Below are 57,019 nucleotides of genomic sequence, written 5' to 3' on the forward strand. Positions count from 1 at the left end.
TCGGCTGAACGACCCGGTGCTGCGGGAAAACTTCCTGACCCGGGTATTCGTCTACGCCAGCTGGCAGAAACTGTTGGCCGAAGGCCTGACCCGTCACCGTCTGCTGGCCTTTCATTCGCGCTACAAGTACCTGCTGATGGCCCACAGCCCGGCGCACTACAAGCGCCTTGGCCACCTGCTGGGCAGCATGAGCAAGGATGCCAACCTCGACGAGTTGGCGGCGGGCTACTTCAGCGACCTGATGTCCGGCCTCACCAAGTGCGCCACCCGTGGCACCCACACCAATGTGCTGCAACACATCAGCGGTTACCTCAAACAGGTCATCAGCGCTGATGACAAGCAAGAAATGCAGACCGTCATCGGCCAGTACCGCCACGGCATCGTGCCGCTGGTGGTGCCGCTGACCCTGCTCAAACACCACTTTCGCCAACACCCGGACCGCTACATCGCGCAGCAGGCCTACCTGCAACCGCACCCGGAAAACCTAAGCCTGCGAAATGCGATCTAGACCATGAAAGCTGCCCTGCTAGACGAACCCGGCGACGACATCGCCCAAGCGCTCGAAGACGGCTGGCTGCCGATCCGCGAAGTGGCGCGTCAGACCGGCGTCAACGCCGTGACCCTGCGCGCCTGGGAACGCCGTTACGGCCTGATCGTGCCCCAGCGCACGCCCAAGGGCCATCGGCTGTTCAGCGCCGAGCATGTGCAGCGCATCCATACCATCCTCACCTGGCTCAATCGCGGCGTGCCGGTGAGCCAGGTCAAAGGCCTGATCGACTCGGCCCAATCCCTTCCCGAGGCGGTGGAAAACGAGTGGCACAGCCTGCGCCAGAACCTGGTGCACGCCATCAGCGAATTGACCGAACGCCGGGTCGATGACGCCTTCAACCAGGCCATGGCGCTGTACCCGCCACGCACGTTGTGCGAGCAACTGATGCTGCCGCTGCTGCGAGCGTTGGAACAGCGTTGGCAAGGCCAGTTCGGCGCGCAGATGGAGCGGGTGTTTTTCCTCTCATGGCTGCGCAGCAAATTCGGCGCACGCATTTACCACAACAATCGCCAGTTGCACGGCGCACCGTTGTTGCTGGTCAATCAGTCCGACCTGCCCCTGGAGCCACACCTGTGGCTCAGTGCCTGGCTCGCCAGCAGTGCCGATTGCCCGGTGGAAGTGTTCGACTGGCCGTTGCCCGCCGGCGAACTGGCCCTGGCGGTGGAGCACCTGCAACCGCGGGCCGTGCTGCTGTATTCGAGCAAGGCGCTGCATTTGTCGGGTCTGGAAAAACTTTTGGGCGGCGTCCGTTGCCCAAAGTTGGTCGTCGGACCAACGGTATGCATCCACCAGGCCGAGTTGGCCGTATTAGCCCAGGACATCCCTGAATTGTTCGTCGCCGAAGAGTTGTTGTCGGCCCACCAGCTACTGATCCAGCGTGGACTCGTTTAAATGCATTTGATCTGGCTGCGCACCGACCTGCGCCTACACGACAACACCGCCCTGACCGCCGCGAGCCAGCGGGGCCCGATCGCCGCCGTGTACCTGATCACGCCCGAACAATGGCTGGCCCATGACGATGCACCGTGCAAGGTGGATTTCTGGCTGCGCAACCTGGATGACCTGAGCAAGACACTCGGCGAACTGAACATTCCCCTGCTGATCCGTACGGCAGCCACCTGGGACCAGGCACCCGACGTGCTGGGCACGCTGTGCCGTGAACTGGCCGTGGAGTCGGTGCACGTCAACGAGGAATACGGCATCCATGAAAGCCGTCGTGATGCGGCCGTGTCCAAGGCATTGGAGTCGGCGGGCATCAGCTTCCACAGCTACCTGGACCAACTGTTCTTCCAGCCCGGCAGCGTGCTGACCAAGACCGGCACTTACTTCCAGGTGTTCAGCCAGTTCCGCAAGGTCTGCTACAGCCGTCTGCACAGCGCCCTGCCCCGGATAGTCCCGGCACCCAAGGCCCAGGCTGCGCTCAAGCTGAAAAGCGACCCGATCCCAAAGACAGTCGACGGTTTCGAGCCACCCAGCGAGACCCTGCGTGCCCTCTGGCCCGCCGGTGAAGACGAAGCCCGGCGCCGCCTCGACGCTTTCGCCGACCAACAGATCAGCTACTACAAGGACGAACGCGACTTCCCCGCCAAGCCCGGCACCAGCCAGTTGTCGGCTTACCTCGCCGCCGGCGTGGTGTCGCCGCGCCAGTGCCTGCACGCTGCACTGCAGACCAACGGCGGCGAGTTTGAAAGCGGCGACATGGGCGCCATTACCTGGATCAACGAACTGCTGTGGCGTGAGTTCTACAAGCACATCCTGGTGGGTTACCCACGGGTGTCGCGCCACCGGGCGTTCCGCCCCGAGACCGAAGCCGTCGCCTGGCGCAACGCGCCCAAGGACCTGGCCGCCTGGCAGCAAGCGCGCACCGGCCTGCCGATCATCGACGCCGCCATGCGCCAACTGCTTGAAACCGGCTGGATGCACAACCGCCTGCGCATGGTCGTGGCGATGTTCCTGACCAAGAACCTGCTGATCGACTGGCGCGAAGGCGAGCGCTTTTTCATGCGCCATCTGATCGACGGCGACCTGGCGGCCAATAACGGCGGCTGGCAGTGGAGCTCGTCCACCGGCACCGACTCGGCGCCGTACTTCCGGATTTTCAGCCCCTTGAGCCAATCGGAAAAATTCGACAGCGAAGGGGTATTCATCAAGCGCTGGCTGCCGGAACTGGCCGCGCTGAATAAAAAGGAAGTGCACAACCCCGAAGCCGCCGGTGGTTTGTTCGGCGTGGCCGATTACCCGCGTTCGATTGTCGACCTGAAAAAGTCCCGTGAACGCGCCCTGGCCGCCTTCCGCAGCCTGCCCTCGCGACAAGCCGCTGGGGGCGAGTATGAGTGACTTCCTGCGTCGCTTCGCCCAGGCCTTTTCCACGCTGGACAAGCACAACCTGCACCTGCTCGACAGCCTGTACAGCCAGGACATCCGCTTCGCGGATCCACTGCATGAAGTGCAGGGCCTGCCCGCCCTGCACCGCTACTTCGCCGAGCTGTACAGCAACGTCAGCCAGTTACGCTTCGACTTCCACGGTTTCGATCAGGTGACCGAAGGTGAAGGTTACCTGCGCTGGAAAATGAGTTTCTGCCACCCACGCCTGGCCAGCGGCAAGGTGATCCGGGTGGAAGGTTGTTCGCACTTGATGTGGCGTGACAAGGTGTACCGCCACCGCGATTATTTCGATGCCGGCGCCATGCTGTACGAACACGTGCCCGTGCTGGGCAGCGTCGTTGGCTGGCTGAAAAGGAGAATGGGATGAGCGATACATTGCCTCGACGTTATTGGCTGACCGGCGCCAGCAGTGGCATCGGTGCCGCGCTGGCCGTGGAGTTGCTCAACAGCGGCGCCCACGTCGCCTTGAGCTCACGCTCGAAAGGCCCGCTGGAAGCGCTCGCCCACCGTTACCCTGGCCAGGTGCTGGTGGTGGCCGGCGACCTGACCAACAGCCAGACCGTGCGCGAGATTGGTGAGCGCATTGGCGAGGCCTGGGGCGCCCTGGACACGGTCATTCTCAATGCTGGCACCTGTGAATACGTGGATGCCCGACAGTTTGACTCATCGATCATCGAGCACGTGGTGCGTACCAACCTGCTGGCCAGCAGTTATTGCATCGAAGCCGCCCTGCCACTGTTGCGCGCCGGGCGCACCCCGCACCTGGTAGGCGTCGCCAGCGCCGTGACCTACCTGCCGATGCCACGCGCCGAAGCCTATGGCGCGTCCAAGGCGGGTCTGCGCTACCTGTTCGAATCCCTGCGTATCAGCCTGTCGCCGGAAAACATCGACGTCACCGTGATCAGCCCGGGCTTTGTCGACACTCCGCTGACCGAGCGCAATGACTTCCCCATGCCGCTTAGTTGGTCAGCGGATAAAGCCGCACGGCACATTTTCGCCAAGTTGGAAAAGCGCCCGCTGGAAATCGCCTTTCCTGCACTGTTCATCGCCACGTTGTGGCCCCTGTCGAAACTGCCGAACCGTGCGCAACTGATCATCGGCAAGCGCATGTTGCGCAGCCCGCCGCCGAAAAAGGACGACCTGTGAAGATCGCCATTATCGGCAGCGGCATCGCCGGCCTGACCAGCGCCTATCTGCTCAGCCGCCGTCACGACATCACCCTGTTCGAAGCGGGCGACCGCATCGGCGGGCATACCCACACCGTCAATGTCACTGTCGAGGGTGAAAACTACGCGGTCGACACCGGCTTCATCGTGTTCAACGACTGGACCTACCCCAACTTCATCCGCTTGCTGGGGCAGATCGGGGTGGCGTTCAAACCGACCGAGATGAGCTTTTCGGTGTGCGACGAGCACACCCGGTTCGAGTACAACGGCAACAACCTCAACAGTTTGTTTGCCCAGCGTCGCAATATTTTGTCGCCGGGGTTCTGGGGCATGTTGCGCGATATTCTGCGCTTCAATCGCCAGGCGCCGCTGGACCTGCAGCAGCAGCGCATCAGCGCTGACATGACCCTGGGCAGCTACCTCACCGCCGGCGGCTACGGCGAGCGGTTTGTCCGGCACTATATCGTGCCGATGGGCGCGGCGATCTGGTCGATGTCCCTGGCCGATATGCTGAAGTTTCCGTTGCAGTTCTTTGTGCGCTTCTTCAAGAACCACGGGTTGCTCTCTGTGAACAACCGCCCGCAATGGTGCGTGATCGAAGGGGGATCAAGCCGCTACATCGAGCCGTTGACCCGCAGCTTTCGCGAACGGATCCGCCTCAATTGCCCTGTGCATAAAGTGGCACGCACCGACGACGGCGTGGTTATCCACAGCCCGGCCGGCAGTGAGGCATTTGATCGCGTGGTGTTCGCCTGCCACAGCGACCAGGCCCTGGCGTTGCTGGCCGACCCGAGCCAGGCCGAACAGGAGATCCTGGGCGCCATGCCCTACGCCGATAACGACGTGGTATTGCACACCGACACGCGCCTGCTGCCCGACCGCAAACTCGCCTGGGCCAGTTGGAACTACCGGCTGACCGGCAATCGCCAGGCACAGGCGGCGGTGACCTATGACATGAACATCCTGCAAGGCATCCACAGCACCACCACGTTTTGCGTCAGCCTCAACCAGACAACCATGATCAACCCGCTGAAGGTACTGGCCCGCTACACCTACGCCCACCCGCAGTACAGCCTGGCGGCGGTGGCAGCGCAGGCGCGTCGCGAAGAAATATCCGGCGTGAGCAATACCTTCTACTGCGGCGCCTACTGGGCCAACGGCTTTCACGAAGACGGCGTGGTCAGCGCACTGCGCGTGGCCGAAGCCTTTGGGGAAACCCTGTGAACAGCGCCCTGTACAGCGGGTGGATCGCCCATCGGCGGTTTGCGCCCAAGGCCCATGCCTTTCGCTACCGCATCGGCCTGCTGTACCTGGATTTGAGCGAAGAACACCAAGTGCTGGGGCTTTCACCCCTGGCCGGGCGCAGCCGCCTGGCCCCCTTCGGTTTTCGTCAGCAGGACTACCTGCGTGAATGGACGCGCAGCGGCATGAACTTGAGCGATGCCGTGCGCCAGGAAGTCGGCAAGGCACTGGGGCGTACACCCCAGGGCGTTATCTGCCTACTGACCCAGGCCCGCAGTTGGGGCCTGGCTTTTAACCCCGTGAGTTTCTTCTACTGCTTCGAGGCCGACGGACGTCTGGCCGCGATCCTGTGTGAAGTGACCAACACCCCATGGCGCGAACGCTATCACTACGTGTTGCCGGCCCAGGCCCTGGACGCCGATGAACACCAGCATTTCGCCGTGGCCAAGGCCTTCCATGTGTCGCCGTTTCTACCCCGCGACCTGGAATACCGCATGAGCTTCAGCCCTCCCTCCGCCAGGCTGGGCGTGCACATGGCCGATTGGCAGGGCACGCAGAAAATCTTCGACGCCACGTTGAGCCTGGAGAAAGAAACGCTGGATCGCGCCAGCCTGCATCGCTACCTGTGGCGTTTCCCCTGGATGACCGCCAAGACCTGCCTCGCTATTTACTGGCAGGCCCTGCGCCTGTTGCTCAAACGCACGCCGATTTTTTCCCACCGGGCCGCCGATGGCGCCTCTCGCACCGCAGTCGGTTACACCAAGGATCGCCGCCATGAAATCCCCTAGCTTATCGGTCAAGACTCACCGCCTGAACGTCAACGGCATGACCGCCGCGCTGCTGCGCAAGGCGGTGTTGCGCCAACTCAGCCAACTGCGCCATGGCCAACTGGTGGTGATCGAGGACGGCGAGCGCCAAGTGTTCGGCGCACAGGAAGCGCACTTGATGGGGGAAATCCAGATCCTGGACTCTGCCGTGTGGGGCCTGGTGGCGGCCAACGGCTCCATCGGCGCCGGCGAAGCGTTTATCCACGGTTACTGGACCAGCCCGGACCTGACCGCCGTGGTGCGCGTGATGGTCAGCAACCTGGACGTGCTCGATGCAATGGAAGGCGGCCTGGCACGCCTGGCGCGGCCGTTCACCCAGGGCCTGCACTGGCTCAACCGCAACACGCGCAAGGGTTCACAGAAAAACATCGCCGCCCACTACGACCTGGGCAACGACCTGTTCGAAGAATTCCTCGACCCGACCATGATGTACTCCGCGGCACAGTTTCTGACGCCCGACGACACCCTCGAACAGGCGCAGTTGAACAAGCTGGAGCGCATCTGCCAGAAGCTCGCCCTCAAACGCACCGACCACCTGCTGGAAATCGGCACCGGTTGGGGCAGCATGGCGCTCTATGCGGCGCAGCATTACGGCTGCCAGGTCACCACCACGACCTTGTCCAGGGAACAGTTCGCCTACACCCAACAACGCATCGACGCCCTGGGGTTGCAAGGCCAGGTCACGCTACTGCTGCAGGATTACCGCGACCTCACCGGCCAATACGACAAGCTGGTGTCCATCGAAATGATCGAGGCGGTGGGCCATCGCTTCCTGCCGACCTACTTCAAACAATGCGCGCGCCTGCTCAAGAACGATGGCCTGATGCTGCTGCAAGCCATCACCATCCGTGAGCAACGCTTTGAACAGGCCAAGCGCAGCGTGGATTTTATCCAGCGCTATATCTTTCCTGGCGGCGCCCTGCCCTGTGTGCAGAACATGTTGCATATCGTCAGCCGCGACACCGATATGAACCTGCTGCACATGGAGGATTTCGGCCTGCACTACGCACGAACCCTGCGCCTATGGCATGAGAACTTTCGCCGCGCCCACGGTCGCCTCGCCGAGCTGGGCTACGACCAGTATTTCCTGCGCCTGTGGGAGTTCTACCTGTGCTACTGCGAAGGTGGCTTCATGGAACGCACCATTGGCACTGCGCAGTTGCTGCTGGCCAAGCCGTCGGCGATCAACCCGCCGCTGCTCGGGCGCTTCAGTGCTTAAGACGCTGGCCAATGCCGTGCTGTTTCAGTGCGGCTGGTTTGCCTGCGTGCTTGGCGGGGACAGCGCGTGGTTAATGGTGGGGCTTGCCGTGTTGGCGGTTCACCTGCTGTGGATAAGTTCATGGGCTGAGGATGGTAGGTTGATCCTGCGCGTGATGGTTCTGGGCACCCTGTTGGACACCACGTTGCGCATGCTGGGGGTGTTTGAGTTCACGGAACCGGGCACGTTGATTCCCTTCTGGTTGATCCTGCTATGGGCATTGCTGGCGACGACGTTGCGCCATTGCCTGGCCTGGAGTGCCCGTCCCTGGTGGCGTGCCGCTGCGCTGGGCGCGCTGGGCGGCCCGCTGTCTTATTACGCCGGTAGCCAACTGGCCGGGGTGCAGTTTGGTTTCGGCTTCGCGCCAACAATGGTTGCGCTGGCGTTGCTGTGGGCGATGGTGTTCGTGGGTTTGCATCGGCTGGCGCGCTGACGTCCGTCAGCCGTATCACACGTGCGTCACCCGCTTGCCTTACACTGCACGCCTATGACCAACATCCCCCACATCCAAATCGCCGAACCCGCCATCACTTGCTCGACGTGTGCGGCCTGCTGCTGCCAGCTGGAAGTGATGCTGATCACCGACACCGGCGTGCCGGAACGCTATATCGATACCGATGACTGGGGCGGTGAAGTGATGCTGCGCCTGGATGACGGCTGGTGCGCGGCACTGGACCGGGACACGATGATGTGCACGATCTACGAGCGACGACCACTGATTTGCCGGGAATTCGAGATGGGCGCGCCGGAGTGCCTGGAAGAGCGACAGGGTATCGCTACCGTCTACCGCTGATGCTGAATGTGGGAGGGGCTTGCCCACTCCCACATGGGTTTTGCAGTGTTCTGAAGGGTTACAACGGCAAGGTGTAGTGCAACGAGTAGCTCTCTACCCCGTCGTTATTGCTGCTGATACCCGCGTTGGAGTAATGCGTGGCACGAATGCCCACCTCATGCCCACCCGCGAAGCGCAGGCCGAAACCCAGGCGGTCTTCGAACTGAAAGGCCTGGCCGATGTTGTTGTCTTCCAGCTTGGTGCGGGAAAACACCGCCACCCCGATCCCGGCCTCGATATAAGGCTTCACCGATTCCCCGGCAAATTCATACACAAACACCGGCGAGAACGACAGGCTGCTGGCGCTGGCTCGCTTGTCCCCATCCCAATAGGTGTAGGCGCCGCTCCAGTAGCCGGTCAATCGACCTGTATCGCTCTGCCACCAGCTTTTATCCCAGTCCGATGTCAGCCCCAGGCGATAGGTCATGGTCGAATCACTGGTGCTCCCCACCCCGAACTCCAGGCCAGCAGCTTGTGCCGAAACAGAGTGCCCCACTACAGCGGCCGCAATCGCAGCCAAACAGAACAAGCGCTTCATAAGAAACATCCTTTCCGAACGAAGTTATATGGTTGTGTACAGGCTATCTCGCTATAGAAGCTGGCGTGTAGCCAGAAGTTCCAGCTAATAACGCAGGCATTTCACGAAATTTTCACGAGTCGAAGCTTCTCACAACGCCCGGATATTTCCATAGTGTCGGTAGGATATTTCTTAGGTGATACACATCACCGCTGGTCCAGAACTGTGCCGGTGCTGGATTGCCGACGGCCAACAGGTCGCGCTCACCCAGCAAACGCTTGAGTTGACGGGCCACGGCGGCGCCGGTGTCGATGAGGATAATGCTGGGGGGCAGCATCTGCGCCAAGAGCGGCCTGAGGAAGGGATAGTGGGTGCAGCCGAGGATGATGGTGTCGCAACCGGCGCTGAGCAGCGGGTCGATATACCCCTGCAACAACTGGCGCAAGGCCGGGCTGGTCAGGTCACCGCTTTCAATCAGCTCCACCAGGCCCGGGCATGGCTGGGTGATGACCTTCACATCGGTAGCGAAGCGGTCGAGCAACGCGGCGAACTTGGCGCTTTGCAGCGTGCCGGTGGTGGCAAGCACCCCAACCACGCCGCTGCGGGTGGCTGCCGCCGCCGGTTTGACAGCAGGTTCCATGCCCACCAGCGGCCAATCGGGAAAATCCCGACGCAGATCAGCCACGGCGGCAACCGTAGCGGTATTGCAGGCAATAACGAAGGCTTTGGCGCCCTGCGCCTGGAAAAATGCCGCCACCTGCCGGGAGCGCTCAAGGATAAACGCCGGGCTTTTCTCGCCGTAGGGGATGTGCCCGCAATCGGCCACGTACAGCAGTGATTCCTGGGGCAATAGCTGCTGGATTTCATCCAGCACGGTCAACCCGCCGATACCGGAATCGAACACACCGATCGGCGCGCCCTTAACCATGTGGCGCCCCGCACACAGTGCAACCGGGGTCACGCTTGACGCGCAGCTCGCGAAAACGTGTGGCCAAGGCGTCGATCAGCAACAAGCGTCCCACCAACGGCTCACCGAAACCGGCCAGCAGTTTCAAGGCTTCCAGGGCTTGCAGGCTGCCGACCACACCGACCAGTGGGCCGACCACGCCAGCCTCACTGCAGGTCAGTTCGGTATCGCTGCCGTGCCCATACAGGCAGTGATAGCACGGGCTCTCGGCGCGACGCGGGTCGAACACCGACAGTTGCCCTTCAAGACGGATCGCAGCGCCGCTGACCAAAGGCTTGCCGGCACCGACACAGGCCGCGTTGACGGCTTCGCGGGTGGAGAAGTTATCACTGCAATCAAGCACCACGTCTACCGCTTCGACCGCCGCAGCGAGGGAATCGGCATCCAGCGCACTGCGATGGGCCACCAGTTTGATTTCAGGGTTGAGGGCGGTCAGGCGACGCAGGGCCGAGTCGACCTTGGTCTGCCCGACGCTGTCGGTGTCATGGATGATCTGGCGCTGCAGGTTGGTCAGGTCGACCGTGTCGAAGTCCGCCAGATGCAACTCGCCGACGCCGGCGGCAGCGAGGTACAACGCAACGGGCGCACCCAGGCCACCAAGACCTACGATCAGGGCACGGCCGTTTTTCAGGCGAAATTGGCCGTCTATGTCGACATGCTGCAACAGAATCTGTCGGCTATAGCGCAACAGCTCCTGATCGGTCAGCACGGCCGGCGCCCCAGGGTGATGCGTTCGTGGCCACCGAGGTCGATGCGGCTGTGCACTTCTTCGAAACCTTCACTCAACAGCAGGTCACGCACCGCCGGGGCCTGGTCGTAACCATGTTCCAGCAGCAACCGCCCACCGGCATTCAGGTGGGCCGGGGCCTCCTTGATGATCAGGCGCAGGTCGTCCAAGCCATCATGACCGGCCACCAGTGCGCTGGCTGGTTCGAAACGCACGTCGCCGGCCACCAGGTGCGGATCGTTGGCGGCAATGTACGGCGGGTTGCTGATGATCAGGTCATAGCGATGACCTTGCAGCGCGCTGAACCAATGGCTGTTCAGCACCGTAGCGTTAGCGAGGTGCAACCGCTGGCGATTGCGCTCGGCCAGGGCCACGGCTTCCAGCACACGGTCGACGGCGGTGACCTGCCAGGCCGGGCGTTCGCTGGCCAGGGCCAGGGCGATGGCGCCGCTGCCGGTGCCCAGGTCGAGGACCTTGGCGAGGGTGGCGGGCAACAATTCCAGCGCGGTTTCCACCAGCAACTCGGTATCTGGCCGCGGGATCAGCGTGTGAGGCGCGACCTCCAGGTCCAGCTTCCAGAAGCCTTGTTGACCGAGGATATAGGCCACCGGCTCACCGCCACGACGGCGCTGCAGGTAGCCGGCAAAGATCAGCGCATGCTCGCTGCTGACGATTTTCTCGGGCCAGGTGTGCAGGTAGCTGCGGGACTTGCCCAAGGCAGCCGCCAGCAACAATTCGGCATCCAGGCGTGCCGTGGGCGAATCGGGCAGGTCGGCGGCGCGCAGCAGGCTGGCGATGATGGTCATTTATTCACCTATCGCGGCCAGTTGATCGGCCTGGTATTCGGCGAGCAACGGTTCGATCACCGCGTCCACACCACCGGCAAGGATTTCGTCCAGGGAGTAAAGGGTGAGGTTGACCCGGTGGTCGGTGACCCGGCCCTGGGCAAAGTTGTAGGTACGAATGCGCTCGGAGCGGTCGCCCGAACCCACCAGCAACTTGCGCTCGCTGGCAATCGCGTTGGCGGCGGCGCTGGTCTGCTGGTCATTGAGCTTGGCCGACAGCCAGGACATGGCCCGCGCACGGTTCTTGTGCTGGGAGCGCTCTTCCTGGCACTCCACCACGATGCCCGACGGCAAGTGGGTGATGCGGATCGCCGAGTCGGTCTTGTTGACGTGCTGGCCACCGGCGCCCGAGGAGCGGTAAGTGTCGATGCGCAGGTCGGCCGGGTTGATCTCGATGGCCTCCTGTTCGTCCGGCTCGGGCAATACGGCCACCGTGCAGGCGGACGTGTGAATACGACCTTGGGATTCAGTCGCTGGAACCCGCTGCACGCGGTGCGCGCCGGACTCGAATTTGAGCTTGCCGTAGACGTTGTCGCCCTCGACCCGTGCAATCACTTCTTTATAGCCGCCGTGTTCGCCTTCGTTCTCCGACAGGATCTCGACGCGCCACCCGCGACGTTCGGCATACCGCGAGTACATACGGAACAGGTCGCCGGAGAAGATCGCCGCCTCGTCGCCGCCGGTGCCGGCACGGATTTCGAGGAACACGTTGCGCCCGTCGTTCGGGTCCTTGGGCAGCAGCATGCGTTGCAGGTCGCCTTCCAGCTCGGCGAGTTTTTCCTTGGCTTCGCGGACTTCTTCCACGGCCATTTCACGCATGTCCGGGTCGCTGTCCTTGAGCAGTGCCTGGGCACCTTCAAGGTCCGCCTGCACTTTCAGCAGGTTTTTATAGGTGGCGACCACGGGCTCAACTTCGGCGTATTCCTTGGAATAGGCACGGAACCTGGCCTGATCGGCGATGATCTCGCCATCGCCGAGCAGGGCGGTCAGTTCTTCGAAACGATCCTGGAGCACGTCCAGTTTATTGAGCAGTGACGCTTTCATTGCGGTTTTTTATCCGAAGAGCTATCTGACGCGCCCTCACCGAGGGCAAAGAGTTCCTGGGCCATGGCCAGCGCATCGAGGCGGCCTTCGGCGGTAAGCTTTTTCAGCTGCACGCTGGGCGCATGCAGCAATTTGTTGGTGAGGCCACGGGCCAGTTGCATCAGCACTTCTTCGGCGCTGCTGCCATTGGCCAGCAAGCGCTGGGCCTTGATCAATTCCTCGTCGCGCAGGCGTTCGCCTTGCTGACGATAGGCCTTGAGCACGTCCACCGCCGCCAGTTCACGCAGGCGCACCATGAAGTCTTCGGCGCCGGTGCTGACCATTTCCTCGGCGGCCTGGGCAGCACCCTGGCGGCTCTTGAGGTTTTCGGCGACCACTTCGTGCAGATCGTCGACGCTATAGAGGTAAACGTCGTCCAACTCGCCGACTTCGGGCTCGATATCCCGGGGAACAGCAATATCCACCATGAAGATCGGCTTGTGCTTGCGCAGCTTCAGCGCGCTCTCGACCGCGCCTTTGCCCAGGATCGGCAGTTGGCTGGCGGTGGAGCTGATGACGATATCGCTGCGTACCAGCTCCGCCGGAATGTCCGCCAGTAACACCGCATGGGCGCCGAACTGCTCGGCGAGGATGCTCGCGCGTTCCAACGTACGGTTGGCGACCACGATACGCTTCACGCCCAGGTCATGCAGGTGGCGAGCGACCAGGGTGATGGTCTCGCCGGCGCCGATCAGCAGGGCCTGGCTGCGTTGCAAGTCACTGAAAATCTGTTTGGCCAGGCTGACGGCGGCAAACGCCACGGACACCGGGTTTTCACCGATGGCAGTGTCGGTGCGCACCTGCTTGGCGGAATTGAAGGTGGCCTGGAACAGCCGCCCCAGCAGCGGGCCTACTGTGCCGGCCTCGCGCGCCACGGCGTAGGCGGATTTCATCTGCCCTAGAATCTGCGGCTCGCCCAACACCAGCGAATCGAGACCGGCCGCCACACGCATCATGTGACGAACTGCCGCATCCTCTTCGTGCACATAAGCGCTGGCGCGAAGGTCATCGAGGTCCAAATGATGGTAATCGGCCAGCCAGCGCAGTACGACATCCGCTGAAAGATGCTCCTGCTCTATATAAAGCTCGCTGCGATTGCAGGTCGAAAGGATCGCAGCTTCGCGACTGTCGGTGAGCCGGCAGAGCTGCTGCAGGGCCTCAACCAACTGCTCCGGCGTAAACGCCACGCGCTCGCGCACGTCTACGGAGGCAGTCTTGTGGTTAATACCGAGTGCGAGGAAGGCCATTCAATATCGCTGATGATGTCGGGAAGCCGACAATTGTCCTACTTCGAAAGATTCAGAACAACCACCGTCGTCTATTGTCCTAATGCCTTGTGTCTATAAAGGCATCAACTGAGACTCGGTTATGTTTGGCCGAAGGCTTGTGTCATGATGATCCGACCGCAGGTTAGTCGTCCTCTTCCTATATGAATAGATCTTCCGCGTTGCTCCTCGCCTTTGTCTTTCTCAGCGGCTGCCAGGCCATGGCTCCCGTGTCGCCGGACGGTACGCCACCGGTGGAAGACAGCGCCCCCGCCCCTGAAAAGCCCAAGGTTTATTCTTCGTTCACCGAAGAAACGGTGTACAGCCTGCTGACTGCGGAACTGGCCGGCCAACGCAATCGCTTCGACATTGCGTTGGACAACTACGTGACCCAGGCCATCAACACCCAGGATCCGGGGATTTCCGAGCGGGCCTTCCGCATCGCCGAGTACCTGGGGGCCGACCAGGCTGCGCTGGACTCCTCGCTGATCTGGGCGAAAAACGCCCCGGACGACCTGGAAGCACAGCGCGCGGCAGCCATTCAACTGGCACGCGCCGGGCGCTATGACGACTCCATGGTCTATATGGAGAAAGTCCTGCAGGGCAAAGGCGACACCCATTTCGACTTCCTCGCGCTGTCGGCTGCCGACACCGACCAGGACACGCGCAATGGCCTGATGAAGAGTTTCGACCGCCTGCTGCAAAAGCACCCGAAGAACAGCCAGCTGATTTTCGGCAAGGCGTTGCTGCTGCAACAGGATGATGAAGCCGACGCCGCACTGAAGCTGCTGGAGCAGAATCCGCCGGAAGAAGGCGAAATCGCCCCGATCCTGCTGCGTGCACGCCTGCTTCAGAACCTCAACCGTGGCAAGGAAGCGATTCCGCTGCTGGAAAAAAGCCTCAAGAAGTATCCGGACGACAAGCGCCTGCGCCTGACTTACGCCCGCATGCTGGTCGAACAGGACCGCATGGAGGACGCCAAAGTGCAGTTCGCCAACCTGGTCCAGCAATACCCGGACGATGACGAATTGCGTTATTCCCTGGCACTGGTCTGCCTGGAAGCCAAGGCCTGGGACGAGGCCAAGGGTTACCTGGAAGAGCTGATCCAGCGTGAAAGCCATGTAGATTCGGCACACCTGAACCTCGGGCGCATCGCCGAAGAGCGCAACGATCCGCAAGCCGCCCTGCTCGAGTACGCCCAGGTCGGCCCCGGCAACGACTACCTGCCCGCCCAATTGCGCCAGGCCGATATCCTGATGAGCAACGGCCGCACCGACGAGGCGGAGAAACGCCTGGCCGCCGCACGGGATGCCGAACCGGATTACGCGATCCAGCTCTACCTGATCCAGGCCGAAACCTTGTCGGCCAACAATCAGGGCGAGCGCGCCTGGAAGCTGCTGCAACAAGCGTTGCTGCAATTCCCGGACGATTTGAACTTGCTATACACCCGCGCCATGCAGGCGGAAAAACGCAATGACCTGGCGCAGATGGAAAAAGACCTGCGCCTGATCATCAAGCGCGATCCGGACAACGCCATGGCCCTCAACGCCCTGGGCTACACCTTGTCCGACCGCACCACGCGCTACGACGAAGCCAAGGTGCTGATCGAGCAAGCCCACAAGCTGAACCCGGAAGACCCGGCCGTGCTCGACAGCCTGGGCTGGGTGAATTACCGCCTGGGCAACCTGGACGAGGCCGAACGCTTGTTGCGCCAGGCACTGGAACGCTTCCCCGACCAGGAAGTCGCCGCGCACCTGGGCGAAGTGCTGTGGGCCAATGGCAAACAGCGTGAAGCACGGCAAATCTGGGAGAAATTCCTCAAGGAACAACCCGAAAGCCCCATCCTGCGCGGCACCATCAAGCGCCTGACCGGATCCGAGACCCTTTAAACCTATGTTTTTGCGCCATGTTGTTATTTTCAGCTTCATCGCCCTGCTCGCCGGTTGTGCGGGCATCGGCAGCCGCGAATCCGTTGAAGGCCAGGGCAACCCGGCGCAATGGAAGCAGCACAAGGACCAGCTCAGCAGCATCGATGGCTGGCAGATCGAAGGCAAAGTGGGGGTTCGCGCGCCGAAAGACTCCGGCAGCGGCACCTTGTTCTGGCTGCAGCGCCAGGACTACTACGATATTCGCCTGTCGGGTCCGCTGGGCCGTGGCGCCGCACGCCTGACCGGCCGGCCGGGGCAAGTCAGCCTTGAAGTGGCCAACCAGGGCCGTTATGAGGCGACCTCGCCGGAAGCGTTGCTGGAAGAACAGATCGGCTGGAAACTGCCGGTGTCTCATCTGGTGTGGTGGGTCCGTGGCCTGCCAGCGCCTGATAGCAAGAGTCGCCTGAGCCTGAACGGCGACAGCCGCCTGGCCAGCCTGGAGCAGGATGGCTGGCAGGTCGAATATTTGAGCTACGTGGAGCAAAGCGGCTATTGGTTGCCCGAGCGCGTCAAGCTGCATGGTCCCGACCTTGATGTCACGCTGGTGATCAAGGACTGGCAACCACGCAAACTGGGGCAATAACGTGTCCGTACAAAAATTGACCCTGCCCTCCCCGGCCAAGCTCAACCTGATGCTGCACATTCTCGGTCGCCGTGAAGATGGCTATCACGAGCTGCAGACGTTGTTTCAATTCCTCGACTATGGCGACGAGCTGACCTTCGCCGTGCGCGACGATGGCGTGATCAGGCTGCATACCGAATTCGAAGGCGTGCCTCACGACAGCAACCTGATCGTGAAGGCCGCAAAAAAACTTCAGGAGCAATCCGGCTGTCCGCTCGGCATCGATATCTGGATCGATAAAATCCTGCCCATGGGTGGCGGCATCGGTGGTGGCAGCTCGAATGCCGCGACAACTCTGCTGGGTCTGAATTACTTGTGGCAACTGGGTTGGGACCATGATCGCCTCGCCGCGCTGGGCCTGACGCTGGGTGCCGACGTCCCGGTTTTCGTGCGTGGGCACGCGGCTTTCGCCGAGGGCGTGGGGGAGAAACTCAGCCCGGAATACCCCGAGGAGCCGTGGTATGTCGTGCTTGTTCCGCAAGTATCTGTAAGTACAGCAGAAATTTTTTCAGATCCGTTGTTGACACGTAACTCTTCTCCCATTAAAGTGCGCCCCGTTCCCAAGGGAAACAGTCGAAATGACTGCTTACCGGTTGTAGCAAGGCGTTATCCAGAGGTACGTAACGCTTTGAATTTGTTAGGTAAATTTACCGAAGCAAAATTAACCGGAACTGGAAGTTGTGTGTTTGGGGGCTTCCCAAGCAAAGCTGAAGCTGATAAAGTCTCGGCCCTTCTTACAGAGACCCTTACAGGGTTTGTAGCAAAGGGAAGCAACGTTTCGATGTTGCATCGCAAGCTGCAAAGTCTGCTCTAAAGGAATCGAGTGTCAGGCACTCGTTGCAACAGATACAGGGGCGTCGCCAAGCGGTAAGGCAGCAGGTTTTGATCCTGCCATGCGTTGGTTCGAATCCAGCCGCCCCTGCCATTTTCCTATACTCATCCAGGTTACCCTCAGCCTCTAGGTACTGCGCGTGTCCAAGATGATGGTCTTTACGGGGAACGCCAACCCCGATCTGGCTCGACGTGTCGTACGTCAGCTGCATATCCCTCTCGGTGACATCTCTGTCGGTAAATTCTCCGACGGCGAAATTACAGCCGAGATCAATGAAAACGTTCGCGGTAAAGACGTCTTCATTATTCAGCCGACTTGCGCTCCGACCAACGATAACCTGATGGAACTCGTCGTGATGGCTGATGCCTTCCGCCGCTCCTCAGCGACTCGAATCACAGCTGTAATCCCTTACTTTGGTTATGCCCGTCAGGATCGCCGTCCGCGTTCCGCACGTGTGGCCATCAGCGCGAAAGTCGTTGCTGACATGCTGACCGTGGTAGGCATCGACCGTGTTCTCACGGTTGACCTGCACGCTGACCAAATCCAGGGGTTCTTCGATATTCCGGTAGATAACATCTACGGCTCCCCCGTATTGGTGGATGACATCGAAGACCAGCGCTTTGAAAACCTGATGATCGTGTCCCCGGACATTGGTGGCGTCGTGCGTGCACGGGCCGTTGCCAAATCCCTGGGCGTGGACCTCGGGATCATCGACAAACGCCGCGAGAAAGCCAATCACTCTGAAGTGATGCATATCATCGGTGATGTCGAAGGGCGTACCTGTATTCTGGTTGATGACATGGTCGACACCGCCGGCACCCTGTGCCACGCGGCGAAAGCCTTGAAAGAGCACGGTGCGGCCAAAGTCTTCGCCTACTGCACACACCCTGTGCTGTCGGGCCGAGCGATCGAGAACATCGAGAATTCCATGCTGGACGAACTGGTGGTGACCAACACCATCCCGCTGTCCGCTGCTGCTCAAGCCTGTTCGCGTATCCGTCAACTGGATATCGCACCGGTTGTTGCCGAAGCGGTTCGCCGCATCAGCAATGAAGAATCGATCAGCGCGATGTTCCGCTAAGGGTAAAACCTTCGGCACATCCTACTGACGAAAAGCGCCCCGCCCCGACATTCTGTTGGGGCGGGGCTTTTTTGCCCATGTCGAGGCCGGCGCTGGTCGCAAACGCCGCTCGATGATGGCTATTTTGGAGATACAAAATGACTGACTTTACTCTGAACGCCCAAGCGCGTACTGACCTGGGGAAAGGTGCGAGCCGCCGCCTGCGTCACGCCGCCAACATCCCAGCCGTTGTATACGGTGGTAACAAGCCTGCTGAATCCGTGACCATCCTGGCCAAGGAAATCGCCAAGCTGTTCGAAAACGAAGCGGCCTACAGCCACGTTATCGAGCTGAACGTCGACGGTGCCAAGCAGAACGTCATCGTTAAAGCAATGCAGCGTCACCCATCCAAGCAATTCATCATGCACGCTGACTTCGTTCGCGTTGTCGCTGGTCAGAAACTGACCGCTATCGTGCCAGTGCACTTTGTTGGTGAAGAAGCTCCGGTCAAGAAAGGCGGCGAAATCTCGCACGTTGTGAACGAAGTTGAAGTAACTTGCCTGCCGAAAGACCTGCCTGAGTTCATCGAAGTCGACCTGTCGGCCGCTGAAATCGGCACCATCGTTCACCTGTCCGACCTCAAAGCCCCTAAAGGCGTTGAGTTTGTCGCACTGGCTCACGGTGATGACAAAGCAGTTGCCAACGTTCACGCTCCACGCGTTGCTCCAGAAGCTGAAGAAGGCGCTGCAGAGTAATCCACTCTGTATTGCCGGAGCTTGAGGAAACATCGCGGACCGAAACGTAGCGAGAAAGCGGGCGATAACGCGGCGTTTACTCTTGAGTAAATGATGTAGTGTCGTCCACTTTCGCCGCACTCAGGTCTGGCGATGTTATCCACAACTCCAAAGGAAGGGCCCCTGTCGTGACTGCCATTAAACTGATCGTTGGCCTGGGAAATCCAGGCGCCGAATACGAACAGACGCGGCATAACGCGGGGGCCCTTTTTGTTGAGCGCATCGCCCACGCACAAGGTGTAAGCCTTGCGGCCGATCGCAAATATTTCGGCCTGACCGGGCGCTTCTCGCATCAGGGCCAGGATGTTCGTCTGCTGATTCCCACCACCTACATGAACCGCAGCGGCCAGGCTGTCGCGGCGCTTGCGGGCTTCTTCCGGATCAAACCCGAAGAAATCCTGGTGGCCCATGACGAACTGGACCTGCCACCCGGCGTTGCCAAGCTCAAGCTCGGCGGCGGGCATGGCGGGCACAACGGCCTGCGCGACATCATCGCGCAGCTGGGTAATCAGAATAATTTCTACCGCCTGCGGCTCGGCATTGGCCACCCAGGCGTCGCCAGTATGGTTTCAAATTTCGTCCTGGGTCGTGCGCCACGCGCCGAACAGGAAAAACTCGATGCCAGCATCGACTTTGCCCTCGGCGTGCTGCCGGATATCTTCGCCGGTGAATGGAACCGCGCGATGAAAAACCTGCACAGCCAGAAGGCCTGACTCTTACCGAGGGGAAACACCATGGGATTCAATTGCGGCATCGTCGGCCTGCCCAACGTCGGCAAATCCACCCTGTTCAACGCCCTGACCAAGTCCGGTATCGCAGCGGAGAACTTCCCCTTCTGCACCATCGAGCCCAACAGCGGTATCGTGCCGATGCCGGATCCACGCCTGGACGCCCTGGCGGCCATCGTCAATCCCAAGCGCATCCTGCCGACCACCATGGAATTCGTCGACATCGCCGGCCTGGTTGCTGGTGCGTCGAAAGGTGAAGGCCTGGGCAATAAGTTCCTCGCCAACATCCGCGAGACTGATGCCATCGCCCACGTGGTCCGCTGTTTTGAAGACGAGAACGTGATCCACGTCTCCAACAGCGTCGACCCGAAACGCGACATCGAGATCATCGACCTGGAACTGATCTTCGCCGACCTCGACAGCTGCGAGAAGCAACTGCAGAAAGTCGCGCGCAACGCCAAGGGCGGCGACAAGGACGCAGTGGTCCAGAAAGGTCTGCTGGAGCAACTGATCGCGCACTTCACCGAAGGCAAGCCGGCACGCAGCCTGATGAAGAACATGGGCGCTGACGAGAAGGCCGTGATCAAGGGCTTCCACCTGTTGACCACCAAGCCTGTGATGTACATCGCCAACGTCGCTGAAGACGGTTTCGAGAACAACCCGTTGCTCGACGTAGTCAAGGCCATCGCCGACGAAGAAGGCGCCATCGTGGTGCCGGTGTGCAACAAGATCGAAGCGGAAATCGCCGAGCTTGATGACGGCGAAGAAAAGGACATGTTCCTCGAGGCCCTGGGCCTGGAAGAACCTGGCCTGAACCGCGTGATCCGCGCCGGTTACGAAATGCTCAACCTGCAGACCTACTTCACCGCCGGTGTCGAAGAAGTCCGCGCGTGGACCGTCAAGGTCGGTGCTACCGCACCACAGGCTGCTGGGGTGATCCACACGGACTTCGAAAAAGGGTTTATCCGCGCCGAAGTGATTGCCTACAACGACTTCATCCAGTTCAAGGGTGAGGCCGGTGCCAAGGAAGCGGGCAAGTGGCGCCTGGAAGGTAAGGAATATATTGTTAAAGATGGCGACGTGATGCACTTCCGTTTCAACGTGTAAGTATTACCTGCCCTCTAAACAGTAAAAAAGCCGATGCTTAGCATCGGCTTTTTTGTGGGCGACTATTTATATATCGCACCGATTAAAAGTTTAAGCCAAACATTCAGAAAGCTTCAGACTTCTCCTATCGCCTCTTTGGCCGTTAGCTAAAACACAAAGCATCAATATTAGAATACAACTTATCTTACGCAGCCTGAGGTACATAAAGACCCAAGGAGCACGTGACAACCGTCTTAAAATTCTATCTACTGAAGCGAGCCTTCGACAGCATTACCTGCAATGACGTAATAGCAATTATGGAGTTATCATTCGATGTCGGCGCTCGACCACATGGAAAATGAGACGGAGTTATACCTGATTGACGACCCCGATATTAGAAGCATGTTGGGTAGCACGGCTACGTTTAACATCGATATCTTATTACTAGGGGAAACCGGCACTGGCAAGGATACATTGGCTCAGCGAATTCATCATCTATCCGGCCGGCGGGGTAACTTCATCGCCGTAAACTGCGCAGCTATCCCTGAAAGTCTCGCCGAAAGCCAATTGTTCGGCGTCAACAGCGGCGCTTATACCGGCGCGATACAATCACGCGCCGGTTATGTCGAGGCCGCCCACCTGGGCACGCTGTACCTGGATGAAATCGACAGCATGCCACTGAGCCTGCAAGCCAAATTGCTGCGCGTACTGGAATCACGCGGCGTGGAGCGCCTGGGTTCGACCCGCTTTATCCCGGTGGACATGCGCGTCATAGCGTCAGCCCAGCATTCGTTGCACGAAATGGTAGAGCAAGCCACCTTTAGGCGCGACCTGTACTTCCGCCTGAACGTAGTCAACATTCAGCTACCTACCTTGCGGGATCGACGCGACTGTATCGTTTCACTGTTTCTGGAGATGATCCAGAAAGAAGCAGAATATTTCAAACTTCCTGCCCCTCCTCCACCCGAGAGCCTGCTGCAGCAGCTGTTCGCTCACTCCTGGCCGGGCAACGTTCGCGAGCTGCGTTCAACGGCGAAGCGATTTGTATTAGGACTGCCAGTGCTCTCAAATTCGCCCACGCCCCACCAGGACAAAAAAACAAGCCTGAAGTCAAGTCTGCAGCAAATAGAGAAAATGCTGATTGAGGCGTCTTTGCGCCGCCATGGATACTGTGTAAATACAGTGGCCACTGAATTAAGTGTTTCCAAGCGTACGCTGTACCACAGGATCAAACATCTGGAAATTTCACTGGCGTGAGGCCAATGTCGTTCGTTTTCTGACTGAAAGGCCACAGTGTTTTAATCATAAACATCCCTGGAATGCCTTGCCTATCAAGGCATTGGCTGCATACATAAATACACTCATTGAAATATACAATTAGAAACATTTAATCCCGGCGCACAGGGAACCCAACCTTCTCGACAGCCACACAGATAACACCCAAGCAATTATATGCTGGGATAACTAAACTCAAATATAGCTAGGAGATCATATGACTAATCCAGTCGGTCAAGGCTACGCTCCCTCTTTCCTATACCCTGGTCTAAGTGACGTAGAGGCGGAGAGTAAAATAATAAAGGAGAAGATCCAAAGAGACACCTTAGATAATAACTGGCTAGGCGCCGAGATGAAAAACGTTAACGACATGCTACAAAAAGCCAAAGGTCAGTAAATAATCAGTTGATCTACCGGTTGCCTCTTGTCCCTATGGACAAGAGGTAACCCTGTTGCCAGCCTAAAGGTCACTACATCTGCTCTCATACAAAGTTACTTTACGTAATCAATGAGCCCACATGCCATGCGAATAAAAGAAACTTACTTTTCAGATCAGTCCGATAGCGATGGCGTTACCTACTCAGCATCTGAGCAACCAGTTTCCGGTAGTGATGCTAGTTTTTTTTCATCAATGCTTGAAGGCTCAAGCGATGCGAAGGCAGTGCCCTCAAGGTCGGCTGCCCCGCAGCTTTTTATTGAGGCATCCAATCAGCTCAGCGCCTCAATGAACCGTTTTACCAAACTGGTCCGCGCACCTAAAAAAGAGCTGGATTTTGAAGTCTACAAAACGTTCCCTCGCGACTTCTTCAACGCACAACTTACTCCACATCTATTGACGAAATGCCTCGCCAAGACGACCCAAGGCCTCGACAAAATATGTAACCTGCAGTAATGACAATGAGCCCTTCTCTCCTTGCCGTCATGTTCATTGGTATTGTATCCCTATTAGGCGGATGCAGTGATCGCGTGGAACTTCATCGCCAGCTCTCCGAACAGGAGGCCAATGAAGTCGTTGCCGAATTGGCTGATAAACATATTCGTGCCACCAAATTTCCGGCCAAGGACGGTGTTGTCATCACGGTTAACACCGCTGATATCGGGCGTGCCGTAAGAACGCTGGAAGCCGTAGGACTACCCAGAGTCGCGCGCACCACGCTGGGGGATACATTCCGCAAGGAAGGGGTAATTTCAACGCCGCTGGAGGAACGGGCACGCTACATCTATGCCTTGTCCCAGGAACTTGAGGCCACCTTGTCCAACATTGACGGCGTCATCGTCGCACGCGTGCATGTGGTACTGCCTGAACGCATCGCTCCGGGGGAGCCAGTACAACCGGCATCTGCTTCTGTATTCATCAAGCACGATCCACGGCTGGACCCCGATAATATCAGAGCACGGATCCGCAGATTGGTGGCGAGCAGTATCCCTGGCATGTCTACGGCAGTGGACAACTTGCAGAAACTCTCGGTGATATTCGTGCCTGCGGCGATTTACCAGGAACCTCAACGGCTAGTGTACTTCGGCCCTTTCCTGGTGCCCGGGGATGATCTCGGTTTCTGGCAAACCAGCATGATCGTTTTACTACTCGGCATGGTCTCGCTACCGCTCGCCATATTGTTCCTATACAAACGGCGTCAAAACGGTCTTCATCAGGCGGGCTCAACCGACAAATCAACGGTTTCGACTCATGACGCCTAGTCTCGACCATCAGTTTCATGAACACCTGTCGTGGGCGCGATGGTGGGTGTATCCCTGGCAATCTGCCCACGAAGACTGGAAGGGCGAAGAGTACACTGTGATTGAAACGCTTTTTCGTAGTGGACAGTCAGCACCCGACAACCTCTCAGGTTATGCAGCCTGTTTGCCCGTTGACCCACACCCCACAGTAATCCGCCTGGTTCTGGCCTCGAGGGAACAACTCAACCTAATGTTGGCGTTGGTTCACGACACCTTTAACCCCCAGGACTCAGCCCTCCTGACTAACATTCATCACCAATGGTGCAGGCGTCTTTCCAAGGCGCTGCCCCCCGTGATGCTGCCGCCCGGTTCTGACCCGCTACAACTGCTCTATAGCTGGGTAGAACCCGCGATCTGGCAGCGTCTTAGATTGCGATTCCCCCGTAAATGTGTAATCGAGATTGAGGCAAAACACCCTCTGCACGGAATCACAGGTAACCGACTCGACACACTCTGGCAGGCCGTCGTATGGCGCGCTACTACATCGGAGATGTGATGACATGCCCACCGCAGACACACGTGAGGAGTTCAACAATGTTATGCCGCTCCAACATTGAGTTATCCGGGCGCTCGTCTAGCGTGCCACGCAACATAATCCCTCGGGAAGAGCTAGCAGACTGGAAGCATGCTAATCAGTTGTTGCGTGACACAAGCATTCAAGCTGAGGAGTTGATCAGGTGTGCAGAAAAACAATGTGAGGAGTTGCTGGAAAAGGCCTCGCTTGAAATCTGGCAACGCGCCGACGCTCAGCTCAAGCGGTGGGAACGTAGTAGGCAAACGATGTGCGACAACTTAGAGCATTACGCCACCCAGATCACCAAGCAGGCTATTGGTAGCCTGCTTGACGAGACTGTAGCCTCCCAACGAGTGGCAGCCCTCGTTAAGCAATTGCTGAAAAGCCAAGTCGATGAAATCAGCGCGACACTAATGTGCCACCCACATGACCTTACAGAAGTAACGCACTGTTTAGCCCATCATGGGAGCACGCTCTGGAAGCTTACCGCCGACAATTCAATCCACTCCCAAACACTTGTATTGAAGACAGACGAAGGAGATTTCCGAATCAGCTGGCACGACATGCGCAACGCTCTTTACGAACAAGGCAAAGATCGTTGGATCGATGTCTGACCTCGCGACGCTCCAGTCGTTTATTAATATTCCCTATTTAGCAATGAATTTTCCACTCACTCGACAATCATCAGTCATACAGGTAGATCATGGACTTCTATAGCACCTTCACTTCAGAAGTTACAAGAATCCGGAAGAACGCTGACAAGGAATTCAAGTCTTTTTTCAGTGAAGCGTCACCCGACAATTGGGATGGCGAACTTTTTTTCAGGTTGGCACTTAACAAAGAGATGGCCAATTCGTTTGATCAGGATCACGCAAAACTTGTCAATCAGTCACTCAAAACTACCATTGATTTTTTCACGTAAATGAACCATTCAATTGGCAACTGGCTGTGCAACAAAGAAGAACAAATGACATTATTTGAAGAGGACGGTGACGTCACCTTGACCAATCAGACAAACGTTCTGTTGCTTGGCGCCGAACTGACTTCAACTCGAACTGACGGCGTCGCTCTACAGTATTGGGCGCGCCTGGGTACCGCCAATCTCGCGCATTTCCAGCGGGCACTGGCTCAGAATCGAAACACGGGTGCGCTATGGCTTACTCAGCGTCTGAAAGGCGAACTGATGAGGCGCATGTGCTCAACCGTGTGGTCGCCTTGCTCAATCAGCGCGATACATGGCGAGCCATCTTCGCACGTCTTGGGCGCCCCTCCCTGAGCGTCAAGCCCTTCCCACTACGTTCACAGTTGTACTAACCAGAGCACTTTCCATGAATAACAAGACCCGCGAGCGCAGGAGTCTGCGTTTTTATTCGTCCGGCGTTTTATCAAAATGCGCCCTTTGGTGCAGCCTTTGCCTGCTTTGCTCGCTATTGATCCCGCTAAGCAGCACGTTGGCTGCCGTTCCCGCAGAATGGAAAAATACCGCCTACGCCTACGAGGCGGAGCACAAACCCCTACGAGACGTACTCGAGGACTTCGCCCAAACCTTCGGTACTCAATTGCAAATCGAAGGCCTGCTGGAAGGCAACGTCAACGGCAAGATCCGCGCGAATACTCCTCAGTCACTGCTGGACAGACTAGGGATTGAGCATCGCTTTCAGTGGTATCTCTACAACAACACCCTCTACATCAGCACGCTGGACCAACAGGACTCCGCGCGCCTGGAAGTCTCGTCGGAAACGATCAGCGACCTCAAGCAGGCGCTGACTGATATCGGACTGCTCGATAGCCGTTTCGGCTGGGGAGAATTACCGGAAGATGGCGTGGTACTTGTCTCCGGCCCCAAGCGCTACATCGAACAGATCAAGCAGTTCAGCAGTCAACGCCGCTCAGCGGATGAAAAACAGAGCGTACTGAGTTACCCGCTGAAGTTCGCCAACGCAGCTGATCGCCAAGTGGACTATCGCGGCGAAAAACTCAACATCCTCGGCGTCGCCAGCATTTTACGAGGGTTGCTGGAACCACGTTCTGGCTCAGCACTCTCCGCCCTGAGCCAACGCCCCACGCACCAGCCTGCTTTTATCACGCCAAACGTACCTCGGCTGGGCAACCCGCTGCTGGGCCAAATGCTCGGTGCAAACGGCAACACAGGGCAAGTGGACGCAGGGCCGGCGCTGCCCCCACGAGCACCGGTATCCGGCGGCCGAATACGCGTCGAAGCCGATGTGCGCAACAACGCTGTGCTGATTTATGACTTGCCTGAACGCCAGGCCATGTACCGCGAGCTAATCAACCAACTCGACGTCGCGCGCAAGCTGATCGAAATCGATGCGATCATTCTCGATATCGATCGTACGCAGTTGCGCGAATTCGGGGTGAACTGGGGCTTCCAGAACAGCCGCTTCAAGGTCAACATGGCACCCGGTACCTCATCGCAATTGTCGATTAAGAACCGTGACCGTTTCTACGCCGATATCCGCGCGTTGGAAACAAAGGGACTGGCAACCATGGTCTCGAACCCTTCAGTGCTCACCCTGGAAAACCAACCAGCGGTAATCGACTTCAACCGCACCCAGTACCTCAGTCGTGGCACTGAATACGCAACAATTTTGCCGGTCACCGTGGGCACCAGCTTCCAGGTGGTCCCCAGGGTTACCACCAGTCGCGGCAGTCACCAGATCCATTTGGCAGTGGACATTGAAGATGGCAATTTCGACGAGTCCAACCCTGACCCCAACCACCTTGATGTCCGCCGGGGCAAGGTCAGCACCCAAGCCGTAATGGCGGAAAAGCGCTCGCTGGTGGTTGGCGGTTTCCAGGTCACTGAAAGTGCCGACAAGCAAAGCAAGATTCCCCTCCTGGGCGATATCCCACTGTTGGGCAAAGCGTTGTTCTCCTCGACAGAACGCCAGAACAATCGGCGCGAACGCTTGTTCATCCTCACCCCACGGGTTATCGGCGACCAGGACGATCCGTCGCGTTACTTGCCACAAGCTGACCAAGCCGAGCTGCAAGCCGCCCTCGCACCGCTGGCAAGGCGCTACTCCCCCCATCAACCGGTAGTAAAACGCAGTGACATCATTACTACCCTGGCACATCTGGTCAGTGGGGAAGTGCCCAAACCTTTCAAGGCGGCACCGATGCCCCTGGGACTGAACACTTTATGCAGCACCCGAGATTTGCTCGCGCTGAATACCGGACGCAGCCAATGGTACGCAGGCCCGGAATTCAACGTAGCGGTGGTGGTGTTGCGCAATCAGTTCAAACGTAACGTACGTATCGACGAGAAAGAGTGCAGCACCGCGCAGACCCTGGCGGTCACCGTATGGCCGCGTGCGTGGCTCAAGCCAGGTGAAGAGGCCGAAGTGTTTATCGCCATGCGCACCGTGGTGAAGGATGAACACCTCAGCGTACCCCGCCCTTCCTTGATCACTCCAGCTCAGAAGGCCCAACCATGAAACACAGCCCGTTATGCGTCATCTTGATCGGCCTGGCATTGCTCGTCAGCGGCTGTACGCCCACCTGCAAAGGCGATTCGTGCTCACGCCCGCAATCGACCAAGGACCAGATGGTGATCTGGTGGCCGTCATCCATGCGCGCCGAACCCGGCCCCGCCGGCGAGCGCCCGGACTACCAGACGGTGTCGCTGGAACGATGAGTCGCCAGGAAATGCCTGACGATCAACGCCAGGTGTTTCTGGACAGTCTGGTGAGTGGCTCTGCCACTCACCAGACCCTTGTACCCGGTAGTGTGTGCACTGCGCGCAGGGAACCGCCCCGGCATTGCCTTGCAGGCCGGCCAATTGCAACCCGTGTCGGAGCGACGCTTTGAGCAGGCACTGGCATTCGATGGGTGTTTTGTTTACCTAGACGCCCAGTACACGCTGGTGATCTGGCACGCACTGCCTGCAACCCACAGCACGCTGGACAGAATCCTTAGCCGGATGCTTTAACTGGCCAACCTGCAAGCCTTGGACATTGGCTCAAGCCGCTGATCAACGGCGTTCAAGCTCCGGCAGTTCGAGGGTTTCGCGCTTGGCTTCATCATCGAGTTCGCGCAAGGTGCGGTAAATCAGCGCCACCGCCTGCAAGGTCTCGCGAGGGATGCTTGCTCCCAGCTTATTCGTGTAGAGCGTGCGAGCCAGCCATACACATTGGATCACCGGCACATCAGCCGCCTTGGCGCGCTGGATCAGTTGGCGGGCCTCAGCATCCGTGCCTTTGCTGACCAGCAAGGGCAGCGGCGTTTTACCTGGGCGGTAGTACAAGGCGACTGCAAAGTGCGTCGGGTTGACCACCAGCATGTCGGACTCTTCCAGTTTGGGCAGTTTGACCTTGGGTTCTTCCTGAGCCAATTGATACGCCAGTGAACGCCGCTGGCCTTTGACGTGAGGGTCGCCCTCCATCTCCTTGTACTCTTTGACCACCTCGACCTGGGTCATGCGCATGCGCTTGGCGAAGAAGTGCTTCACCATGACGAAGTCGATAAGCGCCAGTACCAGCAGCATGCCAAGGCAGGCATGCAGCAAGTGGCGAAACAGCGCTATCAATGCCAGTAGGTAACTTTGCAGATCACTGGTAGCCAAGTTGATCAGCGTACCCAATGAGGGCCAGATCACCACATACAGAATCAAAGCGATAAGGCAGGCTTTCACGATGCTCATCAGTAGGTTCATCAACTGTTGGGCAGAGAACATTTGCTTGACTTGACTGAGCGGATTGAGGCGGTTGAAATCCAGCTTCAGGGTCTCTGGTGCAAACAGCATCCCGAACTGCATCCAACTGCTGATCAGCTTGGTGGTAATTGCCATTGCGGCCATCAGCAGAGCGAATGAGAAAAACACCACCATCCCTTCAAGCAGCACCTCCTCCAACGCTCGCACAAAAGGCTGAGTCAAACGTGATATCGGCAGCAGCATCAGTTGCTGGAAGCGTTGCAGGCTAGTCTCGGCAGTGAACAGGGCAATCTCGCTGATGGCCGTCAACGCCAGCAGCTTTGACACATCCTGGCTTTGGGCGACCTGGCCTTTCTTACGCTGGTCACGCAGTTTCTTGGCTGACGCCGGGTGCTTTTTTTCGCCGGAATCACTCATGGGATGGCGACCTTGATCAGCAGCCTCAACGAGTGTTTAAGATCGCCCAACAACCCCATGCGCCCGATGATCAGGTCCTGCAACAGCGCAAAGTAGAGCAATAGGATACCTATTCCCGCCAGGCTCTTGACCGGTGGTGCCAACGTACTCACTTGTAACTGCTGGCTGTAAACCCCAAGTAGCGCGATGCCGAACTCCAGCAACAACAGCACCGCAATAAACGGTGCAGCGTAAAGCATCATGTGCCTAAAGGTGTCGCCCAACAGGTCGATGAATACGCTCATGCCATTTGCCGCCGGCAGCGGGAACCACGCCGTGGGTGGCCAGATCAGGTAACTGTCCCAGATCACTTGGGTCAGCGTGCCCAACCCCAGGCTCACCATCAGCAGAAAAATCGCCAGCTGCTTGAACAAGTGTCCGATCGGCGTCGCATCCGGCCCCAGCGATGGGTTGAGCTGCCCACCGGCCAAAGCGCCGCGCTGGTTATCGAGCAACGCCCCCACTGACTCAAACATCCAGAACGGCATCGACAGCAGCACACCCATCAGAATCCCCAGGGCCACCTCCTTGAGCACCAGCGCACTCAGCAGCATCGCGGAATAATCCTGACCTGCCAGCGCCGCATGAATACCCGGTGCAGGTATCAATGCCAGGACCATCACGATGGTATGCCGCGGCATGCCCTTTATATGCTGAAAACAGAACGCCGCCACCAGGATGCCACAGGGGTAGATACGCGCCATGCCGACCAAAAGGCTGGGCAAATACTCGAGATACAGCAGCACGGGCAGAGTCTCAGTTCAGGGCCGATCGGCCGATCATGTCAAAGGTCAGGTTGATCAGTTGGATCAGCTCCACGCCAATCCAGCGGCCGGTCATGATCAACGTGATACCCACCGCCACCAGCTTGATGCCGAAGGGTAACGTCTGGTCCTGCACCTGCATCAACGCCTGTACCAGAGACGTCATCACGCCCACCACCACCGCCACGATCAACGGCGGTGCCGATAGAACAACCACCAACAGCATGCCCTGCTTGAACAGCACAATGGGTTCCATAAGCCACTCAGAGATAGGAGAGGAACAGACTGTCAAGCAACCGTGACCAACCGGACACCATCACGAACAACAGTAATTTGAGCGGCAAGGAAATGGTCATCGGCGAGACCATTTGCATGCCCAACGCCAACAGTAGGTTGGAGACAATCAAGTCGATGACAATGAAGGGGATATAGATCAGGAAGCCGATCTCGAACCCCGCCTGCAGTTGCGACAGCACAAACGCCGGGATCAACAGAATCAAGTCTTCGCGTTGCACCTCCCGGGCCAGTTGAGCGGGCCACAGACGTGACGTGTTTTCCAGCAGATGTGTCAGCACATCCGGGTCGACGTTACGCAACATGAAGGCACGCAACGGTTTAATCGCTTCACTTCCCGTCTGCAGAAGCGTCTGCACATTGCTCAGGTCCAGCGGTGCGGCTTTGATGTTCTCAGCTATTTCATACCCCACCGGCGCCATGATAAATAGCGTGGTTGCGAGCGCGATGCCATTGATGGCCATGCCCGGCGGCACCTGCTGCACACCAATGGCGTTACGGGTGATCATCAGCACTATCACGATCTTCAGGAACGCCGTGCAGACGATCAACAGCATGGGCATCAATGACAATGCCGCTAAAAAGACCGCCAGGACTAAGGGGTCCAACCCCTGAAGTATCATCGGCCGAACATCACACGGGATAACTGCAAGCCCAGACGCCCGTCGACTTCAACCAACTGTCCCTGGCCAATCGGTCGATCGCCATAATAGAGGCCAGCCATGCCTGGCGCATAACCGGCGATGCCCAGCACCGCGCCCGGCGCGAGGTTACGCAACTCGCCCAGGGTCAAGTTCAACGTGCCGCAGCGCACGTTCAGCGCCATGCTCAGTTCGTCGAACGGCTCGTGACCGAATACGTCCATCACAGGCTCATCACCCTCATCCCCAGCGTAGTCGGGGGCTAGATATTCTTCGTCCACAGACGTCTCCTCAATTGAAGTAAGGGTCAGGCCTAACGGCCCGCTGTCATCGTCAATGCGCCCATACAGTCGCTGTGTGCCAACCTGTAGGTAGCCGCTGCCCTCGGCCACAAAGAAGCTCTGCTCAAGCACCAGCACATCACCAGTGCGCAGGCTGCGTACCTGGGCGATCGGCAACTGCAGGCGCCCCAGGGTCACTGCAATGGTCAACCGAAACGACGCGGGCATCGGTCGGGCCGTGGCGCGCCATGGGCCGGCGTCGCACAACACCAGAAAACTCTCGGGAGCCAGCCACACATACCCTTCGACCCGGGCTTTACCCAGGGCCACACTGAGCCGGCAGCCAAACGCCTTGGGGAGTTGTTCGGCCTCCAGCAATCGCACATAGCCCAACACGGCTTTCACCTGAGGGCTCAGGTAAAACTGGAACAACGCCCAAAACCAGGAATCCGGATCGTTGCCGGAGGGGGCTAACGTCACGGGGCATTCACCCAGCAGGCTGAGCAACGGCCCAGCTTCAGCGAGAGCCAGCACGCCACACGCGGTTTCGAAGAACATCGCCTGGCCACCGGCGGGAGCACGTCCAGGTTCGAGCAGCATCTGACCTGCCTGCCCGGCCACATGGAACACCAAGCTCAGGCCGCGTCCCAGTCGACGTCGCGCAGCAGCTATGTCGCCGTTGATCGAAGGTAATGTCAAAAGCGGCACTATCATGTGCTGCCGATAGTAGGTAGAGACAGGCTGACCGACCGCCCCAGCGTCAGTGCAAACCGATCTTCACACTGTTGCCGTACGCCGCTAAGCCAGCGTGCGGTCGCCTCCTCTTGCGCTTCCAGATCGATACTCCAGCTACTCTGTTCGCGGCGCACACTGGCGTTGATCCGCCCCAGGCGGGGCAAGTACAACACAGCTTGGAGCGGCCACTGCGAAGTGGCCTGCAGACGAGGCACCAGTTGCTCGGTCAGCGCCTCAATCATGGCCGTGCCGCCCGAGGCTTTTGTTCCCCGCAGGGAACCTCGATCGCCTGCCCCCTCATCGTCACCGGCCCAGAACTGGGCGAACAACCGCGTCAATTCCGCCGGCACCACGCCCGCAGTTCCCGGCTCTCGTTCCTCTCGTGACTCATTCGAGCGTGGGCGTTCAGCAGGTTTGTCTGATACCTGGTTCATGTTGGCTCCTGTGCCAGTAAAAGAGATAGTTCCTGGAGTTTTTCCACCTGTCGCAGGCAATCGGTCACCTTTTTCTGAGCAGTGCCAACGCGGGCTTGCTTGTCTTCCCGCTGGTCTTGCAATGCCGCCAATTGCCCCATTTCTCTGCGGGTAGTGGCGGACAACGAGCGCTCCTGAGCACTCCAGGATTTCAGGGCCTTAAGGGTCAATACCTGACCCTGATGCTGATCGAGCAATTGAGTACTTCGTCGAGCCTCCTCCTGCCGAGTCTGCTCAAGTGCATCCTCGGCCTGCCGGATATGCGCAAACAGCGCCTGTTGGGCCCGCTTGGCCTCACGCAAGGCACGCTCTGCCCGGTCCGCTCGGTGGCGGCGCAGGCGTCGCAGCGTCTCGACTTCACCGAGCAGCACATCAGAATGGGACATAGGCAGTCAGCTCCTTGAGTTGATCCAGTGTCGCGGTCATCGGCGAAGGCTCACGCAAGTCCTGGCGCAAGAAACCATCGACAGCCTGGCGACTCTCCACGGCAAGGTCGGTCAGGGCATCACTTCCAGACTGGTACTCCCCCAGCTTGAGCATCAGCTCGATCTGCTGATACGCCGACAACAAACGTCGCAACGCAGTACCCGCCTGGATATCCGCAGGCTCGGCGACGTTGCTCAAGATCCGCGACAAGCTCGCCAGCACATCGACCGCAGGATAGTGCCCACGCTCGGCCAACTTACGGGACAGCACGATATGACCATCGAGCAACGAGCGAACTTCATCAGCCACCGGGTCGTTCATGGAGTCCTGCTCGATCAGCACCGTATAGATCGCCGTGATCACGCCCTCATTCGTTAACCCGGCGCGCTCTACCAGCCGCGGCAACAGGCTGTAGACAGAAGGAGGAAGGCCGCCGCGACCAAGGGGTTCGCCAGCCGCCAGGCCGATTTCACGCTGGGCCCTGGCAAAACGGGTCAGGGAATCGATCAGCAGCAACACACGCTTGCCCTTGCGGCGAAAACCTTCAGCCAGCGCGGTCGCCGTAAATGCTGCACGTGCTCGCTCCATGCTGGAACGATCGGACGTGGCACACACCAGCACCGCCTTGGCACGCAGTTGTGCATCGAGCTCATGATCAAGAAACTCGCGCAGTTCGCGACCCCGTTCGCCGATCAGGCCAAACACGATGACGTCGCACTCCACGTTACGGGCGATTTCGGCCAACAGGGTTGTTTTGCCACACCCTGCCCCCGCGAACAGTCCTACACGCTGTCCTTCGCCCAGCGTCAGCAAACCATCGATCGAGCGAACACCGGTTGCCAGTGCACGGTTGATCCGTGGCCGTTCGGTGGGCAATGGCGCCTCACACAGGACTGCGCTGGTATCCGCCAAGTCAGCTTCGACAAACGCGCTGGGCCCATCTCCCGCGATCGCCCGCCCGAAACCGTCCAGCACCTGGCCCAGCAGTGCCTCGCTGACCCGTACCCGATGGGATACCCCTAGGCGCTCGACACCAGCGCCCACCTGTACACCTTCCAGGTTGCCCAAGGCGCTGAGTACGGCATCCTGCTGGTCAAAACCGATGATCTCGGCGAGCATGCAGTCGCCTGGCCTTTTCTCCACCTGGCACAAATCCCCGATACGCGCCTGGGGCAATCGGCACTGCAGCAACATGCCATTGACACGCTGGATCCGCCCACGCATCGACACGGGCGCGAAGGCGGCCAACGACTGGACCTGATGCTGGTGCCAAGCGTCGAGACGCGCCTGTACTTCCGTGCTCACCAGCGCACCTCATAACGCTGCGCACCGTCGAACACCACTTTGCCATTGTCGATCAGCACCAGGCGCAGTCCATCCACTTCATCACCAACAAACAGCCGGCTACCTTCCTCCAGCACGACGTGACCATTGGCTCCTCCCACAATCTGCACAATCTTGAACGGCAAGGCTCCATCGCGCGCGCGCACACGGCTGATCACCGGTACCGCGCTGTCGTATTGTTCGCCAAAACGGTTGAGCATGCGTGCGACCAGCTCTACATCGTCCTGGGAAACGTCGCCATCGAGCGCGACCTGGCCATTGATCACCTGCAAGTTGACGCGCTGGCTCAACTCGCGTTCGTTGAGCATCTTCAACAGCTGTTGGCGCACGTCGAACGGTGAGGCCAACGCCTGCTTCTGCACCACTGGCGGCCTCAAGGACGCCTTGGCCTCCGGGTCCCCGGTGTAGGCCATGCCCACCACGATGAAGATGACCGTTATCGCCAGCACCAGGCTGACCAGGCGCTTTTGCTGGGAGTGGGAGATGGTAGACAAGTTGAGTTGCCGCGCCGGCTCATTGAGCGCGGGCGGTGCTACCGGTGCAGGAGCGGGTGATTGAGGCCAGGGCTCATCGGCCAGACTGACACACAGACGCACGCCTCCCACTGAAAATACATCGTTGAGCGCCAGACGCGCGATCTGAGCCAGCACCTGACCATCAGCCCCGCGCAACAACCCGGCCTCGGCCTGCACCGACCAGTTCGCATCAATGAGCCTCAGCCTTGCATGCTGCTCGGCGATACCAGGATCGTGCAGTAACAGATCGGCGTCGGTGTGAGCACCGATGCTCCACTGCTCCCCAAACAAAGGCAGCGCTGCCCCCTGGTGCAGTCCATCAAGCACGCGTAACTCAAACATCATCAAGCCCTCATTCCACAGCACCACGCATCAACTCATGCTGACCGAAGTCGAAACGCCCCAGTACTTTGACCTTTGAGGTGCTGCTCAGCTCGGCAAAGGACAACACCGGTACGTAGTTGAACTCTTCCAGCAACAAGGTACGCAGAGGGCTGCGTAAATCCTGCGCGACCAGCATCACGCTCTTGAATTTCGGGCGCACGGAAAAGGCTTGATTGAGCAGGTTGACCAACGCCGCGCTATGCTCTTCGTCGAGTGCGAAGAACACGCCGGTCTGGGTCTGGCGCAATGCCTCACGCAGGATGTTTTCACTCTGCGGCGACAGCAGCCACGCGTGCAGGCCGTCTGCTTCCCTGTACTGATGGTAGATCTGTGCCTTGAGCGCAATGCGCGCGTAGTCGGCCAGCGCCTCCGGTTCACGCTCATGCTGGCCGTACTCGATCAGTGACTCGACAATCAGCCGCACCGCCCGCAACGGCACACCTTCGCTGGCCAAGCGTTGCAACACTGCCGAAAACCGCGACAGCGGCATGATCCGCTGGAGCTCCTGGACCAATTCCGGTTGGTTGTGCTCCAGCCAGCCGAGGATCGACTTACTCTCTTGAATCCCCAGGAACTGTGGCCCGCTGAGCATCATGGCCTGCTTCATGCGTTCTACGATCAGGCTCGCCGCAGTGAAGCGCTCCAACTGCGGATCATCGAGCAACGGATCATCCGGCGGCACCCAGAGCCAATCCTGCTCATCGCGCTCCGCCTGCCCCGCTATGGCGTGCGCAGGCTCAATGGTGAATGCCTTGCGCTCAATTGCAACCAGGCTGACGACCGATGCCCTGACCATTGGCACCTCATGCACACAAAAGCGCATTTCATCGTCGGCCAGCGTGTCATCGAGTTCCACCTCGAACGATGGCAATGTGAGGCCGATATTGGTGACCAGCGCATTTCGCGCCTGGCGAATCGCATAAATAAGATCGGCCACCTCGGGCGTGCCGCGCAGCACCGGAGAGAACTGCAGCAGGTAGGGCCTTGTGGGGTCGAACCCACGCAAATCCTCATGGCCATTCTCTTCGGGGCGCACCGCTTCCTCGGCTCCAGCGTTGGGTTGTTCCTGCCGTTGGCGCTGGCGCATCAAGTAATACCCCAGGCTTCCAGTGACCAACGCTATCAGGATAAACACCACGGTAGGCATGCCAGGCACCGCCGCAAAGGCGAGCATCCCAACCGAAGCGATCACCCAGCTCTTGGGTTCGCTCGTCATCTGCCGGGCGATTTCGGCGCCCATGTTCGTGATGCCTTTGCGACCATCCGGCGCCACACGGGTGATGATCATGCCGGCGGTGAGAGAAATCAGCAGCGCCGGGATCTGCGCAATCAGACCGTCGCCGATGGTCAGCACCGAATACAGGCTGATAGAGTCGGAAGCACTCAAGCCATGCTGGAACATGCCTGTGGCGAAGCCGCCCAACAGGTTGACCACGACAATGATCAGGCCGGCGATAGCGTCGCCCTTGACGAACTTCATCGCACCGTCCATGGCCCCGAACAGTTGGCTCTCGCGAGACAACTGGTCTCGCTTGTCCCTTGCCTGCATGCCGTCGATGAGGCCGGCACGCAGGTCGCTGTCGATGGACATTTGCTTGCCGGGCATGGCATCCAGGCTGAAACGCGCAGCCACCTCGGCCACCCGCTCCGAGCCTTTGGTGATGACCAGAAAGTTGACCAGCGTCAGGATCAGGAAGATCACCATCCCCACCGCCAGGTTGCCGCCGACCACGAAATTGCCGAAGGCCTCGACGATCTCACCGGCGTCCTGCTCCAGCAGGATCAAACGTGTGGTTGCAATCGACAGCGCCAAGCGGAACATAGTGGTCAGCAACAGAATCGACGGAAACGATGAGAACGCTAATGGCCCCGGCAGGTACAGCGCCAATACGATCAACAGGCACGAGATACAGATGTTGAGCGCAATCAGGATGTCCACCAGCCAGGTGGGCAGCGGCACGATGAAAATGAACACGACGGCCATCACCACCACGGCGCCCAGCACTTCGGCGCGCTGCGCGACTTTCAGCAAAAAACGGTTGATGGCCGAAAGCGCAGTCACGCAAGAGTCTCCGGCGTTGCGGTGGCTTGCAGGTACTCACGCTCCATTTTCGTGAGTTCCCCCATTCTTATCAACAGGTTGTGCAGAAGCTGATCACGCGTCCGGTTGTCAAACCACAATGCCAGAGGGAACTTGTTGAATACCGAGTAAATGGCATTGAGGGCTATCAGGGTGCGGCTGAGTTGGCTGCCCGCTTCCAGTTCCTCCAACAGTCGTTGAAGTTCCTGGGAGTCGATGCCTGTAGTGGTGTAACCCAACAAGCGCTGCATCAGCTTCGACGTAACGCGCTCTATCCTCAGACGCTCGATCAATGCCTGGCACAGGACAAATACTCCACTCAACTGCCAACAGCTTTGCAGGCCCAGGAGCAAGGTACGCAAATGCGCCGAGGGCAATGATGACACCTTCGCCGCGATATCGTCCGCCAAGGCTTTTTGCATCACCTTGAGCCCTTTTGAAAACCGTTCGTCACCGTATACATCCAGCAGTGCCTGCAGGATCTTCATCAGGGATTGGCGCGAAACCACGTTGGTGTAATAGAGCATGCGCAGCGCCTGACGCTCTTGCAGGTCGGCACATCCCGCCCGAAGTGCAGCCGCAGTATTCAGACCTGCCTGGATCTCCCCTTTGAAACGCGCCTCAAGCTTGATGATTGCATCGCGTGCCAAGGTTGCTTCGGTGCCCGACTGGGCTTCCACATTCTTGAGCACAATAAAGGTGAGAGCGGGGTCGCCCTCGCAAAGCCCCAGCAACTTTTCAACCCCGACAAGCATTCGCAGCTGCTGCTTGAATTGCAATATGGCCATTGCCAACGTCTTCTTGGCGGGATGACCCCATTGATCATAAAGCTGATTAAGCAACTGAACCGCAGCCACAGGCAGGATGAGCTGCCGCCGATTCAGTGCCCGGCTGCTGGCTCCCACTTCCTCGTTGAACAGAAGAGCCAGGTCATCGGCTACCTGGCTTGCAGTAGGTGTGGAGGTATGACTGACACTTGGCCGATCCTCGTTGCGAATTTTTTGCAGTTCGGAAGGGAAATCAACCATGACTGGACCTGAACAGGAAGAGTATTTCCCTGTGTGGCAAAAGCAGCCAAAGCGGTTCCATCAACAAATGGTCCACTGCACATTTGAAAAAACTTGCACAAGCCTTCAACGCTTTCTGCAAGCACTTGCACAAAAGCGCGCCAACAAAAAATTTTTATGCATATAAATCAATAGATTATGAAATTTTTCCGCCTGGCACAGCCAGTGCAAATGGGGTTCTCGTCGACACCTTTCGACTGCGTCTACTCCAAGGAAAAATCCATGAATATCCCTATTGAAGCTTTAGCGCACCTGGTTGGCAGCTCGCCTCAATTCATGCTTCACCTGACAGACGACCAGCAAAAAAAACTTCGGCGCTTCATTCACAAGCGCGTACTCAACCCCGAAGATGCAGACGACCTGCTGCAATTGACGTACCTGGAAGCCTGGCGTAACCGTGAACGTTTCAGCGGGAACGCCACGCTCAGCACTTGGATGTGCGGTATCGCGCAAAACCTCATACGCAACCACTTCAGGCGCTTGTATGCCAAACCCGTGCATTGCGAATTCGACGAGTCGCTGTGGCACGGCCAGGAAGACAACCACAATCTGGACTGGGAATTTGAAATCAATCGACGCCTGGAGAAAACCTTGAGCGCCATCGACCACCTACCCATAGAGATGCGCAAGACGCTCTACGCCTCACTGGAAACCGACGGTAGCTACCAGGAGACCGCCGACGCACTGGAGATTCCGATCGGCACGGTCCGCTCGCGCCTCTCTCGGGCGCGCGAACAGCTTAAACGCGCCACTCACAACTCGACGCGTTCTTAAAATCAGACGTTGCGCTGGACGGCAGGGATATCTGCCCACCGCGATCAGGCTTTTCTGACTGCGCAGGCGGGCGAATCGCGAACCACTCGTCGCCCGATCCGGCAATTTCGCTTAAACAGTTGAAAGCGTAGATAAAAATTCAAAATAAATACTTGACGCATTGCCGTTCTACGCGAATAATGCGCGCCACTTGGCTACATAGCTCAGTTGGTTAGAGCATAGCATTCATAATGCTGGGGTCCGGGGTTCAAGTCCCTGTGTAGCCACCAAGTACTAAAAACGGCTTACCGAAAGGTAGGCCGTTTTTTTATGCCTGGAGAAAAGTGCGGGGCATACTCGAAGCGCTCCTCCCCCTACGGCCCAGAGTTGCGCCCGAAAAAAGGCGCCATCTGTATTTTGACGCTCCCTTGACCCGCTGTTAGTGTCCAGCCTCCCCTCTAAGCACGGAGTGCTCCACGGTGAAACTGGACATCTACCAAGTCGACGCTTTCAGCCAGGCCCCCTTCGGCGGTAACCCCGCGGCAGTCTGCCCGCTCACCGAATGGCTCAGCGATGAGCAACTGCAAGCCATCGCCGCCGAAAACAACCTCTCTGAAACGGCCTACTTTGTACCTCGCGGCGAATTCTACGAATTGCGCTGGTTTACGCCCGAAATAGAAGTGGACCTGTGCGGCCATGCCACGCTTGCGGCGGCGTGGGTGTTGATTCACCAACTGACGGACGCGCCAGAGGTATTGCGCTTTGCCACGCGTAGCGGCGAACTTCGGGTGACGCGCAATGGTGATGAACTGTCGATGGACTTCCCCGCCAAGCAACCACAACCCTGCGAACCGCCCGATGGCATGTTGAGCGCGCTCGGCATTGAACAGGCCGACGTGTTCAGCACTGATGACTACATCGTACTGCTGGAAGACGAAGCGCAAGTCGCCGCACTGACACCAGACTTCGCCCACCTCAAGGGCCTGCCCAAACGCGGCATCGCCGTGACGGCCCAAAGCGCGAGGTTTGATTTTATCTCCCGCTGGTTCGGGCCGAATGTGGGTGTGAATGAAGACCCGGTGACCGGTTCGGCCCACACTTCATTGGCGCCATTCTGGGCTGAGCGCCTGGGCAAGAACCGGTTGACCGCCGAACAGGGCGGCAAGCGCCGTGGCCAACTGCGCTGCGAGCTCAAGGGTGATCGCGTGATCATTTCCGGCCACGGGGTGCTCTACCTGCAAGGCACGATTTACCTGTAAAAAGCACTACCCCAAGGACAACAGATCATTCTCAAAATGAACGGAGTTCAGCGCGTGTTTTCGATTTCCCGCCGTCAACTGTCGGTGATTGCCGCAGCCCTCACCCTGGCTGCCTGCCATACCCCGGTCAACCAACAGCCTCCGGCACCGGAGCTGGGTTCCGGCTATCGCACCGACCTCACGACTCAACACGCCGAGCGCCATATGGCCGCGGCGGCCAACCCGCTGGCAGCCGAAGCCGGACGCGAGATGCTGCGCATGGGCGGTTCGGCAATAGATGCGGCGATTGCAATGCAGGCAGTGTTGACGCTGGTGGAGCCGCAGTCCTCCGGCATCGGCGGCGGCGCGTTCATCATGGTGTGGGACGGGAAAAACGTACACGCGTATGACGGCCGTGAAACCGCGCCGGCCGGGGCCACCGAGCGTTTGTTCCTGAGGGGCGACGGCACACCGATGGCGTTTGCGGAGGCGCAGATTGGGGGACGCTCAGTCGGTACGCCTGGAGTATTGCGCGCGCTCGAAATGGCGCACAAGAAGACTGGCCGGTTGCACTGGGCCACGCTGTTCGAGCCGGCAATCCGCCTGGCGGAACAGGGCTTCGCCATTTCTGCGCGCTTGCATAGCCTGATCGCGGCTGACCATAACATCCCGCAATCACCAGATATGGCGGCGTATTTCCTGAATGCCGATGGCACACCGAAAGCCACCGGCACCGTGTTGAAAAACCCGGCGCTGGCCAATGTGTTCAAACGCATCGCCAAGGAAGGCCCGGACGCGCTGTACCAAGGGCCGATTGCCGATGAGATCGCACGCAAGGTGCAAGGTCATCGCAACGCGGGCAGCCTGTCCCAGGCAGACCTCAAAGGCTATAGAGCCAAGGAGCGCCCCCCACTGTGCACCGATTACAAGCAGTGGAAAGTCTGCGGCATGCCACCGCCGTCGTCGGGCGGGATCGCCGTCGCGCAAATCCTGGGCACCTTGCAGGCCCTGAAAGCCCAGGACATCGCGGCGATGCCTCCGGTAAAAAGCGCATCGCCTGCCGGCCTTGAACCAACGCCCGAAGCCGTGCACCTGCTGGCCGAAGCCGGGCGCCTGGCCTTCGCTGATCGCGGCCTCTACGTCGCGGACGCGGACTTCGTGCCCGTGCCGGTCTCGGGCCTCGTCGCACCGGAGTACCTGGCCAAGCGCGCCGCCTTGATCGGCGAGCGCAGCATGGGCATCGCCAAACCGGGCGTACCAGCGGGTATCCAGGTGGCCTATGCGCCGGACCGCTCGCCGTTGCGCATCTCCACCTCACAAGTGGTGGCGGTGGATGACCAGGGTGGCGCCGTGTCGATGACCACCACGGTGGAAGCGGCGTTCGGCTCTCATCTGATGGTGCAAGGTTTCTTGCTCAACAACCAGATGACCGACTTCTCGTTTATCCCCGAGGAAAACGGCCAGCCGGTGGCCAACCGCATCGAGCCCGGCAAGCGCCCGCGCTCGGCGATGGCGCCGACCCTGGTGTTCGATCGCAACAGCGGCGAGTTACTGGCCACGGTCGGCTCGCCCGGTGGCTCGCAAATCATCGAGTACGTCAGCAAGTCCCTGGTGGCGATGCTTGACTGGAAACTTGACCCGCAAGCGGCCATCAGCCTGCCGAACTTCGGCAGTCGCAATGGTGCCACCGAGCTGGAGACCGGCCTGTTCACCCCTGCACTGAAACAGGCCCTCAAGGACAGAGGCCATGCCCTGAGCGAGATCGATATGACCAGCGGCATCCAGGCCATCGTTCGCATGCGGGATGCCCAGGGCAAGGTGTCGCTCAGTGGCGGCGCCGACCCTCGGCGTGAAGGCAAAGCGGTCGGCGACTGAACACTTCAAACATCGGAGAAAGCGCTCGTGCAACAGGCAGATAATCTCGGCGCCATCCCTGGCGTCGACCACGGTTTTTGTTCGATCAATGATCCGCTGCGCCCCGATGGGGTGTTCATCTGCAAGCAGGTGCATAGCGCCTCAGTGATCGAGTGGCAAGCCGACCAGGTACCCAATACCGTTGAAGCGGACGGGGTATGCACAGGTGAGCACAAGCCCATCGCGGTGATCACCGCTGACTGCCTGCCCCTTCTGATTGCCGCGCAGAACGGCGAAAAGGTCGCTGCGGTGCATGGAGGATGGAAGGGGCTGCAAAGCGGGATCATCGCCAATGCAATCAAGCGTTTTACCGACGAAGGGATTGCAGTCGACCAGTTGCGCGTGGCGATCGGACCGTCGATCAAACCGTGCTGCTATGAGGTGAGAGAGGGGTTTGTTGCGCAGTTCCAGGCTGACCAGGGGCACCTGTGGGCAACCGGGCGGGCGCCGTGGAGCGCAGCGCAACCCGCACCGTTATTGCCCGCGCAAATTGCACCGCCCCACGCCAGGCAAGCAGCAAGCGCGTGGTTTGACTTGAGCGGGTATGGCGTGATGTTGCTGCAAGCGGCCGGCATCCGGCGTGAACAAATCGAGGTGAGTGAGGTGTGCACTTACTGCACCTCCCCCACCTTTGCCAGCTACCGCCGAAGGACGCATCACCCGGAGGAAATGAAGACGTTGATCTATTCGTGGATTGCTCGTACGCAGCGGTGAGAGGCAGCTTACCAAGCACGGTCCCAGGCCCTACTCATATCGCCGACACGCAAAGTACCATGTCATTTTTTGCGATAAAACGCACCTTGAGCAGTACCCGTTATCCTGCGATTTTCTGGCCCGTCCGTTCTTGCCAGAGGCTACGTCAAAGACGTAGAATTCCGCGTGTTAACGATAATAGAATCGCCTCTGTTCAGCAGGTTATGGCCTGACTATTGGACCGAAGAGGAAAGAGGCATTTTCATGGCTTTTCTAGCCAGTCATCCTGAAGCAGGGAACGTTATACCCGGCTCAGGCGGATGTCGAAAAATACGCTGGAGCCTGGAAGGTCGAGGCAAAAGTGGATCGGTACGAATAATCTACACCACACAATTGGCTTGCGGGGCCTTGGTAGCGCTACTGATATATGGCAAGGGCGCGACCGACAGTATTCCAGCGCACACCCTGTACAAAATCGCGAAGGAAATGAACCATGCCACTCACTGAGAAACAGCTGCAAGAACGGGATGCCAAACGCAACATTGGCGAAGAGCTGCTTGCCACTGTTCAGGATGTTAAAGCAGGGCGATACGGCTCGGTGAAACAGGTCGAAATCACTCAAGCCGCCGAAGCAAGAAGCAAGACCGGGTTGTCGCAACCCAAATTTGCTGAGCTTCTGGGCGTTTCGGTAAGAACCCTTCAAGAGTGGGAGCAAGGGCGTCGCTCCCCTTCTGGCGCAGCACGCTCCTTGCTGCATATCGCTGCAATCAGACCGGACGTCTTTCGGGAAGTCCTCAGTAACGCCTGATGGCGTTACTGAGCCACTGATGAACGACTACCGACTGATTTTCAACCCCTTGCGCCCCGCATGCCGCTCCAGCGCCAGCTCGATCAGGCGGCTCACCAGTTCGCTGTAGCTCATGCCCGCCGCCTGCCACAGCTTGGGGTACATGCTGATGCGGGTGAAGCCGGGCAGTGAGTTGATTTCGTTGATCAACACCTCGCCATCGTCGGTAAGGAACACATCGACCCGTGCCAGGCCGGAACAGCCCAGCACCTCGAAAGCCTCAATGGCCAACCGGCGAATACGCTCGCTGGCGTCATGACTGATATCGGCCGGCACCACCACCTGGGCGGCCTGGTCGTCAATGTACTTGCTGTCGTAGGAATAGAAACCACTACTCACCACAATCTCGCCGCAACCACTGGCGATGGGGTGATCATTGCCCAGCACGGCGCATTCGATTTCGCGGCCTTTTACCGCCGATTCGAGCAGCACTTTTTCATCGAAGCCCAGGGCCAGTTCAACGGCAGCATGGTACTCGGCTTCGTCGCCGACTTTGCTCACGCCCACCGATGAGCCTTGGTTGGCAGGTTTGACGAACATCGGCAGGCCGATCTTGTTCACCGCGGCCTCAAACGAAGTACGCGCCGCATTGCTGCGGGTCAGGGTGATGAATGGGGTGACGGCAATCCCGGCATCGCGCAGCAAGCGCTTGCTGATGTCCTTGTCCATGCACACCGCCGAACCGAGCACGTCGGAACCCACGAAAGGCAGGTCGGCCATACGTAACAGGCCTTGCAGGCAACCATCTTCGCCGAGGGTGCCGTGGACGATGGGGAAGATCACGTCGACATGTTCCAGCAGGCCGCTGCCGGAAGTCTCCACCAATTGCTGGCTGGCCTTGCCGGGCACCACCGCCAGTTCGCGGTTGGACTGGTTGAGGGCGATCAACGCCGGGTTTTCCTGGTTGAGCAGGAAGTTCGAGGTGTCGTTGAGGTGCCAATGGCCGGCCTTGTCGATACCGATCAACACCGGCTCGAAGCGCGAGCGGTCGAGCGCATCGACGATATTGCGCGCCGACTGCAACGACACTTCGTGCTCAGCCGAACGGCCACCAAAAATAATACCTACCCGCACCTTGCTCATGACCCGACCTCACTGTTGAACGTAAGGCTTCTTACCACGGGCCGTCAGCGATTCGCTACCAGATGTGCGCCGAACAACACATAGCAGCCACCGGCAAAGCGGTCGAGCCACTTGCGCGACCGGCTGTAGAGCGTGGCCATGCGTTCGCTGGAAAACACCAGTGCCACGCTGGAATACCAACTGAACGACAAGGTGGCCATGGTGATCACCGCCAGGGTCAGCAGCATCGGCGACGGCGAAGGCGGCATGGTTGACGCGAAGATGGTGGCAACAAACAAAGCGGCCTTGGGGTTGGACAGATTACCCAGCAACCCCAGGCGCCACGCGGAAAACAGCGAGCGCCGGGCGTCATCCGGCAGCACGTTCTGGCTCATGTTCGGTGAAGACCGCTTGAACAGTTTCAACCCGAGGTAGATCAGGTAGCAGCCGCCGATGATCTTGAACGCCAGATACAGCATCGGTGCCGCCGTAAACAGCGACTTGATGCCCAGGCCACCCGCCAGGCCCCACATGATCGTACCCGTGGCCACTCCCGCCGATGCCACCACACCATGACGGCGCGAACAGCTGGCGGCCAGTTGCGCCGTGTTGAAAAAGTTGGGGCCAGGCGTGACCACCGCGACGGTCCACAGCAAGGCCAGGGAAACCAGGGGCGTCACATAGGCCGGGTTGAGAAAATCCATGGTGGGCAGCTCCATCAGCGCGAGGCACGAGGCACGAGCGACGATCATAGGCCTCTGCCCTGCCCTGCACAATCGTACAAGACCCCGGCAGACAAGGGATGCAGACTGGGTTAACGTATTTCCCTCTCTTTTTTGTGACCCCTTACCATGGGCAAACCCACCGCCACCCTCGACTGGTTGCACCGCGCGCCCCATGCCAGTGGCCTGGACCGTATCGAGGCATACTTTGCCGGCTTCGCCTTCGACCCGCATCGCCACGACACTTACGCCATCGGGCGTACGTTGACGGGCGTGCAGAGCTTTCACTACCGCGGCGACATGATCCACAGCGTGCCGGGCACAACCATGGTGCTTCACCCCGATGAAACCCACGACGGCCACGCCGGCAGTGAAGAGGGCTTCAAATACCGGATGATTTACGTAGAGCCGTCGCTGATCCAGCAGATTCTCGGCGGCAAGCCGTTGCCGTTTATCCCGGGCGGCCTGTCTACCGACCCCAGGCTGTTGCGAGCCAGCGAAGTGCTGCTGCAGAACCTGGACAACCCCATCGACCCATTGCAGGAACAGGACGCCCTGTTCGACCTGGCCCATGCGCTGAACAACGTCTCGGGCGGGATCATCAGCCGCAAGACTTTCGACTACGTGGCCGCCGAGCGCGCCCGGGAGTTCATCCACAGTGCGCTGGGCCGCAGCATCACCCTGGATGAAATGGCCGACCACGCCGGCCGTGACCGCTGGGCCTTGTCGCGGGATTTTCGCCTGCTGTTCGGCACCAGCCCCTATCGCTACCTGACCATGCGCCGCCTGGACCTGGTGCGCAGCCTGCTGGCCCAGGGCCAATCGCTGGTGGACGCGGCGATGACGGCCGGCTTCACCGACCAGAGCCACATGACCCGGCAGTTTCGCAGCACCTACGGCATGCCGCCGTCGCGCTGGGTAAAGATGCTCGGGCGCTGACTAGGCTTAGAGCGCGTGCCCATCAATCGGCTGGCCGATGGTGAGAAAATGCCCGCCCGCCACATGGTGCAAGGTGCGCAGTTCATCATGCCCTTCGAAGTGCCAGCGGCCGTCGCTGAATACGCGTTCGTCGGCATAGGCCGCGACCACTTCACCCAAAAACAGATCATAGGCCTGCTGGTTATGAGGCTCGGGCAGCAGTCGGCATTCCAGCCAGGCCACGCAACCTTCCAGCAGCGGCGCGTCGATGTGTTCACCGCGGAACGTGTGCAAGCCGTAGGCGGCAAACTTATCCGTGTCGGCACCGGTGGTGTTGCCCACGGTTTGCACAAGGTCGGCCTGGCTCGCGCAAGGCACCTGCAACACAAAGGTGCCGGCGCCTTCCAGCAGTTGGCGGGTCCAGGTGGCCTTGTCCAGCACCACCGCTACCTTCGGCGGTTCGAAATCCAGCGGCATGGCCCAGGCCGCGGCCATGATATTGCGCTGGCCGTTGTGGGCAGCGCTCACCAGCACCGTAGGGCCGTGGTTGAGCAAGCGGTAGGCCTTGGACAGCGGGACGGGGCGACGGTGGGTAGGGCTCATGGACAGTCGACTCTTGATACCAGAAAGCCCCTACGATACCTGAAGCCCTACGCTCAACTCGACAGTTGGTTGGCGAACTGGCCCACCGCGCTGACCACCTTCTGCGCCCCGTCCTGGATCTCCACGATCACCGTGCCCGCTTCGGCAGCCAGCGCCAGGCCCTGTTCGGCTTGCAGGCGACCGTCGGTCATCAGGGCGACCGCGTCGCGGGCCATGTCCTGGTTCTGACGGACCACGCCGACAATTTCCTCAGTGGCCTTGCTGGTACGCGAGGCCAACTGCCGAACTTCATCGGCGACTACCGCAAAACCACGACCTTGTTCGCCAGCACGCGCCGCTTCGATGGCGGCGTTGAGCGCCAGCAGGTTGGTCTGCTCGGCAATGCCGCTGATGGTCTTGACGATGGTGCCGATCACTTGGGATTGGGCGTTGAGCGCCTCGATACCGTCACCGGCCTGTTGCATGTGCCTGGCCAGGTCGCGCATCACATCCACCGCCTGGGTCACCACGGTGGTGCCGCGCTGGGCGCTGTTGTCGGTTTGCAACGAGGTGCTGTAGGCAATGTTCGCCGCGTCGGCGACCGCCTGTTCCTGGTTGACCTGGTCGGTGATCACCGTGGCGAACTTGACCACTTTGTACAACCGGTCATTGGCGTCCAGCACCGGGTTGTAGGTCGCTTCCAGCCACACCACGCGGCCATGGCTGTCGACCCGTTTAAAGCGTGCCGCGACGAACTCACCGGCGTTCAAGCGCTTCCAGAAGTCCTGGTACTCGGTGCTGTTGTATTCCTCTGGCTCGCAGAATATCCGGTGATGTTTGCCCTGGATCTGCGCCAGGCTGTAACCCATGCCCCCGAGGAAACGGTCATTGGCGCTCAGCACGTGCCCGCCGAGGTCGAACTCGATCACGGCGGTAGAGCGCACCAGCGCGTTCATGAGGTTTTCATGCTCGCGGGAAGCCTCGATGGTGCGGGTGAGGTCGCTGGAATAAATCGAAAAATGCTTGATGCGCCCCTCGGAGCTGCGCACCGGCTGCAGAATCGAACGCAGCCAGGCTTCCTGGCCATTGCCCCGCATCAGGCGCACGGTGCCGGCGAAATGCTCGCCGCGCACCAGGGCGTTCTTGAAGCGTTGCTGGAACTCATCCCTGCGCACGTGGGCCGGCTCCAGGTCTTCGATCGCACGCCCCAGCAGTTGGCCACTCTGGTAGGCCAGCTCCTGCAGGAAGTTGGCATTGGCCCATTCCACCCGGCCTTCGGCGTCCAGCGTCAGGCACAGCATTTCACTTTCCAGGCTCTCCTTGACCTGATTCAAGCTGGACAACTCTTCGCGAAGAGCCGACAGCTCCTGCTTCAAACGGGTGTTGAACATGGGGCACCGAGGATCAAATGAGGGAGATGAATCCGACCTGCATCGGCGCTGCCGGCATTTTCTTAAGCGAGCTTGAGGCCCTCGCCCAAGTATTTTTTCGGCCACATCAGCTGCCGTTGTTTCGGCACACGCCCATCACTTGATACTCAAGGGTCTTGAGCTTGCCGCTGGAGTCTTCATAGGTCATGCGCGACGGCACCGCGTTGCACGAGCGGATCGGCGGCGTGACGTTGACCACCTTGGCGATGTCCAGCTTCATGCCATAGCGATACGCCTGCACCTCGGGCGCCGGCTTGCCCTTTTTGGCGGCGTACTCGGCCATGGCTTTTTCATTGCGCTCCATCATCAGTGCGAACGTACGGTCCCCCCCACCTTCGGCCAACGCACCGAACGACAGGATGGCGGTTAAAACACCCAGCGCGACTTTATAAAACTTCATGATTAGTTCCTCGACTGAAAGATTCAGTGCGCAGACTAACCAACTGACCCTGACGCAAACTTCACCAGAGCATTACTTATTTGTTAGATAAGTGTGAGTTTCCAGAATTGTAATCTTCGTGCCACTTCTTCGTTATCTGCGGTTTGCAACTATCAGCCCGGGCCAGATCAATAAGAACGCCCGCTCTCATAAGAAGCTGAAACTGCCAAGCACCAGGAGCGAACCATGCGTATCCGTCACTACAGCCTTCCCCTTTCACTGTGCGCCGCTTTCCCGCTGGCTGCCGTGGCCGTGGAGGACCCGCCCGAGGGCTTTATCGAAGGCAGCCGCGTCAATGTGCTGGCGCGTAATTTTTACTTCAACCGCGATGATCGCAAAGGCCAGTCCAGCCCCACCGGCAATGGCTATTCAGAGGCCTGGGCACAGGGTTTGATCGGCCGCTTCGAATCTGGTTTTACCCAAGGCACCGTTGGCTTTGGCGTGGATGCGTTTGCCATGGTCGGCATAAAGCTGGACTCGGGCACCGGCCGCAGCGGCGGCAAAGGCTCGTTCGGCGTGCTGCCGGTGGACAGCGAAAACCACCCCGAGGACACCTACAGTAAAGTCGGCGGCGCCGCGAAACTGCGCATGCTGGATACCGTCATCAAGGCCGGCGACGTATTCCCGCTGACCCCCGTCGTGGCCTACGGCGATTCACGCGTGTTGCCGGAAAGTTTTCGTGGCGTGACCGCACAGAACACCAGCCTCGAGGGCCTGACCCTGCAAGGCGGGCGCTTGAGCGGCATGAGCCAACCGAGCGAAAGCGGCATGAACAAAGGCTTCGCGACCTTTTACGCAGGCCCGGTCGACTCGCCCTGGGTCGGTTATTTCGGCGGTGATTACACCGTCAACCAACACCTCAGCGTCAGCCTTTACGGCAGCCGCTTGAAAGATGCCTGGGACCAGTACTACGTCGGCAGCGCCGTCAGCTATCCGCTGGGTGAAGATGTCTCGCTGTTCGGCGACGTCAACTACTACAAGGCGGTGGACGAGGGCCGGAAAAAGCTCGGTGAATTCGATAATGCCATCTGGAGCGCCCGGCTCGGAGTGAAGGTCGGCGCCCACAGCCTGGCCCTCTCCCACCAGCGCAACAACGGTGATGACGACTTCGACTACCTGCGCCAGTCCGACTCGATCTTCCTCAACAACTCGATCCAGTACAGCGACTTCAACTCGCCCAAGGAACGCTCATGGATGGTGCGCTATGACCTGGACATGCAGGCATTCGGCATCCCCGGCCTGTCGTTCATGACCCGCTACGGCAAAGGCACTGGCGCCGATTACAGCAACGCCAACGCGGTGTACATGCGTCGCGATGCAGCCGGCGCCCCACTGACCGACCAACGCCGCTGGGAGCGGGATATCGAGGCCAAATATGTGGTGCAAAGTGGAAACTTGAAGGATTTATCACTGCGGCTGCGCCAGGCGACCGTGCGCTCAAGTGCATTCGAGTCGGACTTGGAAGAAGTTCGGCTGATTATCGAGTACCCCATTGCGGTGCTTTAAGGTAGGCCAATTACATTCACTTGCCGATGCGCTACATCTCTTCACAGGTTGAAGTCTGTCAGAACTGTAATATTGGTCTCACCTTCTCGTTAAGTTGCACTTTCTACACTGCACACCGAACACCTCTCATCTCTGCGGCTTTCGTGTAGCTCCTTTGGAACAGAGATGAATTTTTGCGCCCCGGTCGGGGCGTTTTTTTTGTGTGCAGGCTCAGTGACGAATCGTCGCACCTGTCTGACATGGCTTGACCCTAAAGCTACTTCACGGTCCAGAGTTTTCCTACAGCCTCCCCCGCCTCGCCATGAGGCCATGCCCTTTTCGTTTTCTTTAAAGGTAACTCCCCATGCGTATCCTTGTGGTTGAGGACGAGCAAAAAACCGCCGACTACCTGCAGCAAGGCCTGACCGAAAGCGGTTATGTCGTCGATTGCGCCGCCAGCGGCATCGATGGCCTGCACCTGGCCCGGCAGCACAGCTACGAATTGGTGATCCTTGATGTGAACCTGCCCAACACCGACGGTTGGGAAGTGCTGGAGCAACTGCGCCGCGACGGCAATCAGCGCGTGATGATGCTGACCGCACGCGGTCGGCTGGCCGACAAGATCAAGGGCCTGGACATGGGCGCCGATGATTACCTGGTCAAACCCTTTGAGTTTCCCGAACTGCTCGCTCGCGTGCGTACGTTGCTACGGCGCAGCGAGCACATCCCGGTGCCGGACGTGCTGCGCGTCTCGGACCTGGAACTGGACCCGCGCCGGCATCGCGCCTACCGCGGCAACCGCCGGATCGACCTGACCACCAAGGAGTTCGCCCTGCTGCATGTGCTGATGCGCCAGTCCGGCGAGGTGATGACCCGCACGCAGATCATCTCGCTGGTGTGGGACATGAACTTTGACTGCGACACCAATGTGGTGGAGGTCTCCATCAGCCGCCTGCGCGCCAAGGTCGATGACCAGAGCGAGGTGAAGTTGATCCACACCATTCGCGGCGTGGGGTATGTGCTGGAGGCGCGGCCATGAAGACCAGCAGCCTGTCGATGCGCCTGGGGTTGACCGTAAGCCTGATGGGCGCCGGGCTGGTTGTGCTGCTGGCAACCCTGGCGTACCTGGCCCTGACCCACGAATTGGACAAGCTCGCGCGCAAGGGCCTGGAAAACAAAATGGAGCAACTGGCCCATACCCTCGGCCAAGGCCTCGATGAACACCGCATCACCAACCGCCCCCATTCACTGCTGGACCTGGTGATGGGCCACGACAATATCTACCTGACCATCATCGGCGCACGGCCCGATGCACCGGTACTCCTCAGCGTCGGCGCCAGGCCCCAGCAACCGCTGTTGCTCGACGTGCCCACCGGCAAGAACCTGGCCTATTTGAACTGGGTCGATGGCCAGGGCAATCGTATTCTCAGTGCGACGCGCCTGATGCCCCTGCAAGGGGGCGAATACGTACGCGTGTTGTTGTCGCTGGACCGTTCCGATGATGAAGCGTTGCTCAGTGCCTACCTGCGCTCCACGGTAATCGCCCTGCCGATGCTGCTGATCCTGATCGGCATGGGCGCCTGGTGGCTGGTGCAACGCGGGCTTGCGCCCTTGCAGCAGTTCAGCCGGGTGGCGGCCAAGGTCAGCACCCAGGACCTGACCCATCGCCTGGCCCTGGACAACCTGCCCAAGGAACTCGGCGAATTGGCCCAGGGCATCAATTTCATGCTGCATCGACTGGACGCCGGGGTGCAGCAGCTGTCGCAGTTCTCCGACGACCTGGCCCACGAACTGCGCGCCCCGCTGACCAACCTGATGGGCAAGGCCCAGGTGACCCTGTCCCGCGAGCGGCCCTCGGCGGAGTACAAGGCCGGCCTGGAATCCTGTACCGAGGAAATGGAGCGTCTGTCGCGCATCGTCTCCGACATGCTGTTCCTCGCCCAGGTCAGCCACCCGGCAGCACGGGCCGGGTTTGCCCCGGTGTCGCTGGCCGAGGAAGCGCAACGGGTGATGGCACTGTTCGCCCTCAGCGCCGAAGACAAGCACGTGACCCTGAGCCTGCGCGGCGATGCCTGGGTAACGGGCGACCGCTTGATGATCCAGCGCGCCATTTCCAACCTGCTGTCCAATGCCATTCGCCACACCCCCTGCGACTCCAGCGTGTTGCTACTGGTGGAAAGCTACGACCGGAGCGTGGCGCTGTCGGTCGGCAACCCTGGGCGCGGTATCGAGGCCCATCACTTGCCCCACCTGTTCGAACGTTTCTACCGCGCCGACAGCAGCCGTACCCGCGCGGAAGGCGGCACCGGCCTCGGCCTGGCGATTGTGCAGTCGATCATGCACCTGCATCAGGGGCACGCCGAGGTCAGCAGCCAGCCGGGCCGGTTCACACGGTTCAGCCTGGTGTTTCCTCTTCCTTGCGATGGGCCCACTGATACAAGGCCGGCAGCACCAGCAGGGTCAGCAATGTTGAGGAAATGATCCCGCCGATCACCACCGTCGCCAAGGGCCGCTGCACTTCGGCGCCGGTGCCGGTGGCAAGCGCCATGGGGATAAACCCGAGGGACGCCACCAATGCTGTCATCAACACCGGACGCAGTCGGGTCAGCGCGCCTTCGTTGATCGCCATCGACAACGAGCGCCCTTCCTCACGCAAGTTGCGGATAAAGGCGATCATCACCAGGCCGTTCAGCACCGCCACGCCGGACAAGGCGATAAAGCCCACCCCCGCCGAGATCGACAGCGGAATATCCCGCAGCCACAGCGCCATGATCCCACCGGTCAAGGCGAACGGAATCCCGGTGAACACCAGCAGGCCGTCCTTCAGGTTGTTGAACATCATGAACAACAGGCCGAACACCAGCAGCAATGCCACCGGCACCACGATGCGCAGGCGCTCGGAGGCTTCCTTCAACTGTTCGAACTGGCCGCCCCAGGTGGTCCAGTAGCCCGCCGGTACTTTCACCTGGGCGATCAAGGCAGCCTCGGCCTCCTCGACAAACGAGCCGATATCCCGGCCCCGCACGTTGGCGCTGACGATCACCAGGCGCTTGCCATTCTCGCGGCTGATCTGGTTCGGGCCGAGCACCAGGTCCAGACTGGCGACCTGGGACAAGGCGATAAACCCCAACTGGCCAGCCGCATTACCCGGCACCGGAATCAACAGCCGAGACAGCCCGTCGATATCGGTGCGCAACGCGTCGGACAAACGCACGACCATGTCGAAACGCCGGTCACCTTCATACAACGTACCGGCCTGGCGCCCACCGACAGCGACGGCAATGGTGTCCTGCACATCGCCCACATTCAGGCCAAAGCGCGCAGCCTTGTCGCGGTCGATATTGATGGTCAGCACCGGCAGGCCGGACGTCTGCTCAACCTTCACTTCCGAGGCGCCATCAAGCGTCTGCAAGGTCTCGGCGATTTCCCCGGCGGTGGTGTTGAGCACGCCCATGTCATCGCCGAACACCTTCACCGCCACATCACTGCGCACCCCGGAAATCAGTTCGTTGAAGCGCAGTTGGATCGGCTGCGACAACTCGTATGCACTGCCTGGCACAATCGCACTGGCACGCTGGATATCAGCGATTAACGCTTCCCGGGACTTCTTCGGGTCGGGCCATTGGTCCTTCGGCTTGAGCATCACGTAGCTGTCGGAAATATTTGGCGGCATTGGGTCTGAGGCAATTTCCGCGGTGCCGGTACGTGCAAACACCCGCTGGATTTCCGGCACCTGGGCCATCAAGGTTTTTTCCAGTTGCTGCTGCATCTGCACCGATTGCGTCAGGCTGGTGCCGGGCACGCGCAAGGCCTGCTGGGCGAAGTCGCCCTCACTGAGGCTGGGGATAAACTCGCTGCCCATGCGGCTGGCAAGAACGCCGGAGGCGACGATGGTCAACACGGCCAAGCCGAACACCAGCGGTCGGCGCGCCATCACCCAGTCCAGCACCGGTGCGTAGACCCGGCGCGCGGTGCGCATCACACTATTTTCTTCTTCCTTGACCTTGCCGGTGACGAACAGCGCAATCGCCGCCGGCACGAAGGTCACCGACAGGATCATCGCGCCCAACAGGGCGATCACCACGGTAAACGCCATCGGGTGGAACATCTTCCCGGCCACCCCGGTGAGGGCGAAGATCGGCAGGTACACCACCATGATGATCAGTTGCCCGAAGATCAGCGCCCGCCGCGCTTCCTTCGCCGCCGCAAACACCTCATGCAGGCGTTCGCTGCGGGTCAGCAGGCGGCCGTGACGTTGTTGCGCATGGGCCAGGCGGCGGATGGCGTTCTCGACGATCACCACTGCGCCATCGACGATAATGCCGAAGTCCAGCGCGCCGAGGCTCATCAAGTTGGCACTGACCTTGTTGGTGAACATTCCGGTAAAAGTGAACAGCATCGCCAGGGGAATCACCATGGCAGTGATCAGCGCAGCGCGGATATTGCCGAGGAACAGGAACAGCACCGCGACCACCAGCAACGCACCTTCGAAGAGGTTTTTCTTCACGGTGGCGATGGCTTTTTCGACCAGGTGGGTGCGGTCGTAGACCGTGACCGCCACCACGCCTTCGGGCAGCGAGCGGTTGATCTCTTCGAGTTTTTCCGCCACAGCCTGGGACACGCTGCGGCTGTTTTCACCGATCAACATGAACACCGTGCCGAGCACGACTTCACGGCCGTTTTCGGTGGCGGCGCCGGTGCGCAGTTCGCGGCCGATCTCGACCTGGGCCACATTGCGCACGCGAATCGGTGTGCCGTCCGAGCTGGTGATAACGATATTGGCGATGTCGTCGATGGACGCCAACTGGCCCGGTGCCCGGATCAACAGTTGCTCGCCACTGCGCTCGATATAGCCAGCGCCGACGTTGGCATTGTTGCGCTCCAGCGCCGTGACCAGGTCATTCAGGGTCAGGTTGTAGGCCGCCAGGCGCTTGGGGTCGGGGGCAATCTGGTACTCCTTGGCGAAGCCACCAATGGTGTTGATCTCGGCCACGCCCGGCACGTTGCGCAGTTGTGGCTTGATGATCCAGTCCTGGATGACCCGCAGGTCGGTGGGTGTGTAAGGCGTGCCATCGTCTTTGCGTGCGCCGTCCTCGGCCTCGACGGTCCACAGGAAAATTTCCCCGAGGCCGGTGGAAATCGGCCCCATGGCCGTTTCGATGCCGCTGGGCAATTGCTCGCGGGCCACTTGCAGGCGCTCGTTGACCAGTTGCCGGGCGAAGAACAGGTCGGTGCCGTCCTTGAAGATCACCGTTACCTGAGACAACCCGGAGCGCGACAACGAACGGGTCTGCTGCAATCCGGGCAAACCGGCCATGGCGGTTTCGATGGGGAAGGTGATGCGCTGTTCGGTTTCCAGCGGTGAATACCCGGCCGCCGCCGAGTTGATCTGCACCTGTACGTTGGTGATGTCAGGTACCGCGTCGATGGGCAATTTCTGATAGCTGGCGATGCCGACACCGGCCATCAACAGCACCGCCAGCAGCACGATGATGCGCTGCTCGATGGCAAATTGGATAAGGCGCTCAAACATGGGGAATCACTCGCAGGATCAATGGGCGTGCTCGGCCGAGCCTTTGCCCAGTTCGGACTTGAGGATGAAGCTGCCGACCGTGGCCACCTGCGCCCCGGCATCGAGGCCCTGGCGCACTTCGACGTAGCCGTTTTCGCTCGCACCAAGCTCCAGGTGACGGGTGATGAAGCCCTCCGGGGTACGTACGAATACCGAGGGTTTGTCCTCGACAGTCTGGATCGCGGCCTGCGGGACGGTCACCTTCGCCTGGTAAGAATCCGTCGCCAGTTGCACGCTGACAAACAGCCCAGGGCGCCAGGCGTCATCGGGGTTGGGCACACTGATGCGCACGGTGGCCGTGCGCGTCTGCTCACCGAGCAGGTTGCCGACGTACGCCACAGTGCCCTGCACTTGGGTGCCCATTTCGGTGGAGCTGACGGTGACCGGTTTGCCGACCCGGACCTTGTTCAAGTCCTTGGGAAACACACCGAAGGTCACCCACACCTGGGACAAGTCCGAGAGGGTGAAAGCGTTGCTGGTTTCGCTGACGACTTCACCGACACCCAGGTGTTTTTCCACCACCACACCGGCGAACGGGGCGCGCAACTCGTAGCGATTGCCGCCAACCAGCACAGCGCTACCGCTTAATGCGGTCATCTTTTGACGAGCGTTGTTCAGGGCAATCTCAGCTTCCTGCAGGGCCTGGCGCGCCAGCAGGTAATCCTGTTCGGCGGAGATCCTGTCCTGCCACAACTGGCGTTCACGCTGAAAGGTGGTACGCGCCAATTCAACCCGGCGCTCGCTGGCGGCCAGCTCACTGCGCTGGTCGGAGATCTGCTGGCTGGCAATCACCGCCAACAGCTCACCCTTCTTCACCGATTGGCCGAGGTTGGCCTTGACCGACTCCACCACACCCGCCACACGCGGGATGATATGGGAGGTGCGATCTTCGTCGAAACGCACCTCGCCCGGCAGTACCAGCATCGTGCTAAGGGTGCGGGGCTCGGCCTGGGCCAGTTGAATGCCAGCGGCCTGGATCTGCTGCTCGG

The 57,019-nt window shown here is 59.5% G+C and carries 56 protein-coding genes, 2 tRNA genes and 2 pseudogenes (2 of these 60 running past the window's edge); 35 read left to right on the plus strand and 25 right to left on the minus strand.

The genetic code is table 11. The features are described from left to right. The 10 genes in view from BM110_RS04850 to BM110_RS04895 are tightly spaced (at most 54 nt apart) and all read left to right on the plus strand, a layout consistent with a single transcriptional unit that may run on beyond the window. A protein-coding gene (locus tag BM110_RS04850) for a YbgA family protein (protein ID WP_092240609.1) crosses the window boundary here: on the plus strand, positions 1–508 show its 3' portion. Its footprint begins 452 nt before the window's first position; 508 of the gene's 960 nt are visible here — the last part of the coding sequence; the start codon falls outside the window, past its left edge; it ends in the stop codon at positions 506–508. A 3-nt stretch (positions 509–511) separates the two neighbouring features. Then, entirely contained in the window at positions 512–1,441 is a 930-nt protein-coding gene (locus tag BM110_RS04855) for a MerR family transcriptional regulator (RefSeq protein ID WP_092240607.1), read from the plus strand. Continuing rightward, positions 1,442–2,887: a deoxyribodipyrimidine photo-lyase gene (phrB, locus tag BM110_RS04860; RefSeq protein WP_093119958.1), complete on the plus strand. Its 1,446-nt coding sequence runs from the start codon at positions 1,442–1,444 to the stop codon at positions 2,885–2,887. Then, entirely contained in the window at positions 2,880–3,302 is a 423-nt protein-coding gene (locus BM110_RS04865) for a nuclear transport factor 2 family protein (RefSeq protein ID WP_092240603.1), read from the plus strand. The genes phrB and BM110_RS04865 overlap by 8 nt, the downstream gene beginning before the upstream one ends. After that, positions 3,299–4,081: an SDR family NAD(P)-dependent oxidoreductase gene (locus BM110_RS04870; protein ID WP_092240601.1), complete on the plus strand. Its 783-nt coding sequence runs from the start codon at positions 3,299–3,301 to the stop codon at positions 4,079–4,081. Before BM110_RS04865 ends, BM110_RS04870 begins: the two co-directional genes overlap by 4 nt. Continuing rightward, positions 4,078–5,325 carry an NAD(P)/FAD-dependent oxidoreductase gene (locus BM110_RS04875; RefSeq protein ID WP_093512556.1) on the plus strand — a complete coding sequence of 416 codons (1,248 nt, stop codon included), beginning with the start codon at positions 4,078–4,080 and terminating at the stop codon, positions 5,323–5,325. Before BM110_RS04870 ends, BM110_RS04875 begins: the two co-directional genes overlap by 4 nt. Then, a complete protein-coding gene (locus tag BM110_RS04880; RefSeq protein ID WP_092240597.1) occupies positions 5,322–6,131 on the plus strand; it encodes a DUF1365 domain-containing protein in 810 nt (269 codons plus the stop codon). Before BM110_RS04875 ends, BM110_RS04880 begins: the two co-directional genes overlap by 4 nt. Next, a complete protein-coding gene (locus BM110_RS04885) occupies positions 6,118–7,389 on the plus strand; it encodes an SAM-dependent methyltransferase (RefSeq protein WP_092240595.1) in 1,272 nt (423 codons plus the stop codon). The genes BM110_RS04880 and BM110_RS04885 overlap by 14 nt, the downstream gene beginning before the upstream one ends. Then, complete coding sequence (locus BM110_RS04890) at positions 7,382–7,861, plus strand: DUF2878 domain-containing protein (protein WP_093119965.1); 480 nt, start codon at positions 7,382–7,384, stop codon at positions 7,859–7,861. Before BM110_RS04885 ends, BM110_RS04890 begins: the two co-directional genes overlap by 8 nt. Before the next feature lie 54 nt (positions 7,862–7,915). Beyond that, positions 7,916–8,221, plus strand: a complete 306-nt coding sequence (locus BM110_RS04895) for a YkgJ family cysteine cluster protein (protein ID WP_093512557.1) — start codon at positions 7,916–7,918, stop codon at positions 8,219–8,221. 58 nt (positions 8,222–8,279) lie between these two features. Here the strand turns inward: BM110_RS04895 and BM110_RS04900 are convergent, their stop codons facing one another. From BM110_RS04900 to hemA, 6 genes are all read right to left on the minus strand, one after another. Next, complete coding sequence (locus BM110_RS04900) at positions 8,280–8,798, minus strand: acyloxyacyl hydrolase (RefSeq protein ID WP_071491044.1); 519 nt, start codon at positions 8,796–8,798, stop codon at positions 8,280–8,282. Between the two features lie 112 nt (positions 8,799–8,910). Next, positions 8,911–9,705 (minus strand): glutamate racemase, encoded by a 795-nt coding sequence (gene murI, locus BM110_RS04905; RefSeq protein ID WP_071491043.1) that lies wholly within the window; start codon positions 9,703–9,705, stop codon positions 8,911–8,913. After that, complete coding sequence (locus BM110_RS04910; RefSeq protein ID WP_092240589.1) at positions 9,698–10,453, minus strand: molybdopterin-synthase adenylyltransferase MoeB; 756 nt, start codon at positions 10,451–10,453, stop codon at positions 9,698–9,700. Before BM110_RS04910 ends, murI begins: the two co-directional genes overlap by 8 nt. Continuing rightward, positions 10,447–11,277, minus strand: coding sequence for a peptide chain release factor N(5)-glutamine methyltransferase (gene prmC, locus BM110_RS04915; protein ID WP_071491041.1), 831 nt, complete (start codon positions 11,275–11,277; stop codon positions 10,447–10,449). Before prmC ends, BM110_RS04910 begins: the two co-directional genes overlap by 7 nt. Then, complete coding sequence (gene prfA / locus BM110_RS04920; protein ID WP_092240587.1) at positions 11,278–12,360, minus strand: peptide chain release factor 1; 1,083 nt, start codon at positions 12,358–12,360, stop codon at positions 11,278–11,280. Continuing rightward, positions 12,357–13,646 (minus strand): glutamyl-tRNA reductase, encoded by a 1,290-nt coding sequence (gene hemA / locus BM110_RS04925; RefSeq protein WP_058423108.1) that lies wholly within the window; start codon positions 13,644–13,646, stop codon positions 12,357–12,359. Before hemA ends, prfA begins: the two co-directional genes overlap by 4 nt. Positions 13,647–13,828: 182 nt before the next feature. Here hemA and BM110_RS04930 point away from each other — a divergent pair, with 182 nt between their 5' ends. The 15 genes and pseudogenes from BM110_RS04930 (at position 13,829) to BM110_RS05020 (ending at position 28,192) form a co-directional block, all read left to right on the plus strand. Next, positions 13,829–15,553, plus strand: a complete 1,725-nt coding sequence (locus tag BM110_RS04930; RefSeq protein ID WP_071491039.1) for a tetratricopeptide repeat protein — start codon at positions 13,829–13,831, stop codon at positions 15,551–15,553. 4 nt (positions 15,554–15,557) lie between these two features. Further along, positions 15,558–16,175 (plus strand): lipoprotein insertase outer membrane protein LolB, encoded by a 618-nt coding sequence (lolB, locus tag BM110_RS04935; protein ID WP_092240584.1) that lies wholly within the window; start codon positions 15,558–15,560, stop codon positions 16,173–16,175. A 1-nt stretch (position 16,176) separates the two neighbouring features. Continuing rightward, positions 16,177–17,028, plus strand: coding sequence for a 4-(cytidine 5'-diphospho)-2-C-methyl-D-erythritol kinase (ispE, locus tag BM110_RS04940; protein WP_071491037.1), 852 nt, complete (start codon positions 16,177–16,179; stop codon positions 17,026–17,028). Positions 17,029–17,064: 36 nt separating this feature from the next. Further along, positions 17,065–17,139: transfer RNA gene (locus BM110_RS04945), tRNA-Gln, on the plus strand. 46 nt (positions 17,140–17,185) lie between these two features. Beyond that, a complete protein-coding gene (locus tag BM110_RS04950) occupies positions 17,186–18,127 on the plus strand; it encodes a ribose-phosphate pyrophosphokinase (RefSeq protein ID WP_003208392.1) in 942 nt (313 codons plus the stop codon). Positions 18,128–18,264: 137 nt separating this feature from the next. After that, positions 18,265–18,861: a 50S ribosomal protein L25/general stress protein Ctc gene (locus BM110_RS04955; protein WP_092240582.1), complete on the plus strand. Its 597-nt coding sequence runs from the start codon at positions 18,265–18,267 to the stop codon at positions 18,859–18,861. 167 nt (positions 18,862–19,028) lie between these two features. Continuing rightward, positions 19,029–19,613, plus strand: coding sequence for an aminoacyl-tRNA hydrolase (gene pth, locus BM110_RS04960; protein WP_071491035.1), 585 nt, complete (start codon positions 19,029–19,031; stop codon positions 19,611–19,613). 21 nt (positions 19,614–19,634) lie between these two features. Then, positions 19,635–20,735, plus strand: coding sequence for a redox-regulated ATPase YchF (gene ychF, locus BM110_RS04965; protein WP_003171595.1), 1,101 nt, complete (start codon positions 19,635–19,637; stop codon positions 20,733–20,735). A gap of 312 nt (positions 20,736–21,047) precedes the next feature. After that, positions 21,048–21,971, plus strand: coding sequence for a sigma 54-interacting transcriptional regulator (locus BM110_RS04970; RefSeq protein ID WP_092240579.1), 924 nt, complete (start codon positions 21,048–21,050; stop codon positions 21,969–21,971). Between the two features lie 541 nt (positions 21,972–22,512). Beyond that, the gene (locus BM110_RS04980) at positions 22,513–22,881 is read left to right on the plus strand and encodes a hypothetical protein (protein WP_092240575.1); all 369 of its coding nucleotides are present in this window, start codon (positions 22,513–22,515) and stop codon (positions 22,879–22,881) included. Between the two features lie 5 nt (positions 22,882–22,886). Continuing rightward, entirely contained in the window at positions 22,887–23,687 is an 801-nt protein-coding gene (gene sctJ / locus BM110_RS04985; RefSeq protein ID WP_092241378.1) for a type III secretion system inner membrane ring lipoprotein SctJ, read from the plus strand. Positions 23,688–24,260: 573 nt separating this feature from the next. After that, the gene (gene sctL, locus BM110_RS04995) at positions 24,261–24,854 is read left to right on the plus strand and encodes a type III secretion system stator protein SctL (protein ID WP_092240573.1); all 594 of its coding nucleotides are present in this window, start codon (positions 24,261–24,263) and stop codon (positions 24,852–24,854) included. A 714-nt stretch (positions 24,855–25,568) separates the two neighbouring features. Continuing rightward, the gene (gene sctC, locus BM110_RS05010; protein ID WP_092240570.1) at positions 25,569–27,698 is read left to right on the plus strand and encodes a type III secretion system outer membrane ring subunit SctC; all 2,130 of its coding nucleotides are present in this window, start codon (positions 25,569–25,571) and stop codon (positions 27,696–27,698) included. Then, entirely contained in the window at positions 27,695–27,898 is a 204-nt protein-coding gene (gene hrpT / locus BM110_RS05015) for an HrpT family type III secretion system protein (RefSeq protein ID WP_092240568.1), read from the plus strand. The genes sctC and hrpT overlap by 4 nt, the downstream gene beginning before the upstream one ends. Positions 27,899–27,909: 11 nt before the next feature. Further along, a pseudogene (locus BM110_RS05020) lies at positions 27,910–28,192 on the plus strand (transcriptional regulator). A gap of 42 nt (positions 28,193–28,234) precedes the next feature. On the opposite strand, the gene sctU reads toward BM110_RS05020, so the two are convergent. Genes sctU through sctW form a run of 11 tightly spaced genes read right to left on the minus strand, consistent with a single transcriptional unit; the run spans position 28,235 to position 38,336 of the window. After that, on the minus strand, positions 28,235–29,332 hold the full coding sequence (gene sctU, locus BM110_RS05025; protein ID WP_092240566.1) for a type III secretion system export apparatus subunit SctU: 1,098 nt from the start codon (positions 29,330–29,332) through the stop codon (positions 28,235–28,237). Next, complete coding sequence (gene sctT / locus BM110_RS05030) at positions 29,329–30,117, minus strand: type III secretion system export apparatus subunit SctT (protein ID WP_093512560.1); 789 nt, start codon at positions 30,115–30,117, stop codon at positions 29,329–29,331. Before sctT ends, sctU begins: the two co-directional genes overlap by 4 nt. 10 nt (positions 30,118–30,127) lie before the next feature. Next, positions 30,128–30,391, minus strand: a complete 264-nt coding sequence (gene sctS / locus BM110_RS05035; RefSeq protein ID WP_065888055.1) for a type III secretion system export apparatus subunit SctS — start codon at positions 30,389–30,391, stop codon at positions 30,128–30,130. A 7-nt stretch (positions 30,392–30,398) separates the two neighbouring features. Continuing rightward, complete coding sequence (gene sctR, locus BM110_RS05040) at positions 30,399–31,052, minus strand: type III secretion system export apparatus subunit SctR (RefSeq protein ID WP_092240562.1); 654 nt, start codon at positions 31,050–31,052, stop codon at positions 30,399–30,401. Continuing rightward, positions 31,049–32,065: a FliM/FliN family flagellar motor switch protein gene (locus BM110_RS05045; RefSeq protein WP_093512562.1), complete on the minus strand. Its 1,017-nt coding sequence runs from the start codon at positions 32,063–32,065 to the stop codon at positions 31,049–31,051. Before BM110_RS05045 ends, sctR begins: the two co-directional genes overlap by 4 nt. Further along, positions 32,062–32,520 carry a type III secretion system HrpP C-terminal domain-containing protein gene (locus BM110_RS05050; RefSeq protein WP_092240559.1) on the minus strand — a complete coding sequence of 153 codons (459 nt, stop codon included), beginning with the start codon at positions 32,518–32,520 and terminating at the stop codon, positions 32,062–32,064. The genes BM110_RS05045 and BM110_RS05050 overlap by 4 nt, the downstream gene beginning before the upstream one ends. Further along, entirely contained in the window at positions 32,517–32,945 is a 429-nt protein-coding gene (locus BM110_RS05055) for a type III secretion system stalk subunit SctO (protein ID WP_092240557.1), read from the minus strand. The genes BM110_RS05050 and BM110_RS05055 overlap by 4 nt, the downstream gene beginning before the upstream one ends. After that, positions 32,932–34,290: a FliI/YscN family ATPase gene (locus BM110_RS05060; protein WP_092240555.1), complete on the minus strand. Its 1,359-nt coding sequence runs from the start codon at positions 34,288–34,290 to the stop codon at positions 32,932–32,934. Before BM110_RS05060 ends, BM110_RS05055 begins: the two co-directional genes overlap by 14 nt. Continuing rightward, positions 34,287–35,186 (minus strand): FHA domain-containing protein, encoded by a 900-nt coding sequence (locus BM110_RS05065; RefSeq protein WP_170856030.1) that lies wholly within the window; start codon positions 35,184–35,186, stop codon positions 34,287–34,289. Before BM110_RS05065 ends, BM110_RS05060 begins: the two co-directional genes overlap by 4 nt. Before the next feature lie 10 nt (positions 35,187–35,196). Continuing rightward, complete coding sequence (gene sctV, locus BM110_RS05070; RefSeq protein ID WP_092240553.1) at positions 35,197–37,290, minus strand: type III secretion system export apparatus subunit SctV; 2,094 nt, start codon at positions 37,288–37,290, stop codon at positions 35,197–35,199. Further along, on the minus strand, positions 37,287–38,336 hold the full coding sequence (gene sctW, locus BM110_RS05075; RefSeq protein ID WP_093512564.1) for a type III secretion system gatekeeper subunit SctW: 1,050 nt from the start codon (positions 38,334–38,336) through the stop codon (positions 37,287–37,289). The genes sctV and sctW overlap by 4 nt, the downstream gene beginning before the upstream one ends. 261 nt (positions 38,337–38,597) lie before the next feature. Between sctW and BM110_RS05080 the strand changes: the two genes are divergently transcribed. The 6 genes from BM110_RS05080 to BM110_RS05110 all read left to right on the plus strand — a co-directional run bounded on the left by BM110_RS05080 (position 38,598) and on the right by BM110_RS05110 (position 43,781). Further along, the gene (locus BM110_RS05080) at positions 38,598–39,149 is read left to right on the plus strand and encodes an RNA polymerase sigma factor (RefSeq protein ID WP_092240549.1); all 552 of its coding nucleotides are present in this window, start codon (positions 38,598–38,600) and stop codon (positions 39,147–39,149) included. Between the two features lie 192 nt (positions 39,150–39,341). Beyond that, a tRNA-Met gene (locus tag BM110_RS05085) sits at positions 39,342–39,418 on the plus strand. Between the two features lie 189 nt (positions 39,419–39,607). Continuing rightward, positions 39,608–40,387: a PhzF family phenazine biosynthesis protein gene (locus tag BM110_RS05090; protein WP_093512566.1), complete on the plus strand. Its 780-nt coding sequence runs from the start codon at positions 39,608–39,610 to the stop codon at positions 40,385–40,387. A 36-nt stretch (positions 40,388–40,423) separates the two neighbouring features. Then, complete coding sequence (gene ggt / locus BM110_RS05095; RefSeq protein ID WP_093512568.1) at positions 40,424–42,241, plus strand: gamma-glutamyltransferase; 1,818 nt, start codon at positions 40,424–40,426, stop codon at positions 42,239–42,241. A 27-nt stretch (positions 42,242–42,268) separates the two neighbouring features. Next, positions 42,269–42,994, plus strand: coding sequence for a peptidoglycan editing factor PgeF (gene pgeF / locus BM110_RS05100; protein ID WP_093512570.1), 726 nt, complete (start codon positions 42,269–42,271; stop codon positions 42,992–42,994). A 472-nt stretch (positions 42,995–43,466) separates the two neighbouring features. Next, a complete protein-coding gene (locus tag BM110_RS05110; protein ID WP_093119998.1) occupies positions 43,467–43,781 on the plus strand; it encodes a helix-turn-helix domain-containing protein in 315 nt (104 codons plus the stop codon). A 27-nt stretch (positions 43,782–43,808) separates the two neighbouring features. Here the strand turns inward: BM110_RS05110 and ddlA are convergent, their stop codons facing one another. Both ddlA and BM110_RS05120 read right to left on the minus strand, forming a co-directional pair. After that, complete coding sequence (ddlA, locus tag BM110_RS05115; RefSeq protein ID WP_092240543.1) at positions 43,809–44,903, minus strand: D-alanine--D-alanine ligase; 1,095 nt, start codon at positions 44,901–44,903, stop codon at positions 43,809–43,811. 44 nt (positions 44,904–44,947) lie between these two features. Then, on the minus strand, positions 44,948–45,586 hold the full coding sequence (locus BM110_RS05120) for a LysE family translocator (RefSeq protein ID WP_092240541.1): 639 nt from the start codon (positions 45,584–45,586) through the stop codon (positions 44,948–44,950). A gap of 147 nt (positions 45,587–45,733) precedes the next feature. Between BM110_RS05120 and BM110_RS05125 the strand changes: the two genes are divergently transcribed. Beyond that, complete coding sequence (locus BM110_RS05125; RefSeq protein WP_092240539.1) at positions 45,734–46,543, plus strand: AraC family transcriptional regulator; 810 nt, start codon at positions 45,734–45,736, stop codon at positions 46,541–46,543. Between the two features lie 6 nt (positions 46,544–46,549). Here the strand turns inward: BM110_RS05125 and BM110_RS05130 are convergent, their stop codons facing one another. The 4 genes and pseudogenes from BM110_RS05130 to BM110_RS05140 all read right to left on the minus strand — a co-directional run bounded on the left by BM110_RS05130 (position 46,550) and on the right by BM110_RS05140 (position 48,934). Continuing rightward, entirely contained in the window at positions 46,550–47,125 is a 576-nt protein-coding gene (locus BM110_RS05130) for a flavin reductase family protein (RefSeq protein WP_092240537.1), read from the minus strand. Between the two features lie 53 nt (positions 47,126–47,178). Then, positions 47,179–47,610, minus strand: coding sequence for a methyl-accepting chemotaxis protein (locus tag BM110_RS30060; RefSeq protein WP_371914363.1), 432 nt, complete (start codon positions 47,608–47,610; stop codon positions 47,179–47,181). A 108-nt stretch (positions 47,611–47,718) separates the two neighbouring features. Beyond that, positions 47,719–48,495: pseudogene (locus tag BM110_RS30065) on the minus strand (PAS domain-containing protein); the annotation flags it as partial. A gap of 106 nt (positions 48,496–48,601) precedes the next feature. Beyond that, positions 48,602–48,934, minus strand: a complete 333-nt coding sequence (locus tag BM110_RS05140; RefSeq protein WP_092240533.1) for a DUF2790 domain-containing protein — start codon at positions 48,932–48,934, stop codon at positions 48,602–48,604. Between the two features lie 225 nt (positions 48,935–49,159). On the opposite strand from BM110_RS05140, the gene BM110_RS05145 reads away from it, so the two are divergent. The 3 genes from BM110_RS05145 (at position 49,160) to BM110_RS05155 (ending at position 52,939) form a co-directional block, all read left to right on the plus strand. Further along, complete coding sequence (locus tag BM110_RS05145; RefSeq protein ID WP_093512572.1) at positions 49,160–50,479, plus strand: OprD family porin; 1,320 nt, start codon at positions 49,160–49,162, stop codon at positions 50,477–50,479. A gap of 343 nt (positions 50,480–50,822) precedes the next feature. Continuing rightward, entirely contained in the window at positions 50,823–51,497 is a 675-nt protein-coding gene (locus BM110_RS05150) for a heavy metal response regulator transcription factor (RefSeq protein ID WP_071490997.1), read from the plus strand. Further along, positions 51,494–52,939, plus strand: coding sequence for a heavy metal sensor histidine kinase (locus tag BM110_RS05155; protein WP_093512574.1), 1,446 nt, complete (start codon positions 51,494–51,496; stop codon positions 52,937–52,939). Before BM110_RS05150 ends, BM110_RS05155 begins: the two co-directional genes overlap by 4 nt. On the opposite strand, the gene BM110_RS05160 is transcribed toward BM110_RS05155, so the two are convergent. Both BM110_RS05160 and BM110_RS05165 read right to left on the minus strand, forming a co-directional pair. Continuing rightward, a complete protein-coding gene (locus BM110_RS05160; RefSeq protein WP_093512576.1) occupies positions 52,854–55,991 on the minus strand; it encodes a CusA/CzcA family heavy metal efflux RND transporter in 3,138 nt (1,045 codons plus the stop codon). The two genes, BM110_RS05155 and BM110_RS05160, sit on opposite strands and share 86 nt — an antisense overlap. 18 nt (positions 55,992–56,009) lie before the next feature. Beyond that, a protein-coding gene (locus BM110_RS05165) for an efflux RND transporter periplasmic adaptor subunit (RefSeq protein ID WP_092240524.1) crosses the window boundary here: on the minus strand, positions 56,010–57,019 show its 3' portion. It continues 97 nt past the right edge of the window; only the last 1,010 of its 1,107 coding nucleotides appear in the window; the start codon falls outside the window, past its right edge; it ends in the stop codon at positions 56,010–56,012.

The sequence above is a fragment of the Pseudomonas sp. NFPP28 genome (assembly GCF_900115535.1).
GTDB classification, from domain to species: Bacteria; Pseudomonadota; Gammaproteobacteria; order Pseudomonadales; family Pseudomonadaceae; genus Aquipseudomonas; species Aquipseudomonas extremorientalis.

What these genes read in the sequence shown, in the direction of transcription:
- prfA (WP_092240587.1), bottom strand. Translation starts at nt 12,360, where the DNA reads ATGAAAGCGTCACTGCTCAATAAACTGGACGTGCTCCAGGATCGTTTC.
- BM110_RS04970 (WP_092240579.1), top strand. Translation starts at nt 21,048, where the DNA reads ATGTCGGCGCTCGACCACATGGAAAATGAGACGGAGTTATACCTGATT.
- BM110_RS04885 (WP_092240595.1), top strand. Translation starts at nt 6,118, where the DNA reads ATGAAATCCCCTAGCTTATCGGTCAAGACTCACCGCCTGAACGTCAAC.
- sctJ (WP_092241378.1), top strand. Translation starts at nt 22,887, where the DNA reads ATGAGCCCTTCTCTCCTTGCCGTCATGTTCATTGGTATTGTATCCCTA.
- sctL (WP_092240573.1), top strand. Translation starts at nt 24,261, where the DNA reads ATGTTATGCCGCTCCAACATTGAGTTATCCGGGCGCTCGTCTAGCGTG.
- BM110_RS05045 (WP_093512562.1), bottom strand. Translation starts at nt 32,065, where the DNA reads ATGATAGTGCCGCTTTTGACATTACCTTCGATCAACGGCGACATAGCT.
- murI (WP_071491043.1), bottom strand. Translation starts at nt 9,705, where the DNA reads ATGGTTAAGGGCGCGCCGATCGGTGTGTTCGATTCCGGTATCGGCGGG.
- BM110_RS05140 (WP_092240533.1), bottom strand. Translation starts at nt 48,934, where the DNA reads ATGAAGTTTTATAAAGTCGCGCTGGGTGTTTTAACCGCCATCCTGTCG.
- BM110_RS04895 (WP_093512557.1), top strand. Translation starts at nt 7,916, where the DNA reads ATGACCAACATCCCCCACATCCAAATCGCCGAACCCGCCATCACTTGC.
- BM110_RS30060 (WP_371914363.1), bottom strand. Translation starts at nt 47,610, where the DNA reads ATGCGCGACCTGGCCAGGCACATGCAACAGGCCGGTGACGGTATCGAG.
- BM110_RS04870 (WP_092240601.1), top strand. Translation starts at nt 3,299, where the DNA reads ATGAGCGATACATTGCCTCGACGTTATTGGCTGACCGGCGCCAGCAGT.
- BM110_RS05130 (WP_092240537.1), bottom strand. Translation starts at nt 47,125, where the DNA reads ATGAGCCCTACCCACCGTCGCCCCGTCCCGCTGTCCAAGGCCTACCGC.
- ychF (WP_003171595.1), top strand. Translation starts at nt 19,635, where the DNA reads ATGGGATTCAATTGCGGCATCGTCGGCCTGCCCAACGTCGGCAAATCC.
- sctR (WP_092240562.1), bottom strand. Translation starts at nt 31,052, where the DNA reads ATGATACTTCAGGGGTTGGACCCCTTAGTCCTGGCGGTCTTTTTAGCG.
- hemA (WP_058423108.1), bottom strand. Translation starts at nt 13,646, where the DNA reads ATGGCCTTCCTCGCACTCGGTATTAACCACAAGACTGCCTCCGTAGAC.
- sctW (WP_093512564.1), bottom strand. Translation starts at nt 38,336, where the DNA reads ATGGTTGATTTCCCTTCCGAACTGCAAAAAATTCGCAACGAGGATCGG.
- BM110_RS04980 (WP_092240575.1), top strand. Translation starts at nt 22,513, where the DNA reads ATGCGAATAAAAGAAACTTACTTTTCAGATCAGTCCGATAGCGATGGC.
- sctU (WP_092240566.1), bottom strand. Translation starts at nt 29,332, where the DNA reads ATGAGTGATTCCGGCGAAAAAAAGCACCCGGCGTCAGCCAAGAAACTG.
- BM110_RS04955 (WP_092240582.1), top strand. Translation starts at nt 18,265, where the DNA reads ATGACTGACTTTACTCTGAACGCCCAAGCGCGTACTGACCTGGGGAAA.
- phrB (WP_093119958.1), top strand. Translation starts at nt 1,442, where the DNA reads ATGCATTTGATCTGGCTGCGCACCGACCTGCGCCTACACGACAACACC.
- BM110_RS05120 (WP_092240541.1), bottom strand. Translation starts at nt 45,586, where the DNA reads ATGGATTTTCTCAACCCGGCCTATGTGACGCCCCTGGTTTCCCTGGCC.
- BM110_RS05155 (WP_093512574.1), top strand. Translation starts at nt 51,494, where the DNA reads ATGAAGACCAGCAGCCTGTCGATGCGCCTGGGGTTGACCGTAAGCCTG.
- BM110_RS05160 (WP_093512576.1), bottom strand. Translation starts at nt 55,991, where the DNA reads ATGTTTGAGCGCCTTATCCAATTTGCCATCGAGCAGCGCATCATCGTG.
- lolB (WP_092240584.1), top strand. Translation starts at nt 15,558, where the DNA reads ATGTTTTTGCGCCATGTTGTTATTTTCAGCTTCATCGCCCTGCTCGCC.
- BM110_RS04865 (WP_092240603.1), top strand. Translation starts at nt 2,880, where the DNA reads ATGAGTGACTTCCTGCGTCGCTTCGCCCAGGCCTTTTCCACGCTGGAC.
- sctS (WP_065888055.1), bottom strand. Translation starts at nt 30,391, where the DNA reads ATGGAACCCATTGTGCTGTTCAAGCAGGGCATGCTGTTGGTGGTTGTT.
- BM110_RS05150 (WP_071490997.1), top strand. Translation starts at nt 50,823, where the DNA reads ATGCGTATCCTTGTGGTTGAGGACGAGCAAAAAACCGCCGACTACCTG.
- BM110_RS04930 (WP_071491039.1), top strand. Translation starts at nt 13,829, where the DNA reads ATGAATAGATCTTCCGCGTTGCTCCTCGCCTTTGTCTTTCTCAGCGGC.
- ddlA (WP_092240543.1), bottom strand. Translation starts at nt 44,903, where the DNA reads ATGAGCAAGGTGCGGGTAGGTATTATTTTTGGTGGCCGTTCGGCTGAG.
- sctC (WP_092240570.1), top strand. Translation starts at nt 25,569, where the DNA reads ATGAATAACAAGACCCGCGAGCGCAGGAGTCTGCGTTTTTATTCGTCC.
- BM110_RS04855 (WP_092240607.1), top strand. Translation starts at nt 512, where the DNA reads ATGAAAGCTGCCCTGCTAGACGAACCCGGCGACGACATCGCCCAAGCG.
- BM110_RS05055 (WP_092240557.1), bottom strand. Translation starts at nt 32,945, where the DNA reads ATGTCCCATTCTGATGTGCTGCTCGGTGAAGTCGAGACGCTGCGACGC.
- prmC (WP_071491041.1), bottom strand. Translation starts at nt 11,277, where the DNA reads ATGACCATCATCGCCAGCCTGCTGCGCGCCGCCGACCTGCCCGATTCG.
- BM110_RS05080 (WP_092240549.1), top strand. Translation starts at nt 38,598, where the DNA reads ATGAATATCCCTATTGAAGCTTTAGCGCACCTGGTTGGCAGCTCGCCT.
- hrpT (WP_092240568.1), top strand. Translation starts at nt 27,695, where the DNA reads ATGAAACACAGCCCGTTATGCGTCATCTTGATCGGCCTGGCATTGCTC.
- BM110_RS05125 (WP_092240539.1), top strand. Translation starts at nt 45,734, where the DNA reads ATGGGCAAACCCACCGCCACCCTCGACTGGTTGCACCGCGCGCCCCAT.
- BM110_RS05145 (WP_093512572.1), top strand. Translation starts at nt 49,160, where the DNA reads ATGCGTATCCGTCACTACAGCCTTCCCCTTTCACTGTGCGCCGCTTTC.
- BM110_RS04900 (WP_071491044.1), bottom strand. Translation starts at nt 8,798, where the DNA reads ATGAAGCGCTTGTTCTGTTTGGCTGCGATTGCGGCCGCTGTAGTGGGG.
- BM110_RS05050 (WP_092240559.1), bottom strand. Translation starts at nt 32,520, where the DNA reads ATGAACCAGGTATCAGACAAACCTGCTGAACGCCCACGCTCGAATGAG.
- BM110_RS05065 (WP_170856030.1), bottom strand. Translation starts at nt 35,186, where the DNA reads ATGTTTGAGTTACGCGTGCTTGATGGACTGCACCAGGGGGCAGCGCTG.
- ggt (WP_093512568.1), top strand. Translation starts at nt 40,424, where the DNA reads ATGAACGGAGTTCAGCGCGTGTTTTCGATTTCCCGCCGTCAACTGTCG.
- BM110_RS05110 (WP_093119998.1), top strand. Translation starts at nt 43,467, where the DNA reads ATGCCACTCACTGAGAAACAGCTGCAAGAACGGGATGCCAAACGCAAC.